Source organism: Bacteroides sp. L10-4, assembly GCF_013373675.1.
In the GTDB taxonomy this organism is placed as follows: domain Bacteria; phylum Bacteroidota; class Bacteroidia; order Bacteroidales; family Bacteroidaceae; genus Bacteroides; species Bacteroides muris.
On the sequence record NZ_JABXJH010000028.1, the window covers coordinates 1 to 57,211 of the forward strand.

At 47.8% G+C, this 57,211-nt stretch carries 48 protein-coding genes, 1 tRNA gene and 5 pseudogenes; 16 read left to right on the forward strand and 38 right to left on the reverse strand.

Annotated features, from left to right (window positions below; genetic code table 11):
• From HU824_RS19745 to HU824_RS10470, 6 genes and pseudogenes are all read right to left on the reverse strand, one after another.
• Nucleotides 1–109 (reverse strand): annotated as a pseudogene (locus tag HU824_RS19745) (IS982 family transposase); the annotation flags it as partial.
• A gap of 671 nt (nt 110–780) precedes the next feature.
• Nucleotides 781–1,722, reverse strand: coding sequence for a DMT family transporter (locus tag HU824_RS10450; protein ID WP_136009531.1), 942 nt, complete (start codon nt 1,720–1,722; stop codon nt 781–783).
• Nucleotides 1,723–1,810: 88 nt separating this feature from the next.
• Nucleotides 1,811–4,333 carry a heavy metal translocating P-type ATPase gene (locus HU824_RS10455; protein WP_176468777.1) on the reverse strand — a complete coding sequence of 841 codons (2,523 nt, stop codon included), beginning with the start codon at nt 4,331–4,333 and terminating at the stop codon, nt 1,811–1,813.
• Between the two features lie 132 nt (nt 4,334–4,465).
• The gene (locus HU824_RS10460) at nt 4,466–5,059 is read right to left on the reverse strand and encodes an AraC family transcriptional regulator (protein ID WP_246866893.1); all 594 of its coding nucleotides are present in this window, start codon (nt 5,057–5,059) and stop codon (nt 4,466–4,468) included.
• A gap of 247 nt (nt 5,060–5,306) precedes the next feature.
• The gene (locus tag HU824_RS10465) at nt 5,307–6,197 is read right to left on the reverse strand and encodes a leucine-rich repeat domain-containing protein (protein ID WP_176468778.1); all 891 of its coding nucleotides are present in this window, start codon (nt 6,195–6,197) and stop codon (nt 5,307–5,309) included.
• Between the two features lie 343 nt (nt 6,198–6,540).
• Nucleotides 6,541–7,884: an MATE family efflux transporter gene (locus HU824_RS10470; RefSeq protein WP_136009533.1), complete on the reverse strand. Its 1,344-nt coding sequence runs from the start codon at nt 7,882–7,884 to the stop codon at nt 6,541–6,543.
• Between the two features lie 215 nt (nt 7,885–8,099).
• Here HU824_RS10470 and HU824_RS10475 point away from each other — a divergent pair, with 215 nt between their 5' ends.
• On the forward strand, nt 8,100–8,780 hold the full coding sequence (locus tag HU824_RS10475) for a lipopolysaccharide assembly protein LapB (protein ID WP_136009534.1): 681 nt from the start codon (nt 8,100–8,102) through the stop codon (nt 8,778–8,780).
• A 40-nt stretch (nt 8,781–8,820) separates the two neighbouring features.
• Here HU824_RS10475 and HU824_RS10480 read toward each other — a convergent pair.
• A pseudogene (locus HU824_RS10480) lies at nt 8,821–9,126 on the reverse strand (helix-turn-helix domain-containing protein); the annotation flags it as partial.
• A 1-nt stretch (nt 9,127) separates the two neighbouring features.
• Between HU824_RS10480 and HU824_RS10485 the strand changes: the two are divergent.
• The 3 pseudogenes from HU824_RS10485 to HU824_RS10495 all read left to right on the forward strand — a co-directional run.
• A pseudogene (locus HU824_RS10485) lies at nt 9,128–9,526 on the forward strand (RagB/SusD family nutrient uptake outer membrane protein); the annotation flags it as partial.
• A 119-nt stretch (nt 9,527–9,645) separates the two neighbouring features.
• Nucleotides 9,646–10,473, forward strand: a pseudogene (locus HU824_RS10490) (glycoside hydrolase); the annotation flags it as partial.
• Between the two features lie 88 nt (nt 10,474–10,561).
• A pseudogene (locus HU824_RS10495) lies at nt 10,562–11,134 on the forward strand (DUF4982 domain-containing protein); the annotation flags it as partial.
• Between the two features lie 272 nt (nt 11,135–11,406).
• On the opposite strand, the gene HU824_RS10500 reads toward HU824_RS10495, so the two are convergent.
• The 11 genes from HU824_RS10500 to HU824_RS10550 form a co-directional block, all read right to left on the reverse strand.
• Entirely contained in the window at nt 11,407–11,880 is a 474-nt protein-coding gene (locus tag HU824_RS10500) for an HlyD family efflux transporter periplasmic adaptor subunit (RefSeq protein WP_136009535.1), read from the reverse strand.
• A 35-nt stretch (nt 11,881–11,915) separates the two neighbouring features.
• Complete coding sequence (locus tag HU824_RS10505; RefSeq protein ID WP_176468779.1) at nt 11,916–14,081, reverse strand: peptidase domain-containing ABC transporter; 2,166 nt, start codon at nt 14,079–14,081, stop codon at nt 11,916–11,918.
• A gap of 32 nt (nt 14,082–14,113) precedes the next feature.
• On the reverse strand, nt 14,114–16,408 hold the full coding sequence (locus HU824_RS10510) for a TonB-dependent receptor (protein WP_176468780.1): 2,295 nt from the start codon (nt 16,406–16,408) through the stop codon (nt 14,114–14,116).
• Nucleotides 16,409–16,420: 12 nt separating this feature from the next.
• Complete coding sequence (locus HU824_RS10515; protein ID WP_176468781.1) at nt 16,421–17,740, reverse strand: radical SAM protein; 1,320 nt, start codon at nt 17,738–17,740, stop codon at nt 16,421–16,423.
• A 102-nt stretch (nt 17,741–17,842) separates the two neighbouring features.
• Nucleotides 17,843–18,019, reverse strand: a complete 177-nt coding sequence (locus tag HU824_RS10520) for a hypothetical protein (RefSeq protein WP_168354284.1) — start codon at nt 18,017–18,019, stop codon at nt 17,843–17,845.
• Between the two features lie 46 nt (nt 18,020–18,065).
• Nucleotides 18,066–18,434 (reverse strand): DUF3244 domain-containing protein, encoded by a 369-nt coding sequence (locus HU824_RS10525; RefSeq protein WP_176468782.1) that lies wholly within the window; start codon nt 18,432–18,434, stop codon nt 18,066–18,068.
• Nucleotides 18,435–18,622: 188 nt separating this feature from the next.
• Nucleotides 18,623–20,377, reverse strand: a complete 1,755-nt coding sequence (locus tag HU824_RS10530; RefSeq protein WP_176468783.1) for a tetratricopeptide repeat protein — start codon at nt 20,375–20,377, stop codon at nt 18,623–18,625.
• 444 nt (nt 20,378–20,821) lie between these two features.
• Nucleotides 20,822–21,595, reverse strand: coding sequence for a biotin--[acetyl-CoA-carboxylase] ligase (locus HU824_RS10535; protein ID WP_136009541.1), 774 nt, complete (start codon nt 21,593–21,595; stop codon nt 20,822–20,824).
• Complete coding sequence (locus tag HU824_RS10540) at nt 21,579–21,935, reverse strand: MmcQ/YjbR family DNA-binding protein (RefSeq protein ID WP_176468784.1); 357 nt, start codon at nt 21,933–21,935, stop codon at nt 21,579–21,581. The genes HU824_RS10535 and HU824_RS10540 overlap by 17 nt, the downstream gene beginning before the upstream one ends.
• Nucleotides 21,936–21,996: 61 nt before the next feature.
• The gene (locus HU824_RS10545) at nt 21,997–22,362 is read right to left on the reverse strand and encodes a YraN family protein (RefSeq protein ID WP_136009543.1); all 366 of its coding nucleotides are present in this window, start codon (nt 22,360–22,362) and stop codon (nt 21,997–21,999) included.
• Complete coding sequence (locus tag HU824_RS10550) at nt 22,362–24,185, reverse strand: S41 family peptidase (RefSeq protein WP_136009544.1); 1,824 nt, start codon at nt 24,183–24,185, stop codon at nt 22,362–22,364. The genes HU824_RS10545 and HU824_RS10550 overlap by 1 nt, the downstream gene beginning before the upstream one ends.
• A gap of 297 nt (nt 24,186–24,482) precedes the next feature.
• Here HU824_RS10550 and HU824_RS10555 point away from each other — a divergent pair, with 297 nt between their 5' ends.
• The gene (locus HU824_RS10555) at nt 24,483–24,716 is read left to right on the forward strand and encodes a hypothetical protein (protein WP_136009545.1); all 234 of its coding nucleotides are present in this window, start codon (nt 24,483–24,485) and stop codon (nt 24,714–24,716) included.
• A gap of 33 nt (nt 24,717–24,749) precedes the next feature.
• A complete protein-coding gene (locus HU824_RS10560) occupies nt 24,750–25,184 on the forward strand; it encodes a nucleoside deaminase (RefSeq protein WP_176468810.1) in 435 nt (144 codons plus the stop codon).
• 17 nt (nt 25,185–25,201) lie between these two features.
• Here the strand turns inward: HU824_RS10560 and HU824_RS10565 are convergent, their stop codons facing one another.
• From HU824_RS10565 to HU824_RS10575, 3 genes are all read right to left on the reverse strand, one after another.
• Nucleotides 25,202–25,501 carry a DUF4834 family protein gene (locus HU824_RS10565; RefSeq protein WP_136009546.1) on the reverse strand — a complete coding sequence of 100 codons (300 nt, stop codon included), beginning with the start codon at nt 25,499–25,501 and terminating at the stop codon, nt 25,202–25,204.
• 67 nt (nt 25,502–25,568) lie between these two features.
• Nucleotides 25,569–26,276 (reverse strand): CDP-diacylglycerol--serine O-phosphatidyltransferase, encoded by a 708-nt coding sequence (pssA, locus tag HU824_RS10570; RefSeq protein ID WP_176468785.1) that lies wholly within the window; start codon nt 26,274–26,276, stop codon nt 25,569–25,571.
• Nucleotides 26,277–26,289: 13 nt separating this feature from the next.
• On the reverse strand, nt 26,290–26,976 hold the full coding sequence (locus HU824_RS10575; RefSeq protein WP_136009548.1) for a phosphatidylserine decarboxylase family protein: 687 nt from the start codon (nt 26,974–26,976) through the stop codon (nt 26,290–26,292).
• Nucleotides 26,977–27,147: 171 nt separating this feature from the next.
• On the opposite strand from HU824_RS10575, the gene dnaE reads away from it, so the two are divergent.
• The 3 genes from dnaE to HU824_RS10590 all read left to right on the forward strand — a co-directional run bounded on the left by dnaE (nt 27,148) and on the right by HU824_RS10590 (nt 31,870).
• The gene (dnaE, locus tag HU824_RS10580) at nt 27,148–30,945 is read left to right on the forward strand and encodes a DNA polymerase III subunit alpha (RefSeq protein ID WP_176468786.1); all 3,798 of its coding nucleotides are present in this window, start codon (nt 27,148–27,150) and stop codon (nt 30,943–30,945) included.
• A 166-nt stretch (nt 30,946–31,111) separates the two neighbouring features.
• Entirely contained in the window at nt 31,112–31,426 is a 315-nt protein-coding gene (trxA, locus tag HU824_RS10585; RefSeq protein ID WP_136009550.1) for a thioredoxin, read from the forward strand.
• Between the two features lie 111 nt (nt 31,427–31,537).
• Nucleotides 31,538–31,870 carry a hypothetical protein gene (locus tag HU824_RS10590; RefSeq protein ID WP_136009551.1) on the forward strand — a complete coding sequence of 111 codons (333 nt, stop codon included), beginning with the start codon at nt 31,538–31,540 and terminating at the stop codon, nt 31,868–31,870.
• Between the two features lie 60 nt (nt 31,871–31,930).
• On the opposite strand, the gene HU824_RS10595 is transcribed toward HU824_RS10590, so the two are convergent.
• From HU824_RS10595 to HU824_RS10650, 12 genes are all read right to left on the reverse strand, one after another.
• A complete protein-coding gene (locus tag HU824_RS10595; protein ID WP_136009552.1) occupies nt 31,931–32,149 on the reverse strand; it encodes an immunity 17 family protein in 219 nt (72 codons plus the stop codon).
• 35 nt (nt 32,150–32,184) lie between these two features.
• On the reverse strand, nt 32,185–32,610 hold the full coding sequence (gene tsaE / locus HU824_RS10600) for a tRNA (adenosine(37)-N6)-threonylcarbamoyltransferase complex ATPase subunit type 1 TsaE (RefSeq protein ID WP_136009553.1): 426 nt from the start codon (nt 32,608–32,610) through the stop codon (nt 32,185–32,187).
• A 17-nt stretch (nt 32,611–32,627) separates the two neighbouring features.
• Entirely contained in the window at nt 32,628–33,440 is an 813-nt protein-coding gene (locus HU824_RS10605; protein ID WP_136009554.1) for a metal ABC transporter permease, read from the reverse strand.
• A gap of 36 nt (nt 33,441–33,476) precedes the next feature.
• Nucleotides 33,477–33,905 (reverse strand): phospholipase, encoded by a 429-nt coding sequence (locus HU824_RS10610; RefSeq protein WP_136009555.1) that lies wholly within the window; start codon nt 33,903–33,905, stop codon nt 33,477–33,479.
• Nucleotides 33,906–34,029: 124 nt separating this feature from the next.
• Complete coding sequence (locus HU824_RS10615) at nt 34,030–35,334, reverse strand: 3-phosphoshikimate 1-carboxyvinyltransferase (RefSeq protein WP_176468787.1); 1,305 nt, start codon at nt 35,332–35,334, stop codon at nt 34,030–34,032.
• Between the two features lie 419 nt (nt 35,335–35,753).
• Nucleotides 35,754–36,347, reverse strand: a complete 594-nt coding sequence (locus HU824_RS10620; protein WP_176468788.1) for an aminotransferase class IV family protein — start codon at nt 36,345–36,347, stop codon at nt 35,754–35,756.
• Nucleotides 36,331–37,338, reverse strand: coding sequence for an aminodeoxychorismate synthase component I (locus tag HU824_RS10625; protein ID WP_176468789.1), 1,008 nt, complete (start codon nt 37,336–37,338; stop codon nt 36,331–36,333). Before HU824_RS10625 ends, HU824_RS10620 begins: the two co-directional genes overlap by 17 nt.
• A gap of 3 nt (nt 37,339–37,341) precedes the next feature.
• Nucleotides 37,342–38,940: an aspartate:alanine exchanger family transporter gene (locus HU824_RS10630; RefSeq protein ID WP_136009559.1), complete on the reverse strand. Its 1,599-nt coding sequence runs from the start codon at nt 38,938–38,940 to the stop codon at nt 37,342–37,344.
• A 170-nt stretch (nt 38,941–39,110) separates the two neighbouring features.
• Nucleotides 39,111–42,383 carry a S41 family peptidase gene (locus HU824_RS10635; RefSeq protein WP_176468790.1) on the reverse strand — a complete coding sequence of 1,091 codons (3,273 nt, stop codon included), beginning with the start codon at nt 42,381–42,383 and terminating at the stop codon, nt 39,111–39,113.
• 76 nt (nt 42,384–42,459) lie between these two features.
• Entirely contained in the window at nt 42,460–43,239 is a 780-nt protein-coding gene (locus HU824_RS10640) for a DnaJ domain-containing protein (RefSeq protein WP_176468791.1), read from the reverse strand.
• A gap of 138 nt (nt 43,240–43,377) precedes the next feature.
• Nucleotides 43,378–43,451, reverse strand: a tRNA-Pro gene (locus tag HU824_RS10645).
• A 183-nt stretch (nt 43,452–43,634) separates the two neighbouring features.
• Nucleotides 43,635–44,384 (reverse strand): NigD-like protein, encoded by a 750-nt coding sequence (locus tag HU824_RS10650; RefSeq protein ID WP_176468792.1) that lies wholly within the window; start codon nt 44,382–44,384, stop codon nt 43,635–43,637.
• A gap of 410 nt (nt 44,385–44,794) precedes the next feature.
• Here HU824_RS10650 and HU824_RS10655 point away from each other — a divergent pair, with 410 nt between their 5' ends.
• Both HU824_RS10655 and HU824_RS10660 read left to right on the forward strand, forming a co-directional pair.
• The gene (locus HU824_RS10655) at nt 44,795–45,325 is read left to right on the forward strand and encodes an HU family DNA-binding protein (protein WP_176468794.1); all 531 of its coding nucleotides are present in this window, start codon (nt 44,795–44,797) and stop codon (nt 45,323–45,325) included.
• Nucleotides 45,326–45,328: 3 nt separating this feature from the next.
• Nucleotides 45,329–45,712 (forward strand): MmcQ/YjbR family DNA-binding protein, encoded by a 384-nt coding sequence (locus HU824_RS10660; protein WP_176468796.1) that lies wholly within the window; start codon nt 45,329–45,331, stop codon nt 45,710–45,712.
• Here HU824_RS10660 and aroB read toward each other — a convergent pair.
• Nucleotides 45,688–46,749 carry a 3-dehydroquinate synthase gene (gene aroB, locus HU824_RS10665; protein ID WP_176468798.1) on the reverse strand — a complete coding sequence of 354 codons (1,062 nt, stop codon included), beginning with the start codon at nt 46,747–46,749 and terminating at the stop codon, nt 45,688–45,690. The two genes, HU824_RS10660 and aroB, sit on opposite strands and share 25 nt — an antisense overlap.
• A 199-nt stretch (nt 46,750–46,948) precedes the next feature.
• Here aroB and HU824_RS10670 point away from each other — a divergent pair, with 199 nt between their 5' ends.
• A complete protein-coding gene (locus HU824_RS10670) occupies nt 46,949–47,362 on the forward strand; it encodes a hypothetical protein (RefSeq protein WP_136009571.1) in 414 nt (137 codons plus the stop codon).
• Nucleotides 47,363–47,471: 109 nt separating this feature from the next.
• Nucleotides 47,472–50,396 carry a TonB-dependent receptor gene (locus HU824_RS10675; RefSeq protein WP_176468800.1) on the forward strand — a complete coding sequence of 975 codons (2,925 nt, stop codon included), beginning with the start codon at nt 47,472–47,474 and terminating at the stop codon, nt 50,394–50,396.
• Nucleotides 50,397–50,724: 328 nt separating this feature from the next.
• On the opposite strand, the gene HU824_RS10680 is transcribed toward HU824_RS10675, so the two are convergent.
• On the reverse strand, nt 50,725–51,045 hold the full coding sequence (locus HU824_RS10680) for a hypothetical protein (RefSeq protein WP_176468801.1): 321 nt from the start codon (nt 51,043–51,045) through the stop codon (nt 50,725–50,727).
• Between the two features lie 61 nt (nt 51,046–51,106).
• On the opposite strand from HU824_RS10680, the gene cls reads away from it, so the two are divergent.
• Nucleotides 51,107–52,546, forward strand: a complete 1,440-nt coding sequence (cls, locus tag HU824_RS10685; protein ID WP_176468802.1) for a cardiolipin synthase — start codon at nt 51,107–51,109, stop codon at nt 52,544–52,546.
• Between the two features lie 63 nt (nt 52,547–52,609).
• On the opposite strand, the gene rsmD is transcribed toward cls, so the two are convergent.
• Genes rsmD through HU824_RS10700 form a run of 3 tightly spaced genes read right to left on the reverse strand, consistent with a single transcriptional unit; the run spans nt 52,610 to nt 54,618 of the window.
• Nucleotides 52,610–53,143 (reverse strand): 16S rRNA (guanine(966)-N(2))-methyltransferase RsmD, encoded by a 534-nt coding sequence (rsmD, locus tag HU824_RS10690; RefSeq protein ID WP_176468804.1) that lies wholly within the window; start codon nt 53,141–53,143, stop codon nt 52,610–52,612.
• Complete coding sequence (locus HU824_RS10695; RefSeq protein ID WP_136009575.1) at nt 53,134–53,913, reverse strand: DUF3822 family protein; 780 nt, start codon at nt 53,911–53,913, stop codon at nt 53,134–53,136. The genes rsmD and HU824_RS10695 overlap by 10 nt, the downstream gene beginning before the upstream one ends.
• An 18-nt stretch (nt 53,914–53,931) precedes the next feature.
• Nucleotides 53,932–54,618 (reverse strand): hypothetical protein, encoded by a 687-nt coding sequence (locus HU824_RS10700; RefSeq protein WP_176468805.1) that lies wholly within the window; start codon nt 54,616–54,618, stop codon nt 53,932–53,934.
• Between the two features lie 95 nt (nt 54,619–54,713).
• Here HU824_RS10700 and HU824_RS10705 point away from each other — a divergent pair, with 95 nt between their 5' ends.
• Nucleotides 54,714–56,132 carry an ATP-dependent RecD-like DNA helicase gene (locus tag HU824_RS10705; protein ID WP_176468807.1) on the forward strand — a complete coding sequence of 473 codons (1,419 nt, stop codon included), beginning with the start codon at nt 54,714–54,716 and terminating at the stop codon, nt 56,130–56,132.
• Nucleotides 56,133–56,212: 80 nt separating this feature from the next.
• Nucleotides 56,213–57,022: a hypothetical protein gene (locus HU824_RS10710; protein ID WP_176468808.1), complete on the forward strand. Its 810-nt coding sequence runs from the start codon at nt 56,213–56,215 to the stop codon at nt 57,020–57,022.
• The last annotated feature ends 189 nt before the right edge of the window (nt 57,023–57,211 follow it).

Genomic DNA, 57,211 nt, shown 5'->3' on the forward strand with positions numbered 1-57,211 from the left:
TGGGAACAACACCGCACCTGGGTACGTTTCCATGTTCATTAACTCGATTTCCGGCAAAATCCTTGCAGATTCCGAGGATTCTGACGAAATTTGCTATGAAGTTGCGCATAAGCAGTGCAATAGTAGTTAACGGTGTGGTTACCACTAATTTAATAATAATCCGCAAATTGTGCAACTTTTTCATTTGTAAATATTTAGAATTTTAATTCAACCAACGGGTAGGTTTTGTTATACTTTGTTTGTACGCAAAGATAATGTAAACATTTAAAGAGTGGAGGAAAAATCGGGTAAAATCTTCTATGCTCATGGCTTTTTCATTTACAGGAGTTATCACTTTGCACCGTTCCGTGAGGAGTTAAAGAAATTAGAGCCGATACTATCGCGTATGTAGTCATAAAAGTATTGTTTTTTAACTCCTGTAAATGAAAAAAGCGTACTATACATACCGAATCCGGAAGCAATTGTACACGCTCTGTCACTCGGAAGCCGGACGGACAACCTCTACTTGGAGCGTGTAAACCTCTACTTGGGCATCCTGAAGTTGACAACTGAATACAGCAGGTTGACAGACTCTTGTGTCTAATTTGACAGACACTTGTGTTCAGCCCGACAGACACCGGAGTCTGTCAGACATGCCGGAGAGGGCTTTCACCGCCAGTCTCCGAAGGGAAGAGAAGTTTCACCGGAAATGCCGATGGATAGGGCGTTTCAGAAAAGGGTGAAAGATGTGGAAGCGCAATAATGCAAGTAAAATGGGCCGGTTTCAGCTACTGATTCGCATTAGTTGCTTTTCTTGCTTCTTATCATCGGGAGTCTTGGAAACAGTTTCCTGAAACGGACCAGATGACTTGTGATGTTTCCCCCTGCGATGACGAGTGTTACGGCTACGATAATCATCACCAGTCCGACGCTTTCTCTGACAGTCAAGCCTTCTCCAAAGACGGTGATTCCGAAGAAGATGGCCGTCACGGGTTCCAATGCGCCGAGAATGGCGGTCGGGGTGGAACCGATATATTGGATGGCACCGGTGGTGCAGAGGAAGGAGATGGCGGTGGGAAAGACAGCCAATGCAAGCAGATTACCCCACAGATACCACTGGTCCGGTGTGTTCAGTACTCCGGAATAGAGCAGGCGTGCCACAAAAAGCGACAGGCCGAAAAGAAGAACATAGAAGGTGACTTTAAGCGTAGCCACATTCTTCAACGATGTCTGGTTGATGCCCACGATGTATATGGCATAGGAAAGGGAAGAAGCGAAAACCAGCAGTGTACCTATCAGGCTCAGCGTGCTGCCATCCTCACTTTCATAGAGCAGTCCGATTCCTCCCAGTGCAAGCAGCATGCAGACGATAGTTTGCAGTGTCAGCTTCTCTTTGAAAACCATAGCCATAATAAGAGCTACCATGATGGGATAGACGAACAACAGGGTAGACGCTATGCCGGCTGCCATGTAGTTATAGCTCAGAAAAAGCGTCAGTGAGGAGAGGGCTACGAGCAATCCCATGATGATAAGCGGAAATGTTTCTTTCCGCTGTATCTTGAATGTTCGCCCTCTCGCTTTTATCATGATGCCCAGCAATGGGATGGCAAAAAGGTATCTGAAAAAGAGTACCGAGTCCGGATTCATGCCGGCTTTGTACAACGGGAGGGCAAACAATGGATTCATACCGTAGGAAGCTGCGGCGATGGAACCCAAAATATATCCTTTGGCTTTTGCGTTCATATCTTTATCTGTAAATTAGCGCGCAAAGGTAGATATTTACTTTGGTTTCCTTTCTCTTTTCTGTATGAAAACCGTATGAATTCTATCCTTATGCCTTCAGTGTATAGTCACCGGCTTCTTCCGTCACCGTCTTTTGCAATTCTTCGAGAGTCTTTTCTCCGTCTGAAAACTCTATGGTGGCTACCGGAGGGTCCAGGGTTACGGTGGCGTGTACGCCCTCCATACTGTTTAATGCTTTCTCTACATGCATGCGGCAATGGTTGCACATCATGCCTTCTACCTTGAATTCTTTTTTCATGATTGTTTCTGTTGGTGGTTCAACTTTTTTGTTTTCTTCTCCTTTATGTATCTTTTTCCGTTTTAGCAGCAGGCTGTTACTTACTACGCTGACACTGCTGAATGCCATAGCTGCGCCGGCTATCATCGGGTTCAGCAGAAAGCCGTTGACGGGATAGAGTATTCCGGCTGCAATGGGTACACCTATTATATTATATATAAATGCCCAGAAGAGATTCTGCCGGATGGTCCGGACTGTCAGACGGGACAGCCGGAGGGCTTCCGGTATTTTTGTCAGATCGGAGGAGATGATAGTCATTTTGGCTACGTCCATGGCGATGTCGCTGCCTCCACCCATGGCGATGCTTAAGTCGGCTTGGGCAAGGGCGGCGCTGTCGTTGATGCCGTCGCCCGCCATCGCCACTTTCCGGCCTTCTGCTTGTAACCGGCTGATAAAGGCTGCCTTGTCCTGCGGCAGTACACTCGCTTGATAATGCGCGATGCCTGCTTTGCGGGCAATTTCGCGGGCGGTGGCTTCATTGTCTCCGGTCAGCATGTGGACTTCGATGCCGGCGGCGCGCAGCTCGCTGACGGCACGGATGGAAGTTTCCTTTATCCGGTCTGTGATTCCGGCTATTGCCAGTGCGTTTTCTCCGTCGGCAAACCAGATGACGGTCTGTGCTTTCACTGTCAGCCGGGCGGCCTCTTCCTGAAGGGACTGACTGACGGCAATCCGGTTCTCTTCCAGCAGTTTCCGGTTTCCGGCGAGGTAGGTCCGGCCTTGTGCCTGTCCTTTCACGCCTTTTCCGGTGATGCTTTCAAAGTCTTGAATGTCTATGGAGGCGGACTCCTTGAGGTGGTTCACCACGGCATCTGCCAACGGATGTTCCGAGAGCTTTTCCAGACTATAGAAAATATCCGGCAGCGCATTGCCCGCAGTGGCGTCAGTATCGGGCGTCATTGCCTGCGTGTTCCATATCAGCTTGCTGACTACCGGTTTCCCTTCGGTCACTGTTCCGGTCTTGTCGAGCACCACGGTGTCTATCTTTTTGGCAATCTCCAGGCTTTCGGCATCTTTTATCAGAATGCCCCTTTCGGCTCCCTTGCCGATGCCTACCATGATGGCGGTAGGAGTAGCCAGTCCCAGTGCACACGGGCAGGCGATGATGACCACCGTGACAAATGCCAGCAATCCGTGGGTGAATCCGCCGGTTTCGTCCAGCAGCATCCATGCGATGAAGGCAAGCACTGCGATGCCTATAATGGTAGGCACGAATATCCCGGCTATCTTGTCCACCAGCTGCTGCACCGGTGCCTTGCTTCCTTGCGCGTCCTGCACCATGTGTATAATCTTTGCCAGCAATGTATCCGTGCCGATCTTCTCTGCCCGGAAGCGGAAACTACCCTTCTGGTTGATGGTCCCTGCAAAGACCTTGGCGTCTTTATGCTTGGGCACTGCTACCGGTTCACCGCTCAGCATGCTTTCGTCCACGTAGGAGGTACCTTCCGTCACGATGCCGTCCACGGCAATCCGTTCTCCGGGTTTCACCAATACGATGTCGCCGGGGCGAATCTGCTCAATAGGGATAACGCGCTCAAAGGAAGAGTGAGGGACAGCGTGTCCTTCATCTACGATGATGGTCGCAGTCTTGGATTGGAGCCCCATCAGTTTCTTGATGGCGGTTGAGGTGTTTCCTTTCGCTTTTTCTTCCAGCAGGCGGCCCAGCAGTATAAAGGCTATGATGACACTTGCCGCCTCAAAATATACATGCGGATGGATGCCTCTGGACAGCCAGAAGTTAGGGAAGAGCATGTTGAACAGACTGAACAGATAGGCAGTCCCCGTACTGATGGCTACCAGTGTGTCCATATTGGCGCTGCCATGCTGCAACTGTTTCCAGGCGCTGCTGAAGAATCCCCGTCCCAGCCAGAAGACAACGGGAGTGGACAATGCCCACATGATGGGATTGGCATAGGACATATCCATAAAGAACATACCTATGATGACAACGGGCACGGACAGGATGACGGCCCAGGCCGTACGGAATTTCAATGCATTGAATTTCTTGTTGTGGGCTTCTTCTGCCTCTTCGAGCGTGTTGGTGTCCTGGTTTATCAACAAGTCATATCCGGCGGCTTGCACGGCTTGCTGCAATACTTCGGAAGAGCAATTCCGGGGGATGTATTCTACGGTAACTGTTGCCGAAGCGTAGTTTACGGTTGCTTTTTTGACACCGGATTGCCGATTCAGTGTCTTTTCTACCCGTACTGCGCACGATGCACAACTCATTCCCAATACGGGAAATGTCTCTTGAACGATATTCTTGTCTGTCATGACAATTATGTTGTTTTGAAGTTTCGTCAATAAATTGAAGAACAAAGATACGCCAAAGAAGTTGGCGAAAGATTATGGTATTCCGGATTTAATTTATAGAATTTTGGTAGGGAACTTTATGCTGTGGGTGCTTTATACCTCGTCAAGTGACTTTCTTTTGTTTTCTTTCATCTTCTTGAAGTGGCTGGGAGTTAGCCCCGTTACATTTTTGAACTGTGAACTGAGGTAGGCGGTACTGGAGTAATTCAGTTTATCGGCAATCTCGTTCAGCGACAGTTCACCGTACACCAATAGTTCTTTGACACGCTCTATCTTTTGGGCTATGAGATACTTCTCGATGGTAGTGTTGGTTGCTTCAGAAAAAAACTTGCTCAACGTACTGTAATCCCGGTGGAATCTGGAAGCCAGATAATCGGATAGATTAACCTTCAGCTTATTGTCATGATAGTGTACCAGTTCGATAATGGCATTCTTTATCAATTCTGTCATTTGCGACTTTTTGTCGTCAATCAGTTCGAAACCGAGAGGTTCGAGCGCATCCTTTACCGTTTGGTAGACCTTGTCTGTTACTTTCTCAGGCAGTATGGCAATGCCCAGTTCTACTGATTCGGGTTGCAGACCTAAACTTTCGAGCTGGCTTTTCACTGCCATGATGCAGCGGTTGCACACCATGTTCTTGATGTGCAGCGCGTTTTCCTGATGTATGGTCATATCTATATCGGTCATAGCGCTGCAAAGATAGCGCAAACCATACTAAAATCAAAACCACTCTCTACGAAATAGGCACCCTCATTATTTCCGACACCGGCATTTGGCCATAAGTTACGGAAACTTCCAACAAACATTCCGTTCGTGCTTCCATTCTTGTATCAGCAGAATACTTACTTTGTTCTGCCATTTCCAGGTTATCCATAGATTTCTCACAACTAAGTAATGAGAAACAAGCAATTAATAGAATTAAGTTTTTCATGAGTTAGTCCTCCTTATAATTAGTGTAACCATAACCTTCTTGTTGCTTGCTTACGTGAAATTTAAGTGAGTGCCAGTTCTTCGTGTTAAAGACCCATTCCGGAAGTTCGCCGGACAGACGATTTCCCTGCAAATCGGGAGGACTGATTCTCGGTTCATCTTTCCATGCATCAAAAGACAGCTTAGTTATATTATTGTTCCAGCAACCTATATAAACTCCATATTTTAATATTTCTATCGGAAATTCTCCCGATAATTGGTTATTGTGAAAAACTATATTCTTTATTTTATCCAATTTACCTAGCGATTTGGGAATAGAACCGCTAACTTTTGTGTCGCAGATAACGAGTTTCTGCAAGTTTGCAAGATTCCCCAGTTCTTCGGGTAACGGACCATTCACGAAGTTATTTCCGATAGTAAGTTGCTCTAAATTAGTTAATTTTCCTATTTCGGGTGGAATAGGTCCACTTATCTGGTTAAATCCTATGTAAAGATAAATTAAATTCGTCAATTCACCTATCCAAGAGGGTATTTGTCCTGACAAAGTTCCACCGCCAAGTCCAAGGACTCGTAATTCTGTCAACTTTCTGAAATCATCGGGAAATTCCCCGCTAAAACTTCCATAATAGTTAAATCCAACAATACGGTATTGGTTGGTTGAAGTTTCCAAAGCTATGTCCACTCCACCCCATGTTTGAATATCTTTCAAATCCCAATCATAGCCCCAAGGTCCAATCTTTTTGTATATATTGACCATGGCCAAACTGTCAGACTCATTTAGATGAGGAGCTGTATCTTTAGGCTCTTCTAACGATGGAACATTAGAGTTGCAACTAATAGTACATGCAGCTAACATGTAGATAATGAAGAGGCGAATAACAGAGATTGTTTTCATAATATTTACTATTAAATTAACTGATTTTCAAATATACAATTTATTTTCTGAAAATGAGTATAATCTCACCACTATTTTAATGGAATTTCAAGAAAATGCGGCACAGATTGAATGTTCTCGGTATTTTCTCTTCAATAAGCTTATTACCAATGCTTTTGCTCCTAACTATGAAATGCTGTTTTTATCAGAAGAACTCTGCCATTGACCTGCGATTTGTCAATGACGGACAGTAAAAATTGTTTTAAATTATATTGAGTTTACGTTACATTAAGCCAAAACAGCCTTGTCGTTTGCTTTGATGCATGGTAATCGGTAATTTTGTGTTCAAAAAAAGATAGTGATTCTACCGAAACGCTTTCCTTATCATCCCCCGGCTCAATCCTGTCTGCACCGCTCCCCGCATCAGGAGGTAGGCGAGGAAAGCAAGCCACAGCGCATGGTTCGCCAGGACGGGACGTAGTCCATAATACAAGACGAAGAAGCTGACGGCTGCTGCGGCCATGGACAATAGCATTCCGCGCGTAGCGGTGGCGCCGATGAAGATGCCGTCCCAGATGAAAGCGGCTATACCGACGGCAGGAACGGCAAGCGCCCAGTAGAAATAGGTGTCGGCAACCGCTATCACTTCTTTGTCATCTGTCAATAGCCCGAGGAAAGCATTACCTCCCAGCGCATAGACCAGTGTAAAGAGAACTGCCATTGCCACTCCCCATCCAAAGAGATGCCGGACGGTGTCTGTAAGGGCTTCCCGGTTGCGTGCGCCTATGTATCTGCCGCTCAGGGCCTCGCCTGCGTAGGCAAAACCATCCATTACATACGAGAACAAAGTGAAGAGCTGCATCAGCAGCGTGTTGACGGCCAGAATGATTTCGCCCTGCGAAGCTCCCGCCGAAGTAAAGAACAGGGTGACGGTCACCAGGCAAAGGGTACGCAGAAAAATATCCCTGTTCACTTGGAAGAACCGGAGCATCGCCCCTTTCTCCCAGATACCTGTCCCTTCTTTCCCTTTAATTCTTAATTTATAATTCTTAATTTCCCAGTATCTCTGCAACTTTCCATAATTGCGTACCCAGAGTGCCAGCCCCATCAGGAAACCGGCATACTGGGCAATCAATGTCCCCAGGGCTACCCCTTCTACTTTCATTCCGCATAGATAGACTAGGCTGAGACTGGCAATGATATTGGCCATGTTCTGTGTGATGGCTATATACATGGGAATACGTGAATTCTGCATACCGATGAACCATCCCGTGAGTCCGTATAGTCCCAGCATGGCAGGTGCCCCCCAGATGCAGATGTGGAAATAGCGCGTTGCCATCTCCCTGACTTCGTTTGTGGGATGGATGAGAAAGAAAGCGCCTTGTCTGATAGGCGTTTGCAGCAGGATGAGGCAGAACGCCACCGCCAATCCTATGCCTACAGAACGTATCAGCAGACGTACAACTTCCGGCAAATCCCGTTTGCCGAATGCTTGCGAGGTCATTCCACTGGTACCCATGCGCAGGAAACCGAAAATCCAGTAGATGATGTTGAACAGCATTCCGCCTACGGCAATGGCGCCGATATAGGCCGGTGAGCCTAAGTGTCCGACAATGGCTACGTCAATCAGTCCAAGCAAAGGAACGGTGATGTTTGATACGATGGAAGGCAAGGCTATTTGCAGGATTTGTCTGTCTCTGGGTTTCATTGGTAACGCTTGTTTCATAAGACTGGCAAAGTTACGTAGAAAAAGAGATAAAAAGACCGAAAACAAGCCCGGAAGATGCTGAGGAAACCTAAAAAAAAGAAAATCAAAACAGTTTCTAACTATATTTTGTTGATGTTTGCAGTGAAAGTGCGTAAATTTGTAGGTGCATTTCCATGGAGATGATTCAGACTGTTAAACTATTATATACTTTAAGAATGAAATCCTTAACTTTACTTTTCTCTTTGTTTCTGATGTTGCCGTTGCCGGTTTCCGCGCAGTCGGCGGGTGAACTGTTGCAGAAGGTTTCCGAGGCGTTGTCCGGAGGCAAGGATGATTATGCCGTAAGCTTGTTCCGTCAGTCGGCAGATGCCGGTGTGGACCGTACGGAAATGTTCTATTGGACCAATGTGGACAAGAATAGTGAGGTGGCTCCCCGCTTTGCAGATGTGCTGGCTGCGCATTACAAGGAAATGCGAAATTACGATAAAGCCTATCTCTTCTATAAGGAGTTCTTGCAGCGTCATCCTAAAGATGTGCCTGCACTTGTTTCTTGTGCCGAGATGGAAATGATGCGGGGACAGGAGAAAGATGCCTTGAAAACCTATGAAAAGGTATTGATGCTGGATGCCGACAATCTCCAGGCCAATATCTTCTTGGGGAATTATTATTATCTCCAGGCCGAGAAGGACAAGAAGAAGCTTGAAGAAGACTATAAAAAGATAACTTCCCCCACAAGGATGCAGTATGCATGCTATCGCAACGGACTGTTCGACGTGTTCACCAATAGCTACGGCAAAGCTAAGGCATACCTGCAACGCGTGCTTCAAGTATTCCCCTCCATGGAAGCAGGCAATACGCTGGAAAAGATAAAGAAGATGGAGCTGGAGCTGAAATAGCTGTCCGCATCCCGACTAATAGGAAGGGGCTGTTTGTCTCTTATTTCTCTCCGGTCTCTTTTAATCTCTTCAGATATTCCGAAGGTATGCAGCCGAATTCTTCCTTGAAGCATTGCCGGAAGTAGAACGGATTGTTTATACCTACCTTGAATGCTATTTCCGAAATGTTGTATTTGCCTTCCAGCAGGTATTGCTCGGTGTGTTTCATCCTTATCTTGCGGACGTATTCGTTGGTGGAAAGTCCGGTAAGTGCTTTCATCTTGCGGTAGAGTGTGGAATTGCTCATGCACATTTTGTCCGAAAGATAGCTGATGTCTATTTTGTCTGAAGATAGCCGTTCCTCTATCGAACTGGGTGATGACGCTTCTGCCCGCGATGCTCTCAATCAGGTGCGCAGACGTGCCAAGTTGGATGACGTTACGGCAAGTGGAAAGGCATTGCAAAGTGCCATTCGCCAGGAACGCCGTTTGGAATTGGCTTTCGAGCAGAACAGGCTGTATGATATTCGTCGCTGGACTGATACAAATGGTAAAAAGATGATTAGCAATATTCTGGGACCGAACGGCTCCTTTGTAAAGTGGAACACTGAAGAGGCTACCCGTGATGCTCTTGAGTGGGAGAATCAAGGTGAAGCAAGTGACAAAGGCATCACTTTCAACGAGAACCGCGACATGGTGTTCCCCATTCCTTTGTACGAAATCACAATGTCCAACGGTTCCATTACCCAGAATCCGGGCTGGAATTAAACACATTCTGATGAAAACAGATTGTTGTAGGAACTGATTATTCAATAGGTCTTTATATTCTGTCGCGGATAGTTTGCAATGGATTATCCGCGGCAGTTTTTTTAATCCGAAACAATGTTATGAATTTGAGATGTATTTTTATTCTTCCGGCACTGCTTGCCGCAATGGCTTGCAGCGACGATTCTCCCGTTACACCGGATACTCCAGACACTTCTGATAGTCCGGACATTACGAACAGCGTAGAGAAACTGGTGAGCATCGATGCCGGACAGACTTTCCAGACAATAGCCGGCTTCGGTGCCTCGGACTGTTGGGCGCCTGCCTTTGTGGGCAAGTCATGGACTTCACACCGTGCGGGGATTACGGAACTGCTTTTTTCCTCAGAGATTGTGGGTGGCAAACCGAAAGGAATCGGCCTTTCCCAATGGCGGGTGAATCTTGGTGGCGGCAGTGCCGCGCAAGGTGAAGCCAGCGGCATCGAGGACAAAACCCGTTGTGCGGAATCCTATCTTACCGATGACTTGACGTACGACTGGACCCGTTGCGAGGGACAACGTTACTTCATGGACCGTGCCAAGGAGTTGGGATGTAACAGTTTCATTCTTTTCAGCAATACCCCTCCCGTGCAGTACACTTATAATGGAAAAGGATTTTCGGCCAGAGGGGGACTTTCCAATCTGAAACCGGAACATTATGGTGACTTTGCAGGATATATGGCCGATGTAGCGGCCCGTTATACCGCTGAAGGCTATCACATAAGCCATATTTCGCCCGTCAACGAGCCGCAGTACAACTGGGACAGCGGCCAGTAGGGCAGTGGCTGGACCAATGACGAAGTAGCTGCACTGGCACGCGGGCTGGATAGCTCGTTGGATGCCCGGAGGCTTTCCACAGACATTCTCTTGGGTGAATCCGGTGACTGGGAGTATCTTTATAAAGTGAAAGGTGGGACTGCGTACGCTGGAATTTGATGCCGACAAAGGTTTTGCCCTCAACGGCAACTGGATGAAGGTAAAAGGCGTATGCCTGCATCATGATGCATGGGACATCTGGAACTATGACGAGGGACAGAACATACGCGTGGTGTGCTATACCAATGCTCCGCAGGCGCGCTTGCTGCTCAACGGCAAGGTGGTAGGCGGGATGAAACCCTATGATGAAAAGACCGGTATTATCTATTGGGATATTCTTTTCCAGGCAGGTGAGCTTCGTGCTGAGGGCTGCGATGAGGAAGGAAATGCCTTGTCAGGCTATTCCATCCGGACATCCGGACGTCCTTATGCCATTCGTGCCACTGCAGACCGCACGATTTTATCTGGCGACCGTGCCACTGCGCATATCACCGTAGAGGTGGTTGACGAAGAAGGTACTGTTGTGAAACTTGGCGACAATGAAATTACGTGTGCAGTTGAAGGACCTGCGCGTCTGCTTGGGCTCGAAGGCTCTGACAACAGTGACATGAGTGACTATACCGATAACCGTCACCGTGTATACCACGGGCGTTTGCTGGCCTATATACAGACTACCGGAGGGGAGGGAACGGTTAAAGTAAGGTTTACTTCCCCCCTTCTGAAAGGAACCGAAGTGAAGTTTGAAGTAGGGCAGTAGTGAATAGGCTGTCGGGATATTCTTCTTTAGTTAACAGTAGCTTAATCTCCCTCTTGAAGTATGGATTGCGCAAGTAATAAAAAGGGGAACATGAAAACAGAGATTGTAGGGCGCATTAGGGAACAAAAAGCCTTGATGGAATATATGGATTCCAAGGAGTCTGAATTTATAGCTATTTATGGATGTCGTCGAGTAGGGAAAACTTTTGAGTTTGATAACCTCTACCGTGCCCTTTTTAAATATTCCGAGAAATATTGTGGAGGCGTAGCGGTCTATTCCCATATCCTTTTGAGCAGAGTCTTTTCAGACAAGATGACGGAAACTTTCCCTTTCATGCCTTGCTGCATAAAAGGAGCTTCTTGCAATGACAATGTAAAACAGAAATAGTTGTTCCCCCCGTCGCGGCTGATTATCCGGGGAGAGACGTTGGTGACGGTTCCTTGCAGGTAGCCGTATTCCTTGCTTGTATATCCTTCCAGTTCTATTTCGGCTTTCATGCCCGGATTGATTTGCGTGATGCAGGCATATGGCAGTTCTGCGGTGGCGATGGCCTGCCCATTCCGGATGCCTGTCAGTGTGATGTCCGTATCTGCCGTTTCGGGGTAGGGCACGAATGCCGCTACGGCCAGCAGCAGTGCCACGATGAGGCCGATAATGCCGATTCCGCTGCGCACTAGCATCGGGGGGACCTGCCCGATGATTCTCCGTACCTGCTCGCTTCTGAGCTCTATGTCTTTGTTCTCCATACTGTTATTCTGTAATTCATGCTGTCTCCCATGCGCTAACTGCCCAATTCCAATTGGTTTTTTACGAGGTTATAATAAGCTCCCCGGTTGGCTATCAGTTCCTGGTGCTTTCCGGTTTCTATGATTTTTCCTTGGTCTATCACCACTATCCGGTCTGCATTTTTGACGGTACTCAGGCGGTGCGCCACTACGACTACCGTTTTCCCTTTGTAGAATTCCATCAGGTTTTCTACAATCGCCCGTTCATTGTTGGCATCCAGTGCATTGGTGGCTTCGTCCAGAAAGATGTACTGCGGATTCTTGTAGACGGCGCGGGCTATCAGTATCCGTTGCTTCTGCCCTTGGCTCAGTCCTACGCCGTCCTGCCCTATCAAGGTGTTGTATTTCAGGGGGAGGCGCATGATGTAGTCGTCTATATTGGCAATCCGGGCAGCCTCTGCCAGCCGTTCCTTGTCTATATCCCCATCGTCCACCGCAATGTTGCGGGCTATGGATTCGGAGAAGATTACCCCGTCCTGCATCACTACGCCGCATTGCCTGCGCCACCACTTCAGGTTGAAGCGGTTGATGTCTGTGCCGCCGATAGAGATTTCTCCGCCCAATGCCTTGTAGTAGCCCAGCAGCAACTTGATGATTGTCGTCTTTCCGCTTCCGCTGGTGCCCACGATGGCAGTCACTTTCCCTTCGGGAATCTCAAAATCCACACTGTCCAGAGTCTTGTTCAAGGCGTGCGGGTCGTACTTGAAGTCCACCATTTTCAGCCGTAGGCTTTTGTCTTGGCTTTGAAATGCAGCAATCGCCTCCGGATTACTTTCCTCGTTTTCCATCTCGTGTATTTCGTTGATACGTTCCAAGCTTATCTTCACGTTCTGCAGGGAGTAGATGAAATTCATCAGCTGCTCGATGGGCGAGCTTAGTTGTCCGATGATGTACTGCACCGCCAGCATCATACCCAGAGTCATCTGCCCGTTTATCACGGCGGTTGCCGCCACTACGGTAATCACGATATTCTTTATCTCGTTGATGAAGATGCTTCCTGCTTCTTGTGTCTGTTGCAGTCTTAGGCTCTTCATATTTGCATCGAACAGTTCGGCCTGCACGTCTTCCCATTCCCAGCGCCGGCGCTGTTCGCAGTCCTGCAGCTTTATCTCTTGCATGGCGGTGATGAACTGGTAAGTCTTGTTGTTGTTCTTCGCCTGCTTCTCAAAGTAGAGGTAGTCTATCTGCTTCCGCCGTTTCAGGAAGAGGGCTATCCAGACGGAGTAGGCGATGCTGCCTGCCAGAAAAATACAGAATATCGGCAGGTTGTAGCATAACAGCACGGCTCCGAACACGATGAAGCTGAACAGCGAGAACATCACGCTGAGTGTCTGCGTGGTAAGGAACTTTTCCACCCGGTTGTGGTCGTTCATCCGTTGCAGCAGGTCGCCCATCAGCTTGGTGTCGAAGAAAGACATGGGCAGTTTCAGCAGTTTGATGAAGAAGTTCGACACCAGCGAGATATTTATCCGCATACTGATGTGCAGCAATATCCACCGACGTATGAAGTCCACGCTTGTCCGACTGACGGTCAGCATCAACTGTCCGATAAGTATCAGATAGATGAAATTCAGGTTCCGGTGCTTGATTCCTACGTCCACAATGGCTTGCGTCAGGAAGGGGAAGATGAGTTGCAGGACACTGCCAATCAGTAGCCCCAAGATGATTTGCCCGAAGTAACGGCGGTACTGGCGGAAATAGCCGAAGAGGAAGGAGAAGGAGCGCTTTTCCGATTTGTGCTCCTCCTGCTTCTCGTAGAAGGCTGGGGTGGGTTGGAGGAAGAGGGCGATGCCAGCTTCTTCGTTCTTAACAAATGTATTAAACCAATTTTCTTTAAATTCTTCTTCCGTGTATTTTAGCAATCCTTTTGCCGGGTCGGCTATATAGTAAATATTCTTCTTCTTTCGTTTTTTTATATCATATAATATGATAAAATGTTTCTGATTCCAATATAGGATACAAGGCAATGAAGCTTCTTTTAATTGGGGAATTGTTACCTTTCCCACTATTGTATGAAATCCCAATTTTAAAGCGGCTTCATTGATGCTGCGTAATGATGTTCCTTCCGTAGTTGCAAAACAGTATCGGGATATTGTTTCCAATGAATAGTTTGTTCCAAAGAAATCGCATATCATTTGTAAGCAGGCTAAACCGCACTGCATAGAGTCGTACTATTTATGGAGTGGGAATCTCATCATTCTTTCAATAACTGTATGTTCGGTTTTTCTTGTTGCAGATATTGGCTTTTTCTTTTGGGGGCTTTATATTTCCATACATATTGAACGGTGAAGTAAAGCATTTTGTCCCGTTTGGGGTAATCGTAGTTTATGTAACTGTGATAATCCAACCGGGTATCGTCAATAGAGTAGGCATATTCATAAGGTTCTATCATGTAGCGCATGCCGATTCCTACGTTCCAATTGGTATTTATATTCCAGTTAAGTGCCATTCTGCAATCGGTAGAATTCTTCCTTTTGGAATATTCCTCATGAGAATAGGGCTGGAAGCTGATGGAACCGTTCAGCGAGATATTTTTATAATAGAAACGCCAATTGGGATAAATGCTTATCCAGCTTTTCGTGGTATTCTCAAAAAAGCATCTACGGTATCTTCCCATCAATCCGATATGCCCTACATTCTTTATGTTGTATCTGGCACTGAGCGTGGCAATAAGCTGGGACTCCCTTTTCTTGTTTTCGTAAGTGTAGGCATAAACCTCTCCTTCCTTCCGGCCTATGCTTTCGTATATATCCATATATCGGGCATAGCAGATGTCGGGTTCTATATACCAGGCTCCTAGGGTGAACCGGTAGGCTGCTCCGCTCTCGATGGTATAACTTGGCTCAAGGTAGGGGTTTCCTTTGATGACTTGAAGGCTGTCTGTGGAGGTGTTGTACGGGTTCAGCAGGGAAATGGAAGGATTGGATGTATATCCCCGGACGTAGCCTTTAAGCAGATGATGCTTCCGGAATGAGTAGCTTGCATTTCCCGAAACTCTTATCTTGTAGTATTGATTCTTGATGTCTTCTATTTTATTGTAATGACAATCCAGTCCCAACGATAGCATATACGAAAAAGGTGTTTTTGCACTACTGTATGTGGCATACAAGTATTCGTTCCAGCTTCGGTAGTCGAAAGTATTGCTGCCTGCGGTCGAAGTGTTGTCCAATTTCCCGTTTATATAGTAAGTGTCACTTCCTATTGTCAGTTCGTTTTTGTTGTCCCATTTCTTTTGGTATTCGGCTATGTAACTGCCGGTCTGATAAACCATTTTATAGCGGTTCTCATTGGAATAGTTGTAATTGTCGGAAAATTCATGGTTACAGTTGCTGTCTTTATTGAGGCTGTAACTGTAACTGAGGGTACTTTCAAGCAGGCTTTTCTCGCTCAGCCGATATTGGTGCAATACTTTCCCGGCATAGGTAATGGGACGGTTGTGGGTTAATCTCCGGGCATCATATTCATAGGAAGTCTCTTTTTGTGAGATACTCCCTTCTCCCCACTTTCTTGTTTTTGTGTTGTTATAATCGGCATATAAACTGTAAGAGAGGTAGTTGTTAAGGTTGGGTACAAAGTCTCCCCCTATGTAAAAGGCGGCATTGTGCGAATTGTGCCGGGTATTTAAGCTGTAGTCTTTGTCTGTTCCGGAGTAATGCTGTTCTCCGTATTCATTCCCTTTTTCACGGTTGGCTCCCGACCAAAACAAGATGGTATAGAAAGAGAATTTGTCGTTTCCGGTTTCAAAACTTCCACTGTGAGAGTTTGTCACCATTCCCGGATGGACGTCATTGTACAGATTCAGTAACCGGTAAGTCTGGCTTCTTTTTTTGAGCTTGATATTGAGCACCGTTGCATACCCGTCTTTTAGGTATTTGACCGGTGGATTTTCCATTATTTCTATGCTTTCCACTTCTGCCGGGTCGATGGATTCTATGGAAGTGTCTCGTTGCATATTATTGACCAATATGACTACGTTCTGTTCATCGGCCGTCTTTATTTTCCGCATGGACAAATCCACCTTTAAATTGGGTATTTCTTGCAAGGCTTCGTAAATGCTTTTCTCTTTCCTGGCATTTCCAGACAGATGAAAAAGAGTGCTTTGGGCATTGGACTTTATGACGTTGCTACGGTCTGCGGTTATTACGACGTTATCCAAATTCACATTCTTCACCGGGTAGAGTGTATGTCCTAATTCCTTGTTGCCATTCAAGTAGATGGTGCCGTTCACGCTTTGATAGTTGTCGTGGTAGATGTGATACGTGTACTCTTTTTCCGGTAGCTTTCCGAATATGTATTGCCCGTTCTTGTTTGTGAATGTCTTATGAGAAGAGGAGTCGGACATCGCTTGAATCCATACGGTTGCGTGTTCAACTCCTTTTCCAAGGGTATCTGTTACGATGCCTGAAAGTTGCCGGAGGTTTTGCCCCTTGGCTGCGTGAGACCCCAGATATGATATAGCGAGGATAATCAAGAGTATTTTATAGTTCATGATTTGCAAACGTTAAGTAAAAAAGACAGGTTGCTTATTGCCGAATATCTTACGGGATATATATTCATTGTTGAAACGGTACGTAATGTAATCATCCATGGTAATTTCCATTGTTTTTAGCGGACACATCTGTTCTGCCTTATTGGGGTGTTCCAATATCTTTTGTTTGCAGAGTCCCCAGCATTGCGGTAACAATTTGCATCGGATACATGCTGAATCATTGTATGTTTTGATGGCGGTTCTTTTCTCCAGTTTGTTTTGTTCCCACTCAATGCTTCCGTCTGAAGTAAGTTGGCCTTCTTGGTGAGTGCTTGTGAAATCTCTTCCAGTACAATTATAGACATCACCATTATAAGATATAACCACATTGTTTTTTAAGTCCATGAGGCACGAGTAATTCCGTCTACCGAAATTGAGGTATAACAAACGGAAATTCAACCGTAACATTTCATTAATGAATTCTTTGAGATCGGTTCCCGTACTGGAATCATCTGACGCAGTGGTTTGCCATACACGCTCCAAATGAATCCTTATCTTCTTTCTGTCTATGTCTTGTATGTCATTGACAACGGAGTGCAGGTGTTTGAAGGTCTGATTGTCGAAATTTATTCTTAAATTGATGCGCGAATCATAAGCATTAGTTAGGTCATGGATGGCTTTCATCACGACATCATAAGTACCTTCTTTAAATTCCGGTGATTTTTTGATGGAATTGTGCTTTTCTCTGTACCCGTCAATGGTTATCTGGAAAGTGGCGTCAAGTTCTGCTAACATAGGAATAATATCTTCTGTTATACGGGTCGCATTTGTAACGATGGAAACTCTAATGTCCTTGTTTATCGTCTTTGCATAATCTTTTACTTTAAACAGCAAAGGTGCAACTTCTTCTTTAAAATACAACATGGGTTCACCACCAAACAGAGAAAAATGTATGATGGATATGTCTTCTCTGTTTAGTATGTTTTGTGCATATCTGAACACTTTATTCTGTTGCTGACAAGATAAGTGGCTGCCTACAATATGCTTTTCAAAGCAATACCAGCATCTGACATTACAATCTAATGAAGGAAGTAAAGTTAGATTGAAGGTTCCGGAAGTATCGCTCTTGTGGTATTCTTGTATAAGGTTACTGTATTCGTCTACATTGTTTTCCACTATAAAGCCGTTTTCTTGTAAAACCTTCAAAGTGGTTTCGTTAACTTTATCATAGTCGTTGTTTTGTATGAGGTCATAGGTACAGCGGTTTATTACGATGTAATTGTCATGGTATGTGTTGAAGCATAGCATACCTGCATTGCATGACGTATACAAATTATAATAGCTGCTTTTCATGGTTATATGGCAAATTTAAAGTTCGTTGGTAAAAGACAGAATATAGATATTAGTTCGCACCATTTTTACTATATTCTGTCGTTCTAAGAGGCTTAAGAACATTTAGTGTTCTCCTTTATTCGGTCTTATTGGGGTAGTTGCACTACAACAATCGCCACAATTGCAATCGCAACCATTGTTCATGTAAACATCCTCATTGGCTCCTCCTTTCAGTAGAGCCATTTCTTCCTCTTTGAGTTGTATCATTTCAAGAGGTAAAGTTGATTTTAATTCATTCATAATCGTTACATTTTGAATTGATAATTATTGGGATAGCTATCTTTTTTTAGTCAAAAATGAAATTTCCGTAAAAAGAATCTTCTCCTATTTTCAATTCAAGGGTATATTCTCCTTCGTACAAACTATATACTTCGAACGTATGGCATCGTGAAGATGTCATGTCATTGTAGGAATAAACAATATTACCCATGCTATCTTTTATAGACGTTTGAAGTCCTGATATTGTTACATCCGAATAGATACGGATTGTATTTCCGTCAATAGTAGCGGTAGGTATTAAAGTAATGGAGCGTTTGTCTTTATCCCAATTTCCTTTGGAGTCGGAAGTTCTATATAATGGGATATCCTCTTCTATAGCCTTAATACTCATACAGCAGAATATGCCTAAAACCAACAGTAGATACTTTGCTTTCATTTGATTTTGTTTTTGTTTCGTTGTCGCAAAGTTGAAAATAAAAATGATTTTATTAAGACTTCTTGCTGCTTTATGTATGTGCATGGTTGTGTGCACATCGCTTCTTTGTGTGCAAAAGTATGTGTAGGGCTATGTGCAAAAATATGTGCATGAATGGATGAAAGGTGTTCATCCTTTGGATAAGATGCTTATAATGAGTCTATAATCTTGTCCCACATTTCCGGGCTTCCTTTACTTCCGGTTACTTTCTGGTAAAGCCTCCTCCGGATGGAAGAAATGCTTTCCGGCTTGAGTTGCAGTAGGCGTGCGATGTCCGCTTGGCGGAATTGGAGTTTGAGAAGTATGCAGACGTGCAATTCGTTTTCGTTGGGAGTGTGCAGCGAATACAGCCTTTCGAAGAAGGTAGGGTAGGCGGGGGGTATGAGTTCTTTTAGTGAATCCCATTCTTCCTGAATGATATAAGCTTCACCACGTGCAGAGTTTGCACGTCCTTGGAGTTTCTTGTATATCTCGGAACAGAACAAGTAGTCTTGGGCTTCTTTTTCTTGTTCTTTTTCGATTGCTTGCTGCTGCAGGATGTGATTGAGTAATTCTATTTTCTGTCCTAATTGTTTCTTCAGTATGCTATTATCGGGAATATTGATATTTACCAGATTCTTTTCCAACTCTTCCTTCTGCGCTTTGTGTCTTTCGAGGAAATCAATTTTTTCTCTGTTTTCTTTTTCTATTGTACGAAGCTTGTCCAGTTGTTGCTCCAATTCCAGACGTTTCCGCTTGCTGCATTGACGGTAAGCGATAAATGAGAGTATGGCAATGACAAATCCTCCGCTGATAATACAAATCCAGGATGTTTGGCGGTTGTTCTCTGCTTTCAGTCTGTTGTTCTCTTTCTCACGCAGTTGGTAGTTGTAAAGGGAATGCATCCGATGGATGGTTTCCGTTTGCGTGAGTTTCTGTATGGAGTCGGTATACAAAAGGTAACCATTGAGGTAACTGGATGCTTGCTGCGCGCCATTCTGTTTGAGGGTGAGTTCCAATAATCTGCGGCAGGCTGTTTGCTTGGCATAGACAGAACCGAAGCCCAACAGCTCTTTGTAATACCATGTGGCGGAATCCATCTGAAAGGTTATATCATATAGACGGGCGGCAATGCTGTAAATGGCACTCCTACTGGGACGCTCAATATCCCTTAGGGCATTCTGCAATACTGCATGGGCAGAATCGTATTCCTGCAAATCTGTGTAAATTGCGACAAGTTGCCCTTGCATCATATTAAATAAATCTGCGCGTTGTAATTGTTGGCTCAATCGGTTTGCTTCTTTGAAGTAGGCTAATGTGCTGTCTCGTTTGCCCAATTCTCTGTACATATTGCCTATGTCCCTCAATGTGAAAACCATGCCGACACTGTCTTTCAGTATATTGTCGTATTCTCCCCCTTTCTTATACATCTCCAAAGCTTCGGTATACATGCTTTGATAAGCAAACAGCGTCCCCATCTGGCTGTAAATCTTGCTTTTCAGTTTGTATCCTCCGTCTTCGGGCAATGCTTCCGCAGCTTTTTCGAAGTACCCCAACGCCTGCGGTGCGTCTCCCAAGTCGCGATACACCCTTCCGGCATAGTAGTAAGCTTCCGGCAGATGCCGTTCATCGTCTTTCTTTATATAATAATGTAACACGGGCAGTATCAGGCTGTCCGATGTATGCTGTATATATGCCTTGTCGTTCGCTTTGATGCAGAGTAGCCGATGATACATCTGCACGGCTTCCGGTTCGGCCTGCATGCTGCTGTCGATGCTTTTCAGCAAAGTGATGGCACTGTCCGGGTTGGCACTTGCCAGGCTGTCCGCAAGAATCAATGATTGTGGATGGGACTTGCGTCCGCAGGCGTAGAAGAGGCTCGGCAGGACAAGAAGAAGCAATAATGTCCGTATTATTATTTTCATATCGGCAAATATAGCGTTTTATTTTATAAGTCTTGGAATTCACGTTGGCTTAATACTCTTTTTGAAACATAGATTGCGCAGGTAAGATACTTCAACGCACTAAAGCGTTAAACTACACACAAAACAGTTTATTTCGACACATAGGACAGCTTGTTTCAACGTGTGAAACAAACTGTTCCATTAGGGAGAACACTTTGTTTCATGCCATATAAACAAAGTGTTCACCATTGTGAACTAATATGTTATCTGTATTTTGAACATGAAGACGATAGGTGTCTTTATACCCAATTCCGAGGCTTGCAGATACTTTATCTGCAAGGGGTATCTGCAAGCCTGCAACTAATTGTCTTGCAGTGAAGTAAGTGCCGAAACCTTGCAGATGGCAGATAAAATGAGAAAAAAACTCTATGTAGCGGTGCGGCTGAGCCGGGACAGCCTATGGCTTTACAATATGTATTGTACTTCCTTGAAGAGATATTCCCGTTCTTTGCCGTTTTCGTCTTCCAGTATAAAACGTCCGTCTTGCTCTACACGCAGCAACCGGGCAAGGAACTTGCCGTCGGCGTCTTCATAAGGATGCAATCCCCGGCGACGGAAAAGGGAGCGGGCATACCGTGTGGATATCTCGTCGGAGTAGGCAGCGAAGTCCTCCATTTGGAGGCTGTTGTAGTAGATTTGTATACGTCTCAGGATATGGGCAAGGATTTCATAACGGTCGTGCTCCTTTCCGGTGATTTGTTTCAGTGAGACGGGGTTGGGAGCATCACTGTTGAAGACTTCCTGATTGATGTTGATGCCGATTCCGGCAATGCTACGCTTGATATGGTGTCCGGAAAGGTCGTTCTCTATCAGTATGCCGCAGATTTTCCGGTCTTTCCAATAGATGTCGTTCGGCCATTTGATGGTGATTTCATCAGACCATCTGCTCAGTTCTTCCTTAATAGTGAGGGAGACGATTTGTGAAAGGATGAACTGCCGGCGGGCTTCCAGAAAAGAAGGGTAGAGTACAACGCTGAAAAGCAGGTTCTTGCCTTCTTCGGCTTCCCAGGTGTTGCCGCGCTGGCCTTTACCGGCGGTTTGGAACTCGGCAGTCACGGTCGTCAGTTCGGCAACGGATTCTTGCAACCGGTTGCAAAGCTGGCTGAGGTATTGATTGGTCGATGCCGTTTCGTCCAATGCCACCAGCGGGAACGGGAATGTGTCAGGGCAGGGCTTCATATTCGGTACGCATTTTTTTTGTGAATTTCTTTAATACTTCTTCAAGAGAGTGGTCTATCAGTTGTTTCAACAATTTGTCGTCGACGTCACCGTCCAGAAGCACTTGGTTCCAGTATTTTTTGTTGAAGTGATAGGCACCTTCGATGGCTGCATAGTGCTCTCGCAGTTCGAGTGCATACTCTGGATCGCATTTCAGACAAATCTTATTGGCACTTTCCAGGTCGATGAGTGCAAACATTTTACCCATGACCTTCATTACGAGCGAGTATTCGTCGAACGGAAGGCATTCTATGACGGCCTTTTTGCTGAGGCAATATTCGCGGGCGGTTTCTATGTCCATGATGGTATTTACGGTTTACAATTTATGATTTACGATTACAATAACTCTCATTTGTCAGTTATCAAAACATGGGCGGATAGAAGGCATCCTTCATGTGCTCTATCCTGAATGCTCCCGGTTCGCCTACGGCTGTTATGATGTCGAAGCGAACGGGTACATCCAGGCAGAAGAGCTTGACATAGGCATCGGCCGCTACGACAATACGGCGTATTTTCTGCCAGTTCACGGCATCCTGCGGCTCGATGTAGTCCGTATTGCTACGGGTTTTTACTTCCACTATTATCAGTTCTTCGTCTTTGGCAGCCACTATATCTAGCTCCAGGTGATTCTTTCGCCAATTACGGTCGCGTATGGTGTAACCGTTCTGTTCCAGATATTTGGCAGCGGCGTCTTCACCGGCTTTTCCGAGGACATTGTGGTTGGCCATTACTGTATTGCAATACCGGTTAGTGCGTTCTCGGCAGGCAATTCGCTTGTTTTTATCATGCCGTAGTGTCCTGGGCGTTGAACAGTGGGCAGGGCGAATGCTTTGCCGTTGGCGGGTGCCCGCATCAGGCTGCGTGTGCCAATCGGCTGTTCGCCGGTGATTTCACGGATGGCGCGTGCCAGTAGTGGTTCATCCGGATGCCCGAAGTGAAAGTAGGTGTTAAAGTAACCGTCGCCGTCGGCATCTGTCTCATCTAACTCAATGTCAGGCAGGAATCCGTTCTCGTACTCTCCGAATCCCTTGGCATTGTAGGTTTGGAAAGTGATTGGAACCACTTCGTAAGTATCTTTTTCCACGGTGATTTCTTTGGGTTCCATGCCCACGTTCTTTCCAGTGGTCCGTTTTCCGATGAGCACCACATCAATGCCAATACCCCTCAGTGCATTGATTACCAGTTCGCTGGCTGAAGCTGTGCCGCTACCCACCAGACAGTAGAGGCGGTTTAGGCCGAGGGCGGCTGCGGTGAGCGATGTTTTCAGGTTGGCATACCAGCCATAGGAAAAATTCTCTTCCAAGCGGGAATTGGAGTATTTTTTCATTCGCTCTTCATTGTATCTGTATTTGGCAAACACTTTGTCCCGGCAGTTGCTTCCGGCCAGACACGAAGCTATCAGGTTGGCCGTTGTAACATGTCCGCCGCCGTTGTAGCGTAGGTCGAGCACTAGGTCTTGTATGCCTTCGCGCTTGAATTCCTTAAATACGTCAAACAGTACATCGTCAAATCCGGCATCGAAGTTCTCATATACCAAGTAGCCTGTCTTATGTCCGTTGTTGCTCGTTATCACTTCGTGGTGCAGTATAGGATTCTTGTACATGGCACGAGCAGAAAGTGCGCTCTCGCGGGTACACAGATTGCCGCTTTCATCGTATTTGAAGTTTCCGTTTTCGTCAGTTTCTATTTCGGTCAGAGTGGCAGCGACGGAAGACTCCGGATACATCAGTTGCATGAACACCTGATTCATATTGCTTTTAGTTATATCTTTTCCATTCATCTTATAAAGGAAAGCACCACGATTTATTCCGTTCTCGGAAGCTGGTGAATCCGGATAGATTCCTTGCGGGCAGAGGACTATTTGTGTATTACTTATTTCTACGGCTATCATTCCGGTGAATCCGAAACTGTATTCCAGCTCTCTTTCTATTTGGGTTGCGGCGCGTGTGGTGCCGATTGTCTTTTTCTTTACAATATACGAGAAGAGGTGGTAGTTGCCATTTCCGTCAGCTTTCTTGTCCAAGGTGTTGGTGGTCATACCATATAGGTTATTATAGAAAAAGTCTTCATATCCCTGACTGAAATTTTTCTTCAAGCTCTTGTATTCCTCGTTCCACAAGTACATTTCATCTAGGTATTTGTTCACTTCTCGGTTCACTATCGCATCTCCGGTATCTTCGGGAAGGCTACCGGCCTTTTGTGTCACTTTGAAACTGCTTGGTCGGCTTCCTTCCGCATTGACAGTAATGGTAGCTGTTCGGTCCTTGGTTGTTGCTCCGTTTGCCGATACCATGAAACTGTGGGAACCTTTGTTGCCCGATGTTTGGGACAATTTGCACCAATCCGCACCGCCTGCTACAGTGGCCACCCACTTGCCGTATGTGGTAAAGCGTATGGTTAAATCCTTTTCTGTACTGATTGTTAACACTTCTCCTTCTTTCCAACTTTGGTTGGCAATGCCGGATGGTCGGTCTTCCTTGTCATCGTTGCATGATGTTGTTATCATGACTATTGCCAGAAGGAAGAAAGCAAGATAATTGATTCGGTTCATATTGATGCATTTTTTAAACGTCTCAAAAGTACTTTTTTAATTGATTCGGCAGAAGAGTTTTGGGGATATTCTTTTCATCTGGTCTTCAAAAACTCCTTTTTTGTCGTCTTGCAGTTTCCTTTTCCTTTCAACCTCTTTCATAGACTTTCTTTTTTATGGATTCGATGCCTCTTCGTTTTAGGTTTGATGTCTGTTTGACAAATGTCGCTATTGCCGGGCAGATGTCCTCTGCTTTGGAAAGAAAAATACATTGATTCGTTTTGTTTTTACAGAAGTAAAAGTAATTTTGCAGGAAATATGAGAAAGAGAGATAAAACGTGTGCGAAAGCAACGCCCGAAGAACCAAGACGCGAGCAGCGCATGGTATGCCTGATGAGCGAGGAAGAACTGCGGATTGTAGACCGTTATCTGGATAAATACAAGATAACGAACAAGTCGCGCTGGCTGCGGGAGACTATTCTCATGTTTATCCATAAGAATATGGAAGAAGATTATCCTACTTTGTTCGGTGAGCACGATATGAGGAGGTGAAAATTAAGAATTAAAAATTGAAACGGAGTGGCGTTGGACGATAGCTATTATATGAAACAGGCGCTTTTGGAGGCGCATAAGGCAGGTGAACGGGGAGAAGTTCCCGTAGGTGCGGTTGTGGTTTGTAAGGACCGTATCATAGCCCGTGCCCATAATCTGACAGAGACCTTGACAGATGTCACCGCCCATGCCGAGATGCAGGCCATTACCGCTGCCGCCGCAACCCTTGGTGGCAAATATCTGAATGAATGTACTCTCTATGTCACAGTGGAACCTTGCGTGATGTGTGCCGGTGCCATTGCTTGGGCACAGATGGGGCGCCTGGTGTTTGGCGCCGAAGATGAGAAAAGAGGGTATCAGCGCTATGCCTCGCAGGCATTGCATCCCAAAACAGAAGTAGTAAAAGGAATCCTGGCAGATGAATGTGCCGTCCTAATGAAGGAGTTCTTTGCCGCCAGGCGCAAATAATCCTTTATCCTTAATTCCTACTCTTTAATTTCTTCAAAATCCACATATTCTCCTTCGTCTTTGGAGAACAGTTTCTTGTGGCGGGGACGTATTTCACCCTCTTCGGCTTGTGCCTCCTCAGGCGATTGTTTATTATCATTGTAGGAATACCCTCCCGGCTGGTAATTACCATTTCCTTTTTGGTAGGGACCGGAGTTGGAGGAAGTACGGCGTCCACCCAATCCGAATATGGTTCGGATGACACTACCGATAATGCTAAGACCAATGAGCAGAATGGCAATTATGATGATAAATAAAAATCCTAAAATATGAAACATGGGCTAATGTCTTTTTATGTGTTCGTTTTCTGCGAACTTCAATACAACAATTGTGCCGGAAAAATGTTTATTTACTTTTCCTTGTAATAAGCGAAAGTAGTATATACCACACGATAATTGCAGCAAAGCTGCAGATTCCCAAGAGGATAAGGAGTGGAATGCAGACAAGTAGGAAAATGAAGCTTGTTTTATTGTCCTTCCATGACAGATTCTTGAATTTGAGTGAGAACATTGGAATCTCCGATACAAGCAACCATGAGAAAAGGCAGACCAGCAGCAATAGATAAACCGGATGGAAGCTGTTGCTCACCAAACAGTCGTGAGCGCCCGTCACCAATGAAGCCCAGAACAAGGCATTTGCCGGGACGGGAAGTCCTACGAAAGAGCTTGTCTGGCGGGTATCATTGTTGAATTTGGCAAGCCGTAGTGCAGAGAACACGGACAAAAGAAATGCGAGATAGGGGAAAACGTCGGCCATGCTTTCCATTGTGCTTGGATAGTTCATTTCCTTGAACAAGGAAAATACAATCAGGGAAGGGGCCACTCCGAAACTGACATCATCTGCCAGAGAATCCAAATCCTTGCCGATAATGGAATGTGCGTCCAGTGCACGTGCCATCATGCCGTCGAAGAAATCGAATACGGCACTGAAGATAATGAAAGCGAGTGCCCATTCATATTTGGCTTCGGATGCCATGACACAGGCAATGCACCCGGAGAATAGGTTCAGGCAGGTCAGAATATTTGGAATATGGCGGGTAATGCAGTTTGCCATTGTTGTTCTTTTATTATTTAAGTTTGGCTATCACAGTCTGATTACCGGTAGTCTGTTGTCCTAGTTTAACGAATACTTCGGTGCCCAACGGCAGAAAGACGTCCACGCGGGAGCCGAATTTGATGAAACCCATATGCTCGTCGATATAGCATTCCTCGCCCGGTTCGGCATAGGTTACGATACGGCGCGCCATGGCTCCGGCTATCTGTCGTGCCATAATTTCCACGCCTTCCGGAGTTTCTATTACTACAGTGGAACACTCGTTGTCGGTGCTGGCTTTGGGCAGCCAGGCTTTCATGAACTTTCCGTTTTTGTGCCACACTTTCTTTACCGTACCGTCTACCGGATACCAGTTGGCGTGTACATTGACCAGGCTCATGAATATAGATACCATGATACGGCGGTCGTGGAAGTATTCGTTTTCTTCTACTTCTTCCACCACTACGATTTTACCGTCGGCAGGAGCTATCACGACTTTCTCTGTTTCCTGTCCGAACAAACGGATGGGACAGCGGAAGAAGTTCACTAGTATGCCATATACAATGAGGCTAATGACCGCTACTACGTAAAAAGGAACTTTGCATTCCAATCCGAAGTAAAGGGCAGTGTTGACAGTCAGAATCAGAGCCAAGCTGCCTGCTAATGTATGTGTTCCTTCACGGTGTATACGTATCTTTTTTAATCTTTTTAATCGACTCATGTATATAGTATTTGCTATTTTAGATAGAAATTATTTGCAAAAATAGGCTTATTTTGAAAATCTAACAAGGATTTGGAGAGAGAAATGTGCGTGTTGATAACTTTTTGGGAAATATTTTTGTTAGCTGTGATAGAGGTTGTAATTTTAGGCTCTCAATAGATAAGGATATATATGCAAGATTTTGTTCATTTACATGTCCATACCCAATACTCTCTTCTGGATGGTCAGGCAAGTGTCAGCAGGCTGGTTGACAAGGCTATGAGGGATGGTATGAAAGGCATTGCCGTGACCGACCATGGAAATATGTTCGGTATCAAGGAGTTCACCAACTATGTCAACAAGAAGAACAGCGGGCCGAAGGGGGAGATAAAGGACTTCAAGAAAAGGATTGCCGGTATTGAAAGTGGTGAGATAGAGTGTGAAGACAAGGAAGCGGAGATTGCCGATTGCCGTACCAAGATGGCAGAAGCGGAAAGCAAGTTGTTCAAGCCGATTGTAGGCTGTGAAATGTATGTGGCCCGCCGAACCATGGATAAGAAGGAGGGGAAGCCGGACCAGAGTGGTTATCACCTGATTGTGCTGGCAAAGAATGAGAAGGGGTATCACAATCTGATAAAACTTGTATCGCATGCTTGGACAAGGGGATACTATATGCGTCCGCGTACAGATCGCAGTGAACTGGAAAAGTATCATGAAGGGCTGATTGTCTGCTCGGCTTGTATCGGTGGCGAGGTTCCTAAGAAGATTATCAATGACCAGCTGGAAGAGGCGGAAGAAGCTGTACGCTGGTATAAGAATCTGTTTGGCGATGATTATTATCTGGAACTTCAGCGCCATAAAGCCACTGTTTCCCGTGCCAATCACGAAGCTTATCCGCTTCAGCAGAAGGCGAATGCCAAGTTGTTGGAGTTTGCCCGGAAATATGACATTAAGGTTATCTGTTCCAATGACGTCCACTTTGTGGATGAAGAGAATGCGGAAGCGCACGATCGCCTGATTTGTCTGAGTACGGGTAAGGATCTGGATGACCCTACCCGAATGCTCTATACTAAGCAGGAATGGATGAAGACAAAGGCTGAAATGAACGCCTTGTTTGAAGATGTGCCCGAAGCCTTGTCCAATACCTTGGAGATTTTGGACAAGGTGGAGTATTATTCTATCGACCATGCTCCTATTATGCCTACGTTTGCTATTCCTGAAGATTTCGGGACGGAAGAAGGCTATCGTCAGAAGTATACCGAAAAGGACTTGTTTGATGAGTTCACTCAGGATGAGAACGGCAAGGTGGTGCTGGATGAGGATGCTGCCAATGCCAAGATAAAGCGTCTGGGGGGGTACGACAAACTGTACCGTATCAAGCTGGAAGCCGACTATCTGGCAAAGTTGGCATTCGACGGTGCCAAGAAGTTGTACGGTGACCCCTTGTCCGACGAGGTGAAGGAACGTCTGGTCTTTGAGCTGTACATCATGAAGACGATGGGTTTCCCGGGATACTTCTTGATTGTGCAGGACTTTATCAATGCCGCCCGCACACAGCTGGGAGTTTCGGTAGGACCGGGACGTGGTTCGGCTGCCGGTTCGGCGGTGGCCTATTGCTTGGGCATCACGAAAATAGACCCGATTCAATACGACCTTCTGTTCGAGCGTTTCTTGAATCCCGACCGTATCTCTTTGCCTGATATCGATGTGGACTTCGATGATGACGGGCGTGGAGAAGTGCTCCGCTGGGTGACGGATAAGTACGGGCAAGAGAAGGTGGCGCACATCATTACATACGGCACGATGGCGACCAAGATGGCCATCAAGGATGTGGCACGCGTACAGAAACTGCCTTTGAGCGAATCAGACCGTCTGTGCAAGCTTGTGCCGGATAAGATTCCCGACAAGAAACTCAATCTGCCCAATGCCATTGCCTACGTGCCCGAATTGCAGGCTGCGGAGGCTTCGCCCGATCCACTGGTGCGCGATACGATGAAATATGCCAAGATGCTGGAAGGTAATGTACGCGGTACGGGTGTGCATGCCTGCGGTACTATTATTTGCCGTGACGACATCACGGATTGGGTACCTGTCAGCACGGCGGATGATAAGGAGACGGGCGAGAAGATGCTCGTAACCCAATACGAAGGTTCCGTCATCGAAGATACGGGACTTATCAAGATGGACTTCCTCGGACTGAAAACCTTGTCCATCATTAAGGAAGCCGTTGCCAATGTACGTCTGCACCGCGGCTTGGAACTCGACATCGACAAGATATCCATTTCCGACCCTGCTACCTATAAACTCTATTGCGACGGCCGTACCATCGGTACGTTTCAGTTTGAATCGGCTGGCATGCAGAAGTATCTGCGCGAGTTGCAACCGAGCACTTTCGAGGATTTGATTGCCATGAACGCCCTCTACCGTCCGGGGCCTATGGATTATATCCCCGACTTCATCGACCGTAAGTGGGGACGTAAGCCCATCGAGTATGATATCCCCATCATGGAGAAGTATCTGAAGGATACTTACGGCATTACGGTCTATCAGGAGCAGGTCATGCTTTTGTCGCGTTTGCTGGCAGACTTTACCCGTGGTGAGTCTGATGCCTTGCGTAAGGCAATGGGTAAGAAGCTGCGTGACAAGCTGGACCACATGAAGCCGAAATTCATTTCAGGTGGACAAAAGAACGGTCACAATCCGAAAGTGCTCGAGAAAATCTGGGCCGACTGGGAAAAGTTTGCATCCTATGCTTTCAACAAGTCACATGCCACTTGCTATTCGTGGGTGGCCTATCAGACAGCTTTTCTCAAGGCCAATTATCCGGCTGAATACATGGCAGCGGTCATGAGTCGAAGTTTGGCGAATATTACCGATATAACCAAGCTGATGGACGAATGCAAGGCAATGGGCATCAATACATTGGGACCGGATGTGAATGAAAGTAACCTGAAGTTCACCGTGAACAAGGAAGGCAATATCCGTTTTGGCCTTGGTGCGGTGAAAGGGGTAGGCGAGGGTGCTGTGCAGAGCATTATGGAGGAACGCGAAAAGAATGGTCCTTTCAAAGGGATATTTGATTTTGTGCAGCGTGTCAATCTGACAGCCTGCAACAAGAAGAATCTGGAATGCCTTGCCTTGGCGGGCGGGTTCGACGGCTTCCCTGAGTTGAAGCGAGAGCAGTTTTTTGCCGTAAACTCCAAGAACGAGGTCTTCCTCGAAACCTTGGTGCGTTATGGTAACCGTTACCAAGCTGACAAGGCAGCGGCTGTAAATTCCCTATTCGGTGGTGAGAATGTGGTGGATATCGCCACTCCGGAGATACCGGTAGCGGAACGTTGGAGTGACCTCGACCGTTTGAATCGGGAGCGTGATTTGGTAGGTATCTATCTATCCGCACATCCGTTGGATGAATATTCTGTGGTTCTGGAGCATGTTTGCAACACTCACATGGCAGAGCTGGAAGATAAGACGGTGCTTGTGGGACGCGAAATAACAATGGGTGGCATCGTGACTGCCGTGCGTCGCGGTATCAGCAAGAACGGCAATCCTTACGGCATAGCCAAGATTGAAGACTATTCCGGTTCGGCAGAACTTCCTTTCTTCGGAAATGATTGGGTGACTTATCAGGGGTATCTGGGCGAGCGTACCTTCTTATTCATCAAAGCCCGTTGCCAGCCTAAGCAATGGCGGCAGGATGAACTGGAACTGAAGATAACCTCCATGGAATTGTTGCCTGACGTCAAGGAAAAACTGATCGAGAAGATAACTATTCTCATTCCGTTGAGTGTACTGAATAAGGCTTTGATAACTGAACTGGCAGAACTGACCAAGGAACGTCCGGGTAGCACGGAGCTTTATTTCAAAGTCAGAGATGAGGATAGTAAGATGACGGTCGATTTGATTTCCCGTCCCGTGAAGCTTTCCGTGGGGCGTGAACTAATTACTTATTTAAAAGAACGTCCGGACCTTGAGTTCAGGATTAATTAGTTTTCTTGGTTAGAAAACGAAGATAGGCTGCACCTCAGCATAAAAAATGAACAAGTTCATTTTGTTTTGCATTCAGTTTGCACTATCTTTGTTTCGGAAGCGAAGACTGATAAAATGCAATTGACAGAAAATTAATAATTATAGTTGACATTTAATATTAAAAGAAATGGCTTTAGAAATTACAGACAACAATTTTCAAGAAATCTTGGCAGAGGGAAAACCAGTAGTTATGGATTTCTGGGCGCCTTGGTGCGGCCCTTGTAAGATGGTGGGACCAATCATCGATGAATTGGCTACTGAATATGAAGGAAAAGTGATTATTGGCAAATGCGACGTGGATGAGAACGGTGACGTAGCTGCCGAATATGGTATACGCAACATCCCTACAGTCTTGTTCTTCAAGAATGGAGAACTGGTGGATAAGCAGGTAGGTTCGGCTCCGAAATCTGCTTACGTGGCCAAGATAGAAGCGATATTATAAGGTACTATTTGACGATTTGCTATTTACGATTTACCCTTTCGGCATCATGGCACAGCCAAATAGTAAATTGTCAAATAGTCAATAACATTAACCCTTTAAGCAATAGTAAGTATGGGAATGGAAGACGATTTTTTGCAGAATGATGTCGATGATGAAAAGACTATCGAGTACATCAAGAATTATTTGCCGCAGGAGTTGAAAGAGAAGTTCTCTGACGACGAGTTCTATTATTTTCTCGATTTGATTGACGAGTATTATTCCGAGAGCGGCATCCTTGATGCGCATCCGGATACAGATGGGTACATCGAGATTGATTTGGAGAAAATCGTGGACTATATTGTCAAGGAAGCCCATAAAGATGGGATGGGTGACTATGATTCGGAAGAAATCCTTTTCATCGTGCAAGGTGAAATGGAGTATGCGGAATCTTTGGACGAAGAATAGTCTGTATCAAAAGTATAGGAAAATCGCGGATAAGCGTGGCTTTATCCGCGATTTTTGTTTTTATGTAGCCGATGGCGTATTCAGAAAAAAGAAGATGGACGTTCCGATGAGGATGACACCCAATACACCGTAGAACCAACGGGCTTGCCGCCGCCCTACATTTTGCACGATAAATTGGGTGTTTCGGGCAGTAAAGAACCAGTTCCAGTTCAATATGGCTGCCAGCAAGGCGATGATGCCCGCGACGGCAAAAATTCCTTGAACGATGTATTGGCTCATGGGAATTGACAATTAAAAATTAAAGGGGGGAAGGGTTATTCAAAGTTTTCCAAGGTGACTTTCCGCTCTCCGTTTTCTATTTCCTCTATGGTCACTTTGATAGTCTTGCCCGGCAGAAGTTCCTCTACCAGTTCCGGCCATTCTATGAAGCAGAGGGCACCGCTGTAGAAGTAATCTTCATACCCCATGTCATACACTTCTTCCAGCTTCTTGATGCGGTAGAAGTCAAAATGGTAAATCAGTTCACCGGCAGTGTCGGAACGGTATTCGTTGACAATGGCGAAGGTGGGGGAGGTTATGACGTCGGAAACGCCTAACTCCTCGCAAACGGCTTTGATGAAAGTCGTCTTGCCCGCCCCCATTTTTCCATAGAGGGCGAAGACTGTATTGTCACCCATTTCAGCGATGAACTGGCGGGCGGCTTCGTGAATCTGGTCTAATGACTGAATTTTGATTTCCATTGTGTTTATAGATTTCTTTAGCGTTGCAAATATAGCCAAAAACTTTTTCCTGTCTTGCAAATGGCATAGATAATGATGGAAAAGAATATGATGGATGCACCCGAGGGGACATTCAAGTAGAAAGAAATCATCAGCCCGCCCAGGCAACTGAGATAACCGATGCCGATGGAAAGCCAGATGATGCGGTGGAACCGGTGCGAGAACAAGTTGGCGGTCATCTGGGGAACAGTGAGTAGGGAGATGACCAGTACGATGCCCACCATGCGCAGGCATGCCACGATGGTAAGCGCAATGAACATCATCAGTACATATTCGAATACCTGCACCGGAATACCTTGCGAGCGGGCAAACTCCCGGTCGAAAGCTACGTAGATGATAGGATGGAGATATAGTGCGAAGAACAGTGCCAGCAGGGCGGCAAGCCCTCCCAATAGAGCAATGTCGCTCCAGGTAATCGTGAGAATGTTGCCGAAGAGATAGGCAGACAAGTCGGGGGCGAATCCCGGTGAAAGGAAAGTGAACATGATGCCCAGTGCCATACCCAATGTCCAGAATACGGCAATGGCAGAGTCTTCCCGCATGTCCTTCCGTTTGCTGAGCCACTCTACACCGAAAGCGGACAAGACTGCAAACAAGGCTGCCGACAGAATGGGGGAAATGCCGGTATACAGCCCTATGCCTATCCCGCCGAAGGAGGCATGCGTCAATCCACCGCTGATGAACACCAGTCTCCGGGTGACGATGTACGTGCCTATGAGCCCGCAAGCGATACTTGCCAGCAGACTGCCGATGAGTGCATGTTGGAAAAAGGTGTATTGCAGTAGCTCCATTTATTCAATTAAAAATTAAAGGTTAGATGTGGAGTGTTAGGAATGGGGAGTGAGACGGCGTTCGCCGATAATGAGGAACACTTCATCTTTAATGTTGTTCGGCAGGGCTATGCCGCGCAGTTGCAGGCTGCGCACCCATCCGGCTACGTCCGTGTCTTGCATCGTATAGAACACGTCGCGGAACTCGTCTTCCTGCTCGGGAGTATAGACATCGGGAGCGGTGCCGATGTATTTGTCCAGTTCTTCATCATCGTAATATTCTATTTGTTTGCTGACGGCTGCCAGTAGGCTGTCACGTTCGCAGGTTTCATGCTGTCCGCAGCATTCGGCATTTACTTCTTGCACTTCGGGCATGGCGTCCAGTTCGCCGCGGTCTATCTTCTTCTGTAGTTTCCGGTTGCGTATAATTCCGGCCGTGGCTGCCACGAGGGCAAGTACAATCAGGCTAATAATCAATATCCACATGGGCTTCCTTTTCTTGAAAAACATGTTCTGTTAATAGAACGGACAAAGATACATATTGTTTTGCACACGGCAAAATTATGCTTCGGATTGAATAGATAGAGTGCAAGGCATGTCGTCTGGCTGTTTATTCCACTTTGAATCCTGCTTTTTGCAAATCATTCCAGTAGGCTGGATAGGATTTGGAGACTACTTGCGGCTCGTCTATCCGGATGTGTGGCAGGGCGAGGCTGGTTGGGGCAAATGCCATGGCCATGCGGTGGTCTTCGTAGGTGGCAATAACGGGGGCGGCGTCTTCCGGGCAACGTTCGCCGTCCCACAACAAGATGCTGTCTTGCTCGGAGCGTATAACGTAACCCAGTTTGCGCAGTTCCGTAATGAGGGCGGTGATACGGTCAGTCTCCTTTATTTTGAGGCTTTGCAGGCCGGTGAAGCGGAAAGGAATGTTCATCAGGCAGCAGGTGACGACAAAGGTCTGTGCCAGATCGGGGATGTCCACCATGTCTTCGTCGAGACGGGCGGCGGGAATGCCCTTCCGGGTCAGTTTTACTCCCCGGTTTGTATATTCGGTATGGACACCAAGGCGGGCAAAGACTTCTGCACCGCGGCTGTCGCCTTGATAGCTGTGGGCGAAGAGTCCGAGCAGTTCGATTTCTGCAAGGTGTGTTTTTTCCTTTGCACTGTTTTCACTTTCTTTCGCGCTACTTCCGTCTTCCCCTTTCATTTCTAATATTTCATTTTTGATTCCTTCTATTGCCATCATCTGATACCAGTAAGATGCGGCGCTCCAATCGCTTTCCACAGTAAAAGGGGTATCCGTGTATCCGCCGGGGCTGACGGTGATGCAATCTTTGGAGGTCCAGTCGGCCTGGGCGCCGAAGTCGCGCATCAGTTGCAGGGTCAGGTTGATGTAGGGGCGGGAGATGATGTCACCCGTCAAGTGCAGGCGCAAGCCTTTGGGGAGGACGGCACCAATCATCAGCAGGGCAGATATGTATTGTGAGCTGACGTTACCGGCGAGGGATATTTCTTCGCCCTTCAGTTCAGTTCCGGTGATGTGCAAGGGGGGAAAACCCTCGTTCCTGACGTATTCGATCCGGGCGCCGAGCTCTCGTAGGGCGTCTACCAGTATGCGGATGGGGCGTTGCTGCATGCGTTGCGTACCGGTGATGATGCGGGTGCCCGGAGTTACGCTGAGGTAGGCGGTGAGGAAACGCATGGCGGTACCGGCGGCAAGAATATCTATATGTCCGGGATTTCCGTCGAGGGCGCGGGTCATCACCATGGTGTCGTCACAATCGCTCAGATTGCAGGGAAGGATGTTGCCATGGGCTAAGGAGTGGAGGATGAGTACCCGGTTACTGATGCTTTTGGACGCCGGTAGCTGTATGGTTGCGTGCAGCGAGGCAGGAGCGGAAACGGTATATTGCATGGTCGTATTTGTTAAGTTACGGTGGTAAGTTTTTTTATTGTCACTGCAAAAGTAGGATAAATCTTTAAGAAATGGAAAAAAGGTAACTTGTTTCTGTGGTTTCAGTCTTTCGCTTGCCTTTGTGGGGGTAAGTCCCGATGTTGGGACAGACAGATATAATAAATATTATTCTTATGGAAATAGATTTGCTCCCCTCTCGCTTTGTTGTTTTCGGCCATATCTCTTTATGCTGGCCTATACCAACCGTTCCTTGTCCTATGCCCAACTCTAGTGTGCATTTTGAAGGAACAGTACATGAAGAACCCATCTTCGGCTTGGAGCTGATATTGCTGATTATTTCGCTGACTATATCGGGGTGCGAAATATATATCGGTGAGCTTCTTGGAGATACATCCCGACGATATGCACGAGTAGAGGCTCTATGGGATAATGTTCCGTACGGGGAGTTCCAGTTCTCCCCAATCAATCATAGCATTGAACAGTCTGACCGTGGAGAATGAGGATAAGTTTTCCGGTCTGATGTCTTTTTCCTGCAAGATTCCTTCTTCCAGTAAGGCTGCCCGTTTGGTCCCTTTCAGCAGGGGGCGTGCCGGTGTGTACCAGTGGGTGCCGTTGTAAAAGGCGATGTTGGCAATGGAGGTATCTGTCAGTAGCCCTTGTTTTACAATCAGAATGTCGTCGCACACTCCGCGAAGTGCGAAAAGGCGGTTCAGAGGTTCGCGTCCGGTGCTTTTGTAGGTGTAGTCAATGTCATCTGCCTGTATCAGTGCCAGCGAATGCACGTGCCGCATGACGTAGGAGGAATAGCTGGCGTCTTCAATACCTTTCTCACCATACACTACGCGTGCCTTGACGATGCCTGCCTTGCAGCCGGGAAAGAGATGGTCGGACAGTTGTAGAGGTGTGCTTTCCGGCCAGAAGTGGGCACGGGTGTCGTTCAGCCTCCGGTTGTGATAAGGCAGGTTGCAGACCCTTCCGTTGTCAATGCGTATGGTCTCAATAAATCGGCACATATATTTTCTGTATTACTTCCTTGTATTCGTTTTCCCACCGGCTTTTGGCGGTGATGCCACCTCCTGCCTTGAAGTAGAGACGGTCGTTTTCTTGCTCGATGAAGCGTATCATGACGGCGCTGTCCAGTTGCCCGTCTGCATAATGCCCCATAATGCCGGTATAGAATCCCCGTTCGTAGTCTTCTGCCTCTGCAATGATTTCCATGGTTTTGGGCTTGGGTGCACCGGTGATGGAACCGGCTGGAAGCAGGCTGAAGAGGATGTCACCGATATGTGCGGTATAATCTTCGGGGAGAGTCCCGCATATCTCGGAGCTGGTCTGGAGAATGGGGCCCTTATTGGTTTGCAGGTGCTCGACATATCGGTAGGAGGTCACTTCGACGTGCTCCGAAACCATGCTGAGGTCGTTGCGTATCAAATCTACGATGGTGGCATGTTCGGCTGCCTCTTTGGCATCCTGCATCAAAAGCTGTTCCGCATCAGGCAGGGTAGCGTCGATAGTGCCTTTCATGGGGAAGGACTTTATCTTGCCTTCCTCTATGCGGACAAATATTTCGGGGGAGAAGCAGGCGAATTTGTCCTTCAGCCATAGTTTGTACAAGGCTTCCGAATGCAGGAATATTTCTTTCAGAGTCAGGTTGGTGGTGACGGGTACTTTGCAGGTGAGGTTTGTCAGGTAGCTGTTGCCTGCCAGCAGGTTTTGTTTCACGAGGTCGAACGATTGCTGGTATGCGGCAGGGGCGGGTGGAGTGACTTGCCACTCTATCGGGCAGGTATATCGGCATGAGCCGCTTCCGGAATTGGCCGTGGCAGATGCCGCCACGTTGCCTGCCTTCCGAAACCGGAAAAGGCAGGTGGAGGCGTCTATCTTGTCGAGGGGCTCGATGTGTGACACTTCTTGTGCATAGTCTATGATGAAGAGGAAGGGCACATTGGCTTCTGCCAGGCCGTTCATTCTGGCGATGGCTTCTTTCCTGCGGTACTTTTCCATTTCTCAATAGACCGCGGAGGCGATAATCTGGATAAACAGAATGAGGAACACCATGGCAATGGGATATACCGTGGCGTATGCCACACTTGGAATGTTGCTGTCCGTCATGGAGTCGGCGGCGGCAAGTCCCGGTGTGCTGGTCATGCCACCGGTGATGGTACCCAGCAAGTCGAGTATGTTTATCTTGAACACAAACAAGCCTACGCATACTGCTACCAACATGGGCACCAGCGTGATGGTGGCACCTACGCCGAACAAGAGCCAGCCGCTTTCCTGGAATGTGGCTACCAGATTCCGTCCTGCCGAGGTTCCCACTTCGGCCAGGAAGAGCAGCAGTCCCAATTGGCGCAGCAATTGGTTGGCAGGGCCGGACATAGACCATAGAATCGGTCCCGTCTTTCCGATGGCGCTCAGGAACAAGGCGACCATCAGAATGCCTCCCGTCAGTCCCGGAGAGAATGACAGGCTGTCCGAGAAGGAAACGTTGAGCTTGCCGAACAGTACCCCCAGTACAATACCTAATGCGATGGGGAAGAAGTCCGTATCAGACAACTGCTTGGTGTCATTGCCCAGCAGGCGTGCCACTCCCTTGATGCCGTCCTTTTCTCCCACTACCATCAGCTTGTCGCCGAATTTCAGGGCGAGGTCGGGCGAAGGCGACAAATCAATACCGCTTCGGCGGATGCGGGTGACGGTGCAGCCGAAGTTCTTCATCAGGTTGAGGTCTCCCAACTGTTTGTTTATCATATCCTTTTTGGTGAGCAACAGAGATTCAATCTCTTGCATGTCAACAAGTGGCAGTTCGCCTTCTTCGCGTTTGCCTACGAGGACGGCAAGCTGGTTCAAGGCATCTTCGCTGCCCACGGCTTGTATGTAGTCGCCTTCGTGAAGTATGGTCTGGGCGGTAGGTATGGCTATCTGCTCATTGTGCTTATGGCGTGAGATGACGGCTCCGGTCATGGCACGCGCATTGATTTGCATCAGGCTTCGCTCAAAGACGGCAGGGTTGGTTACACGGAACAGGCAGGTCGTCAGTTCCGGGAACTGGCTGCGGCGTTCCTTCTCCAGTCGGCGCGCCTCCTTGTCGAGGTCGATGCGCATGATACGGGGCAGCAGTTTTACAAAGAGAATCACACCGATAACGCCGAAAGGATAGGCAATACCGTAAGCGATGGATGCCAGTGGGGAATGAGTGCTGTCGATGGCTACGGCAAGTCCCGGCGTACTGGTCAGGGCACCGGCAATCAGTCCCACGACACTGGGAGTGTCTATGTCGAAGGCATATTTCAGTCCTACTGCCGTCAGGGCGGCAGAGCAGATAATCAGCATGGTGATGATGATGAGTGTCTTGCCTTTGCTTCGGAAGGAATCGAAAAATCCGGGTCCGGCCTGAATGCCGATGGTGAAGATGAACAGTACCAATCCGAAGTTTCCCAGCTCTTTGGGAATGATAACTCCGAAGTGTCCGAACAACAAGGCGATGAAAATAACGGCGGAAACGTCGAGCGAGAGTCCTTTGATTTTTATCCTTCCCAGCATGAAGCCTAAAGCCACAATGAGGAAGAGGGCGAAATAAGAGGAGTTTAACAAGTCAGTAAACATAATAGGCTAAAGAGTTAGGGGTTTGCGCCGCAAAGGTAGTGCAAAAAAGTGAGATATAAAAAAGCATTGTTTCCTTGTGGCATATAAAAAAGGAGCTAAACTGCGGTTTAACTCCTTTTTTATATATAGGGCCTGTATGGCTGGTATTCCTGCGTGGGGCAGGGCGGTACTTATTTTTTGAGTTCCTTCATCAGCTCCTCTACGGCGACTTTCAGCTGTGTGTCTTCTCCCTTCACGATGGTCTCGGGTGAATTGGCAACCTTGATGTCCGGTTTCAGCTGCGAGTTCTCCAGATAGCTGCCGTCCGGCAGGCGGTAGCCAATGACGGGGATACCGAATACGAGCGACGGGTCTTGCAGACGCTCCCAAGAAACACTAGTCATGGTTCCCGGCACAGGCATGCCTACCAGCTTGCCGATACCCCGATGGCTGTATACCCACGGCGTACCGTGCGCATTGGAGTAGTTGGCCTCGCACATCACCATAATGGACGGCTTGTTCCAGCGGCGGCTGGGCATGTCGCACGCCTCGCGGCCGCGCACCACCTGCGTGAAGTATTTCTGTCCGCTGAAAAGTATTTCTATATCCTCGTGCAGGCGTCCGCCGCCGTTGAAGCGGGTATCTATGACGATGCCTTCGCAGTGGTTGTATTTTCCCAGGATGTCCGAGTAGACGGAACGGAAACTGTCGTCTCCCATGGACTCGATGTGCACGTAGCCCAAGCGTCCGCCCGACCACCGGTCAACGTCTGCCGCACGCTGTTTCACCCAGCGGGCATAGAGTAAATTGCTGAATGCACCGTTTGTGATGGGGATAATGACTTCCTCCCAGCGTTCCTTGGTCTGCGGGTTAAAGAGAGAAACAAGTGTTTTTTTTCGTGCTTTGTTGTTGAGCAGCGTGTAATAGTCCGCATCGGGGGTGATTTCCACACCGTCTATCTTTTCGATGACCGTGCCGGCTTTTACCCGGGTATTGGCAGTGTCGAAAGGACCTTTCTCCACCACTTCGGCAATGAGCATGCCCTTGCCCGTGTAGTTCCAGTCGAAGAACAGTCCCAGGCTGGCAGTGGGCTCGGACTGCCCTTTGGGATAGAAACGGCCGCCGGTGTGAGATACGTTCAGCTCGCCCAGCCATTCGCTCAGCAGCTCTGCAAAGTCATAATTGTTGTCGATATGGGGCAGGAAGCGGCGATAGGCGGCGGTCATCTTGTCCCAGTCTACTCCGTGCATCGAGGTGTTGTAGAACCGCTTCTGCTGCTGGCGGTACACGTGGTCGAACATGTATTCGCGCTCCGCAGCCAGGTCCATCTTGGCATTTACCTGGAAGGCGATGGGAGTCAGCGCGTCGGATGAAGTGTCCATTTTCTGCATCTTGCGGCTGCCCAGCAGGAAGAGGTTTTTGCCGTTCTTGTCCAGCTGCATGTCCGCCCATCCGGCGTTCATCTTGTGCAGCAGGCGAGTCTCTTTCTTGCGCAGGTTCATCTTCCAGAGGTCGTATCCGCCTTCGAAGGCAGCCAGATAGTAGAGTGTTTCGCCATCCTTGGAGATGATGGTACTGCCCATGTCGGAAGAATTCGGGGTGAGGCGCACCACACGGTCTTCGATGCCTTTCAATTCTACGACGATGTCTTTCGGCTGGTCATCTTTTTCGTCAGTATTGCTGTCTTTCTTGTCGTCTTTCTTCTTTTTATCCTTGTTTTCGTCTTTGGGGGTATCTTTTCCGGCAGACTTCTTCTGCTCCTTCTCCAACTCCTTGCGCAGTTCGTAGTCTTCCTTGCTCAGGCAGTATTTGTCGTATGCATCTTGGTTGAGGAAGACGAGCATGGCGTCGTTTAGCGAACCCCATGAGGCGTGGGCACGCATGCCATAACGTTCGGTGGTGAAGAGGATGGCGTTGCCGTCCAGCGCGAAGCGGGGATAGCCGCTCATGTAGCCGCTGTTGGTGAGGTTCGTGATTTTTCCGCCTCCCTGCGCGCTGACCAGGCCGATGTCGGAGTAGGGGTCGTGCTTGTTGCCGGTGAATTCAAGTGTAAACCACTTGCCGTCCGGCGACCATGAATAGTCAAATCCTCCGCTGGTGCTGTACCAGGTGGAGCCGTCCGTAATCTGGCGCACCTTCTTCGTCTCCAGATTGAGCACCATCAACCGGATGCGGTCTTCGATGAAAGCGAGTTCTTTGCCGTCGGGTGAGAATTGCGGATAGGCACGTTCCACGGTGGTGGAGGGCAGCAGCACTTCTTCTTCAATCAGCGTGGCGTTCGGGAAGTTGGGATCTTCCTTGCGGGCTATCTTGGCAAGGTAGAGTTGCCAGTTGCCGCCTCGCTCGCTGGCGTAGGCCAGGGTGCGGTTGTCCGGCGCAAAGGAGAGGCCTGCTTCGCGTGCCGGTGTGTGTGTAATCTGCTTGGTGGTGGCATAGTCTGCCGAAGTGACGAAGACTTCACCGCGCAGTGTGAAGGCAATCTGCTTTCCGTCCGGGGATACGGTGGCAGAGGTGGCTCCGTCGGAAGGCTGCAGGTTGGCGAATTGCGGTTGGTCATCGCGTACAATCTCTACGGCAACTTTCTTCGGGGTGGCGTCCGGCTGCTGGGTATAGATTTCGCCGTCGTAACCATAGCACAACGTCCCGCCGTCACTCATGGAGAGGAAGCGCACGGGATGTGTCTTGAAGCTGGTGATGGGCTTCACCTCTCGGGGCTGTGCCAGCGGGAAGGCATACACGTTGAATGAGCCGCCGTTTCTCTCACTCAGAAAGTAAACCGTTCTTCCATCGGGTGACAACACCGGGTTGCGGTCTTCGCCCGCGTGGTCGGTGAGGTTGGTATGGATACCCGTCTTTGCATCATACAGCCAGATGTCGCGGGTAATGGAGGAGGTGTGGTGCTTTCTCCATTCATCTTCAAATCCCTTGCGGTCTTGGTAGAGGAACTGCTGGCCCGCCTTGTCGAAGCAGACCGCTTCGGCAGGTGTACCCAGCACTTGCTCCGTACGCCCTCCCGTTGCAGGTACTTTGTAAAGCTCGGTCATGGCCGAAGTGGGGAAAAGAGTGCTGCTTGCCGGGTCCTGGATGGATGCGGAAAACAAGATATACTTTCCATCCGGAGTGAATGCAGAAGGAAGTTCACCGGTGGAGTGGGTAGTGAGCCGCCGGGCGGTTCCGCCGTCTGCCGGCATCACGAATACGTCGAAGTTGCCGTATCTGTCGCTGGCAAAGGCAATCTGTTTACCGTCCGGCGACCATATGGGGATACATTCGTAGCTTTCTTGGGTAGTAAGCTGTGTGGCGGTTCCACCCTTGGCGGGCACCTTGTAGATGTCTCCTTTGTAACAGAATGCGATTTCCGTACCGTCGGGAGAAATTTGTACATCACGCATCCAGAGCGGCGTGGCGGCATGTCCGGCAATTGCAGTAAGGCCTAGTGCGAGGATTGCAAAGGTTTTCTTCATAAGTGTGTGGGTTGATGTTAATATAGAATGTTTATAAACGTAGTGATTCTGTCCGCAATGCAAGGAGCGAGGTACGTCATTTCATATCTCGTGCCTTGTATATCTGTTCCTTGGCATTGTTGATACTTTGGAACTTCTCTTCTGCGGCTTTCTTGATGTCTTCGCCCAGCGTTGCCACCCGGTCGGGATGGTGTTTCAGGGCCAGGCTGCGGTAAGCGGCACGCACTTCGTCATTGGTGGCGGTGGGCTCAATTTCAAGCACTTTGTAGGCCTCGCTCAGTGAGTTACTGCCTAGGTTGAGCATGGATTCCACTTCCTTGACGGATAGTCCCATGTATATGGCCACTTCTTTCAGGGCTTCTATCTCCTCGTTGCAGACGTGTCCGTCGCTTTTGGCAATTTCTACCAAGAATACCAGCAGTTGCAGGCGTTCCTCGTATGTCAGGTTGGCGGCAATCTGCGTTCCGCAGTCACGGATGGTATTTCTAAATGCCAGTGGGTTTTGTCTGTCCATCTGCTTGCGCTGCTCGAAGAGGTTGAGCAATATTCGTTCTCCCTCGCCCACGGCAGCCTCGCCGAACGTGCTTCTCAGAAAGCGGCGGACGAATTCCATTTCACTATGCATGATGCGCCCGTCTGCACGGATTATGTACGAAGCCATTACGAGCATGGAGAAGAGAAAACTGTTCCGTTGCCCGGCATAGGTAGTACCATGCGTTGGTTCTTCTCTATAATAACCGCCTGCATCATTTGAATCGGTGTCGAATAATGAACCGAATACAAAACCTGCCAAGGCTCCCAGCGGTCCTCCGGCCATGAAACCGATGATGCCGCCTATCCATTTAGCTGCTCCCATAATTTTTCTTGTTTAAAATGCAAAAATAGAGATTTCTTACGAGAATTCCAGTAATTCATGGCAGCAAGTTCTATCATTAAGAAATGCTATAAAAAATAAGGAGCTAAGTTTATCACTTAACTCCTTAATGCTCACCAGTCGGGATGACAAGATTCGAACTTGCGACCACACGCCCCCCAGACGCGTACTCTACCGGGCTGAGCTACATCCCGAATTGCGGGTGCAAATGTACGGCTTTATTTTAAAACAGCAAATATTTATAGTGCTTTTTTTATTGAATGAACCTATATTTTGCAGTTTCAAGGCTTTCGGCCAACGTGTCCTGCTCTTTTTTTACTCGTATGCCTGCCTTGCCAGGCAATGGCCTTGAGCGGGCAGGCATACTTTGAATGAAGTTATTGCAAGTTTAGGCTATTTCTTACGGAAGTGACAGCCGGACTCTCGGGCGTTACGGATTTCCGGGTACAATAGTCGAATTCCACAGACTTTTCGCCGCTGTATGATTTCCACTTCAGTTTCAATTTGACGGTCTTGCCTTCTGTATCGGGCAGTGCATCCAGCTTGAAAGCAACCAATCCGTCCGCATACTTGCCGTAAATATCACCCTTGGCATTGTGGCGGAACTCTGCTTCATACGGGTTTTCCGGATTCTGGCTCAGCAGCAGATTGACAAAGTGCTTGGTGTGATAGTCTCCTCGTCGGGTTCTGAAGCGGAGGGTCAGATAACCGTCTTCTGCAATGGTCACCCAATCGTTTACTATTTCCACCGGATCGGTACCGTATACGGCATCGTTCTCTTCGCCCAAATCCGGGGCGACGGGCTTGGTAAGGATACTGTCTATCCAGTTTATATATACAGCTTGGGTGTAGATATCGCCGGGCTCGTCCACTTCCTTGTAGTTTATCAGGGCGCGGACTTCCTTCTCGCCATAGGGAGATTTCGGCATGTTGGTGGGCAGCAGAGTGGTCTTGTCATCCAGTTGCAGAAAGACTGTCTGGTCTGCATCGGTCTTTACCGTTACCAGGGCATTGGGGAATCTCATGGCATAATTATCATCATCGTCCAGGCACGATTGGAAGCTTAAGGAACTGATGGCTGCGATGGCGATTAAAATTTTCTTGTTAAAGACTGATTTCATTTTCATAGGGTGCTCTTTAAAATTAAACATTCGGAATAGGTCTTACTCTTGTAAGAATAGCATATTTGCGAAAACCCTGCATGCAGCATTGTTAATTAATGATAAAAGCAGTGGAGGTCCGTTGTCGGGTATTCTCTTTTTGAGTGTCTCTGCAGGCTGTGCAGAACATTATTCCCCGATACATGAAAGATATTTGTATATCAGCTGGAATATGACTACCTTTGCTGTATGAGATGCACATCTCGTGTGCATTGTGATGTGCATCTCGAACAGCATGAGATGTACATCTCGTGCATCTTGGGGAATAGTCTTCCTGCCGTGCGGAAGCTGTCTTTCTGTTGAGAGGAAGTAACCTTCGGGCGGATTGCTTACAGCCTGGTTGCAGTAAGAAACATTATGTTTATTGTGAAAAGAGTATGAGTATAGTCTATTTGGTTCGAAAGAAGGTTTTCCGCACGGCGGAAGGGGTGAAGCAACTTTATTATGCAGTGCAGCGTGTGCTGCAACAGCGTGGAGGTGTGACGGCGGAGTTGCTGGCGCAGCGTATGGCATCCAGAAAGGGCATGAGCCCGGGAGATGTGCAGAGTGTGTTGATAGATTTGCCGAAATTTGTAGAGGAAGCGCTGATGGAGGGAGAGTCGGTGACCATTAAGGGGCTGGGTTCCTTCCATGTGGCGGTGACGAGTGACGGGTTTGAGCATCCCGACGATGTGATGCCGGGCAAGGTACGCTTATCCCGCGTCTATTTTCGTCCGGACAGGTCGCTGGTGGCGAGGCTGAACAGCGGGATGGATTTCTACCGTTATCCGCTTAGCCGATATTTCCCTCACGATATGTTGCGGCCGGAAACACTGAGAAAGGAGCGGGCCGAGGGAAAGACGGGAATTCCGGATGAGGGTTCGGTTGGGATGGAAAATGATGCGGCGGACTTTTCGGGGGAGGAGTGAGCGATGAATGTGGAAGAATTCAGAGAATACTGTCTCTCCTTGCCGGGAGTGAGCGAGAAGATGCCTTTCCTTAATGTGGCCGACAGATACAGTCGTGATGTGCTTTGCTTTTATGTGGGCGACAAGTGGTTTTGCTTTGTCAATATCGAAGTGTTCGATTTTTGCTGCCTCAAGTGCCGTCCGGAGGAATCGGCGGAACTGCGGGCGAGGTACGAGGGAGTGAAGCCGGGGTGGCACATGAACAAGAAGTATTGGAACAGTGTGTATTTCAACTACGATGTACCGGACGGCATTATCCGGGAACTGGTGGAACGCTCCTATCGGCTGGTTGTGGAGAGCCTGCCGAAGAGAGACAGGGAGCGCTATACTCCCATACACTCTCTATAAAAGTCGAACATCTCGAAGATTGTCTCCTTGTCTGCCGTCTGGTTGAGGCAGATGTCGCCCACTTCTTTCAATAAGGTGAAGTTGATGACTCCGGCGGTATTCTTCTTGTCATGCTTCATCAGTTCGTAGAGCTGGTCATACTGTTTGCAGTTGAAGGCGAAGCTGCCATAATTCTCTTTGACGAACTGGATGGTCTGGCGCATCTTGTCCTTCGGGAATCCGGTCTTTATATAAGAAAGGTATAGTTCGCAGACCAGCCCCCATGCCACTGCATAACCGTGCAGCACCGGACGGCTTTCGGCAAGGGCAAGGCTTTCGAAGGCGTGTCCCACGGTGTGCCCCAGGTTCAAGGCTTTGCGGATGCCGTGTTCCAGCGGGTCTTCTTCTACGATGTGTTCCTTTACCTGCACGGAACGTCCTACCATGGATTTCAGCAGGGCGTAGTCTGTCTTCTCCGTATCAAAGGCCAGCAGTTCCGCCAGATGTTTCGGAGTACTGATGAGGCCGTGCTTCAGCATCTCGGCATAGCCGGAGAAGAAGTTATGGGCATCGAGGCTGCGCAGGAATTCGGTTTCCAGCAGAACGCAGGCGGCGGGAGCAAAGACGCCGATTTCATTCTTCAGACCGTTGAAGTTGATGCCCGTCTTGCCTCCCACGGAAGCGTCGACCATGGCGAGCAGCGTAGTGGGAACGTTGATGTAGGCGATTCCCCGCTTGAAGGTGGAAGCGGCAAAACCGCCGAGGTCGGTCACCATGCCCCCGCCCAGGTTGATGAGCAGGGAGTGGCGGCTGGCCTCTTTCTCACTCAAGGCTTGCCATACGGCAGCCAGAGTTTCCAGATTCTTGTGCACGTCTTCCGCCCCGATAACAATCTCTTCCGCTCCTTCCAGCGCGGGGATGCCGTCCAGATGCGGGCGGCAGAGGCGGTGGGTATGCTCGTCGGTAAGGATGAAAAGCTTGTCGTGGGGGCACTTCTCTATGGCATGCGTCAGGCTGTTCGCCAGTCCTTCGCAAAGGATTACTTCTTGTTTACTCATCTTGTTAATTACAAATTACCAATTACTGATGTTACGGATTATGAAGGAAAGGGGGCCTTCTTCATTATATTATGGTGCAAAGATAGCTCTTTTGGCAATAAAACGTTATCTTTGTCCCGTGAAATTCTATGGGAGCAAGGCGTTTCCGCCATCTGCCTCCTGCTGTTTGTAATTAGTAATTTGTAATTGATTGATAGAAATGAGAGCATTACTTCCCGTTTATTGCCGTCCGCTGGGCTATTTCATCATAGCTCTGGCGTTGTTCCTTCCTTTCATATTCCTATTGTGGGGAAAAGTGACAGATGCCAACTTGTTGTTTTACAAGGAATGCTCCAAACTCCTGATGATGATGGGAGCGTTGATGATAATCTTTGCCTTGTCGAAGAACGAGAATAAGGAGATAGAGCAGGTGCGTAACAAGGCCACGCGCAATGCCATCTTTCTGACCGTTCTTTTTATCTTCGGCGGTATGCTCTACCGGGTGGCGCAGGGTGACCTCCTTTCGGTCGATTCTTCTTCTTTTCTCATATTTCTCATATTGGACGTACTTTGCCTGGAATTTGGTATAAAGAAAGCGACGGTTGATAGATTATTTAAGCGGAATGGTCGATAAATGAAGCAAATCGTCATGTGGGGCATTAAACCTTTTGCCCGGAAGTCTGTCAAATGGAACAGTGAATAAAAGGCATTGTTCATTTAAAGAATAGACAAAGAATAGACACATGAAGAAAATTATCACGGGGATGGCGTTGCTGTTGGTAACAACGCTGTCTGCATTCTCACAGACCAAAAACATTACGGTATCGGGCCGTGTCGTGGAGGACACCAAGGAGCCTGCGATACAAGCTACCGTGCAGTTGCTTTCATTGCCGGACAGTGTCCAGGCATCGGGTACGGCCACTACGTCACAAGGTTATTTCACTCTTCCCAAAGTCAGTGCGGGCAAATACGTGCTGAAGGTTTCCTACATCGGATTCAAGAGCCAGTACCTGCCCATGCATCTCTATGCCACGACGACAGCCAAGAACGTGGGTACCCTGACGCTGGAGACGGACGCCGTGATGCTGGCCGAGGCTGTGGTCACGGCCGAAGCGCCGCAAGTGCAGGTGGTGGAAGACACGCTGGTCTACAACTCATCCGCCTATCGTACCCCCGAGGGAGCCATGCTCGAGGAGTTGGTGAAGAAGCTGCCCGGTGCGGAGATTGACGACGAGGGTAATGTGAAAATCAACGGTAAGGACTTGTCGAAGATTATGGTCGACGGAAAGGAGTTCTTCGGTGGAGACGTAAAGACCGGTCTGAAGAACCTGCCGGTAGATATGATAGAGAAGCTGAAAACCTACGACAAGAAGTCCGATTTGGCACGTATCACCGGTATTGACGACGGTGAGGAGGAGACGGTGCTCGACCTGACCGTAAAGAAAGGCATGAACCAGGGGTGGTTCGGCAATGCCGACGTGGCCGGAGGTACGGAAGACCGCTATATGGGCCGCTTCATGCTGAACCGCTTCGTGGACAAAACCCAGGTGTCGATAGTGGGCTCTGCCAATAACGTGAACGACCAAGGCTTTTCGGGCGGTGGCGGCAGTCCGCGCTGGCGCAGGAACAACGGACTTACGGCAACGAAAATGCTGGGTGTGAACTTCGCTACCCAGACCGACAAGCTGGAATTGGGCGGTAGTGCACGCTACAACTATCAGGATGGGGATATTGCAAGTATAGGTTCTACCGAGGACTTTCTGCCGGACGGCAATTCTTACTCCAACTCGAACAGCAGACAACGCAACAAAAACAAGAATTTCAATGCCGATTTCCGTCTGGAGTGGAAGCCGGACTCAATGACGAACATCATCTTCCGTCCCAACTTCTCGTATGGCAAGACGGACAATCTTTCCGGTTCGGAGAGCGGCACGTTCAATGCCGACCCTTACAGTCTGGTGACCGACCCCAATAACTGGCTGAATCTGGAGAAGATTCTCAATCCGGACGATGACCTGTTGAGGAGTGTCCGTATAAATGCCACCAACAGCGGTTCGCTGAGCGACAACAAGAGTGTGTCTACAGATGCAACCTTGCAGTTGAACAGAAAGCTGAATGACAAAGGACGTAATGTCACGTTCCGTGGAAGGTTCGGTTATACCAATAATGACAACAACCAGTATACGGAGTCGGAAACGCATTACTTCAAATTGATGAACTACTTGCAGACGGGAGACTCCGTACTGATTCGTAACCAATATATCGCCACTCCGACCAAGAACTACAATTACAGTGCGCAGCTGACTTACAGCGAACCGATAGCCCGTGCCACTTTCCTGCAATTCAGTTATCAGTTCCAGTACAAGTATAGCGAGAGCGACAAGACGACGTACGATTTGCAAGGCTTTCCGGATTGGGGATTGTCAACCCTGCTTCCCACGGGATATGAAGAGCATGTGGTGGACAGTCTGGGCAAGTATGCAGAATACCGCTACTACAACCACGATGCATCCGTGTCCTTGCGCTTCATCCGCGAGAAGTATCAGCTGAGCGCAGGCATGTCGTTCCAGCCGCAGCATTCCGTGTTGTCCTATAAGCGCGGCGACTATATGATTGATACCACCCGCAATGTGTTCAACTTCGCTCCGAATCTGGACTTGCGCATCCGTTTCTCCAAGGTGAGCCAGCTGCGTATGACATACCGCGGCCGCAGCAGTCAGCCCAGCATGGAGAATCTGTTGCCGATTGTGGATAACTCCAATCCGCAGAATGTACGTATCGGTAATCCGGGCTTGAAGCCTTCCTTCACGCACAACATGCGATTCTTCTATAATACGTATAATGCCGAAAAGCAGCGCGGCATTATGTCGCACGTCAATTTCTCGGCAACGCAGAATAGCATCAGCAACAGCCGTGTGTACAATTCGGAGACCGGCGGATGGACCACGACCCCAAAGAATATCAACGGTAATTGGAATGCGTTCGGCATGTTCGGTTTCAATACGGCACTATCCAATAAGAAGTACACCATCAATTCCTTCTCCAATGCCAACTATCAGAACAATGTGGCTTACCTGACGTCCGGTAAGGGAGCAGATGCCGTGGAACGGAAGAATACGACCACCAACCTGACACTGGGCGAACGTCTGAATGCCGCCTATCGTAACGACTGGTTTGAATTCGGCTTGAACGGAAGCATCTCCTATTCAATAGAAAAAGATAAACTGACGCCTGACAATAACCAGGAGCCTTATACCTTCTCCTACGGTGCCAACACGCAGATTTCCATGCCATGGAACATGACGCTCTCTACCAACATAGCCAACCAGAGCCGCCGCGGATATACGGACAGCAGCATGAACCGTAACGAGCTTATCTGGAATGCACAGTTGTCGCAGACTTTTTTGAAAGGGAATGCTACTGTCAGCTTCGAGATGTACGACATTTTGAAGAAGCAGAGTAACATCAGCCGTTCGCTGACTGCAAGCGGTCGTTCGGTGTACGAATATAATGGCGTGAACAGCTACTGCATGCTTCACTTCATCTATCGTCTGAATATTTTCGGCAGCAAGGCTGCCCGCGAGAGAATGCAGGGCAGACGCGGCTTCGGCAGTCCGGGATTTGGTCCGGGTGGTCCTGGCGGTTTCGGAGGACGCAGGCCGTTCTAAAATACCTCTCTGCCACGGCTCTCTCATTGGAGGGAGTCAGAGGGGGAGAAGGGAGTTATCGCCCTTCGGGCTTAGGAGTTAAAGCCGATAGCCCTGTGGATGCAGAGCGATACTGTCGGCTTTAGCTTCCTTTACCCCTCCTCTGGCTTTTTTGCTCTCTTTGGCTTCCTTTCAGCCCTCTTTGGCTTCTTTTTGGCCCTCTCTTTGGGCTTCCTTTTAGTCCTCTCTTTGGGCTTCCTTTTAGTCTTCTTTGGGCTTCCTTTTACTCTTCTTTGGCTTCCTTTTAGTCCTCTCTTTGGGCTTCCTTTCAGCCCTCTTTGGCTTCCTTTTAGTCTTCTTTGGGCTTCCTTTTAGTCTTCTTTGGCTTCCTTTTGGCCCTCTTTGGCTTCCTTTTAGTCCTCTCTTTGGGCTTCCTTTTAGTCTTCTTTGGCTTCCTTTCAGCCCTCTTTGGCTTCCTTTTAGTCCTCTCTTTGGGCTTCCTTTTAGTCTTCTTTGGCTTCCTTTTGGCCCCTCTTTGGCTTCCTTTTGCTCTCTCTGGCTTCCTTTTAGCCCTCTCTACCCCTTCCCTTAACCTCCTCCGACTCCCTCTGGCTGCTTTAAATGAAAGAGTTGTGTCCTCTGTGTCTCTGTGTTTTTCTTTTTCTTTCATTTCATTTTTCGTACTTCATTTCTTTTTCCTACATTTGTTTCGCACTTAATCGTCTGTGAACATGCTTGATTGGAACTTCATAGCCAGCCAGATTGCTGCGATTGCCTTCGACGTTGTTTATTTCGGGGCCATCATCGGAACGATTGTCGTTATTATCCTCGACAACCGCAATCCGGTGAAAACCATGGCATGGATACTGATATTGATGTTTCTTCCCATCGTGGGACTGGTGTTTTACTTCTTCTTCGGGCGTAGTCAGCGCCGCGTGCGTATGATAGGGAAGAAGAGTTACAGCCGCTTGTTGAAGAAACCTATGGCGGAATATCTGGCCCAGAATTCATGTGTACTTCCCATCAATTACAGCCGTCTCATATCCTTGTTCCGCAATATCAACCAGGCTTTTCCCTTCGATGGAAACCGGGTGGAAGCTTATACCCTGGGGCTTTTCATGCTGCAATCCCTGCTACGCGAACTGGGGAAAGCAACGAAGCATATCCACATGGAATTCTATATCTTCGAGGATGATGCCATCGGACGCTTGGTGCGCGATGTCTTGATGGAAAAGGCGCGTGCCGGGGTAGAGGTACGTGTGATTTATGATGATGTGGGTTGCTGGCACGTTCCCAATAGTTTTTTTGAAGAGATGCGTGAGGCCGGTATTGAGGTACGCAGTTTCCTGAAGGTACGTTTTCCGCTTTTCACCAGTAAGGTGAACTATCGTAATCATCGGAAAATAGTTGTCATTGACGGACGTGTCGGCTTTGTGGGGGGCATGAATCTTGCCGAACGCTATATGCGCGGATTCTCATGGGGCATCTGGCGAGACACACATCTGCTGCTGGAGGGCAAGGCTGTTCACGGACTGCAGACCGCCTTCCTGCTCGATTGGTACTTTGTGGACCGCACTCTGATTACTTCTACCCGCTATTTCCCAAGAATAGAAAATTGCGGCACTTCCTTGGCGCAGATTGTAACGAGTGAGCCTGTAGGCCCGTGGAAAGACATTATGCAGGGTCTCGTCATGTCCATTTCCAGCGCAAAGAAATACTTCTATATCCAGACTCCCTACTTCCTGCCCACGGAAGCCGTACTTGTTGCCATGCAGACCGCTGCCTTGTCAGGTGTCGATGTGCGTCTGATGCTGCCTATGCGTGCTGATAACCGCTTGACGCATCTGGGTTCCTGCTCTTATCTGGCAGATGTGCTCTATTCGGGAGTCAAGGTCTATTTCTATAAGAAAGGATTCTTGCACTCTAAACTGATGGTTTCGGATGATGAACTGTCTACGGTAGGCTCCACGAATGTGGATTTCCGTAGTTTTGAACATAACTTTGAGGTGAATGCCTTTATCTATGACACGGAAACAGCGCTTCAGATGCGCGAAATCTTCCTTCAAGACCAGCGTGACTGCGTACAGGTATTTCTGAAAAACTGGGTGAAGCGCCCTTGGTATTGTAAGGCGGCAGAGAGCGTGGTGAGGCTGATGGCACCGCTTTTGTAATTGATGATTGATAATGGATAATTGACCGTGTTTGTTATGCAGTCAATTATCTATTATCTATTCTCAATTAAAGAACGTGAAGTTCACGCTACCGTACACCCTTCTCTCCACAAAGTGCGGATGTCCCTCGAAACTGTTTTTCTTTCCGTGTTCCAGAACAAAGAGGCCGTCTTTTTTCAGCAGATTGTTTTCGAAGATGAGGTCGGGCAAGGTTTCCAGCCCGGCAAGCTCGTAGGGAGGATCGGCAAAGATAAAGTCGAACTGCTCGCGTCCGCTCTTGATGTATTTGAATACGTCACCCCGTATGGGCAGACACTTGTCTGTCTTTAGTTCTTGCAGAATTTTGCAGATGAAGGCGTAGTGGTCACGGTCTTTTTCCACGCTGATTACTTGGTTGCAGCCTCTGGATACCAGCTCGATGCTGATGCTGCCCGTACCGGCAAAAAGGTCGAGGGCACGTACACCGTCCTCAAAGTCCATGTAGTTGGAAAGCACATTGAACAGATTCTCTTTGGCAAAGTCGGTAGTAGGGCGTGCCTTGAATGAGTGGGGGACGTCGAAACGTCTTCTTTTGTATATTCCGCTGATTATTCGCATAGGGTTATGGCTTGCAGGTCAAGATTAGTGGCGGGATTCATGATGAACACCTGCCGGATGAATTTTCGCAGTTCGGACAACAATAGCTCTTTGTCGTTCAGGTCACCGGTGAGGTGTAACTCATCGCGCTCCTGCTCGAAGCCAAGTTGTTTCCATATATATAATAGGTAATAGACGCAGTCGGATGTACTTTTGCATTTAAAGGAATTGGCAAGAAGCAGGTGCCCGCGTTCGTAGCTGTATACGTCTACGGCATCTTTTTGCAAGTATACATACATTTTCCGATTGTTGCCCAGGCGGCTCTTCGAGGAGAAGAACTCGATGAAAGGGCTGGCTTGGGAATAGAATTTTATATCGGGATGCCGTTCGCGGAGAAAGGAGTAGGCGCTTTTGTCCATGCCAAACAGTACGACAGTGTTGTTTTTATGCAGTATGTTGTATAGTACGGTTTCGTTTTCCCGTTTAGGGTGGTTGTGATAGAAGATAATTTCCGTTTGTTCGTCCTCGAAGAACTCCAGGGGAATGAACGTGAAGCGCTTGTCTGCCATGAGTACATTGACACGGTGGAAGGGGAGCTCCAGCCATTCCAGTTCGCGGAAGGTCTGTTTCAGATTGGCAGTGAGGGAGAGGGACTCGTCCACTTTCCTATTGTAGTAAGAAAATTCATCGTTCGCCAGAGGGTTGAACACAGAAAAAGAAAATCCATCCGTACTGAGACGGATGGATAATGTATATTGTTCCGATTTATTAAAATCAGTCGTTTCTATCATACGTTTATCGGGATGAGATTATTCCCAGTTACCGGCATTGTTGTTGGCTGTTTCCAGACTACCAATCATCAGACCGCAGTACTTGCCAAGTTTGGTTTGTACGTCCTTGATGTTGGCAATTTCCTGCTGATCCAGACCATTCAAATAAACCTCGTACGGAGTCTTCACTTCGAGCAGACAGAAAGGAGCACCGGATTTAGCTGTGTCATTCTTGATAGCCATTTCGAACTGTGCGCCGTTTCCGAAGGGAACATATCTCATGGAGTCAGCATTAAAACCTTTCGGGAAGATAGTGTCCAATACGGCTACCCACAGAGTATCACGCTTGAAGTTTTCCAATCCCCATTTCTTGACATCGGCATAGTTGCCTGTCTTCTTGGCTTTATTGATAATGTTGATGGCTTTCTTTTCAGTCAGACCGTCTTCCAACTGTTTGTCATCCAATTCACCTTGCTTGAAGATGAACGGAAGTTTCTGATGCTTGACAAAGTCAATCAGAGAGTCGAAGCTTGCAGTATATTGCTGGTTGTGTAAAGTACGATATTCCAATTGTGCTTTACGGATGTCAATCAGACGTGCGATGACAGCTGCGTCTCTGTGCTTCTTTGCTTTTTCAAAGTTGATAGGACCCATAATGCTGGCGTAACAAATATAAATTAGCACCAAAGCACATAAGCCTAAAATGACATTAAATACTGTTTTCATGATAAATATGTTTTTTAGTTGTTATATTCGCACCGCAAAAATAAAAGAAATTAATTTAAAAACGATAGTTCCCCTTACTTTTTTCTGTTACAAAAATGATAAATAACTATTTAGAAAGGCAAATTAAGGAAAATTTTCCTTATCAACCAACTCCAGAGCAAGAAATTGCTGTGAAATATTTATCGGAGTTCCTTCTCTCATCCCGTAACAAGGTGGTTTTTATGCTTCGTGGTTATGCTGGAACGGGCAAAACTTCGCTGGTCGGTGCCCTGGTGAGGACGTTGGATAAGCTGAAACAGAAGTCGGTATTGCTGGCACCGACCGGGCGGGCAGCAAAGGTTTTTTCGGCCTATGCGGGACATTCGGCATTTACAATTCATAAAAAAATCTATAGACAGCAATCTTTCTCTAATGAGTTGAGTAATTTCTCTGTGAACGATAATTTGACAACTCACACTCTCTATATAGTGGATGAGGCTTCGATGATTTCCAATGAGGGACTGTCCGGTTCCATGTTTGGTACGGGCAGGCTGCTGGATGACTTGGTGCAGTTTGTCTATTCCGGTCAGGGGTGCCGTTTGTTGCTGATGGGCGATACGGCGCAGCTTCCGCCGGTGGGAGAGGAACAGAGTCCCGCCCTCTTTGCCGATGCTTTGAAAGGCTATGGTCTGGAGGTGTTGGGAGTGGATTTGACGCAGGTAGTACGTCAGGAACAACAGTCGGGTATTTTGTGGAATGCTACCCTCCTGCGGCGGTTGATAGCGGAAGATGATTGCTATAGTCTGCCCAAGATAAAAGTCTCGGGATTTGCCGACATCAAGGTGCTGCCCGGCAATGAGCTGATAGAGACGTTGAGCTCTTGCTACGACCATGACGGGCTGGATGAAACCATCGTGGTGTGCCGTTCCAACAAGCGGGCGAACATCTACAACAAGGGCATCCGTGCACAGATTCTCTGGCGTGAGGATGAGCTGAACACCGGTGATTTGTTGATGGTGGCGAAAAATAACTACTTTTGGACGGAAAAAGAGAAGGGGATGGACTTCATTGCCAACGGTGAGATTGCCGTGGTGCGTCGCGTGCGCCATGCGCGTGAACTGTATGGCTTCCGTTTTGCGGACGTGACGCTGTCTTTTCCCGATTACGACGACTTCGAATTGGAGGTGAACATGCTGCTCGATACCTTGCATACCGACTCTCCCGCACTGCCAAAGGCGGAGCATGACCGGCTTTTCTATTCCGTCCTTGAGGACTATGCCGACATTACCGTGAAGCGCGAGCGGATGAAGAAGATGAAAGCAGACCCGTACTATAACGCTCTGCAGGTGAAGTATGCCTACGCCGTGACTTGCCACAAGGCGCAGGGAGGGCAGTGGAAGAATGTATTCCTTGACCAGGGCTATATGACGGACGAGTATCTGACACCCGATTATTTCCGTTGGCTCTATACGGCCTTTACCCGTGCTACAGGAACGCTTTATTTAGTGAACTATCCGATAGAACAAATTGTTTGAAAAATAGAGAGGGGTACTGACGCAGTATTCCGGTATTTTTTTTATTTTTGTAGATAGAACAACTATAACTGAATAATATTATGAAGAAGTTATACTCTTTCTTTGCTTTCATGGTGGTGCTGTTTATCGTTTCCGGTTGCCAGGACGATTATCGGAGCATGGTGCTTTTCGAAGGTGTGGAGCCTATTTATCAGATTGGGACATGTAATAATCTGGTGTCTAACCTTTCTTATTATCTTTCTGAAACAAATGAAGATACAGTGCTGGGCATTGACGGCGGCGACGGTTCCTATAATGTGATTAACGAGCATGAATCAGTGGCTTCCGTGACTTTTACCGATGATGTCAACGGGTATCAGCGTATCAAGATTCATCCGTTGGCAGAGGGGGAGACGATTGTGAAGGTGATGGATGGTTCCGGTGAGGAAACACAACTGCGCATCACGGTGAAAGGTCGTAGGCAATATACGTTGACGAAGATGGGCTTCGAGTATGGTATCAGTAGTGGTGCACCGACGGAACTGCTGGGGGATGTTTCTAAGGAACTTGCCGAGCGTCCTTGGGTGAAGGATGGTGGGTATTATGTGCTGGTGCCCGAAGATTTCTCCAATAGTATGTGGAAAGGTATATTGGAAATCTATCCGACGGGGAAAGAGGAGGAACCGCTAATGGGAATATACGAGACAGTTCCAGTGGAAGATGAGAGCGGGGATACATATGCACTGTGGCAGTTTACTTATAATGGAGAGAAGAGGCTCTTTACGCGGACGGTTTCGGGAAATGGTAAATGTGTTCTTGCGGAAAATGTAACTCCTTTCTGTCCTTTCGGTTTGTTGCCCGAAGGTGCACTGGTGGTTTATCGCGAAATATTTCTACTTCGGATGGAATGAGGTTTTAGTGGAAATCTTGTCAAGAGCAGATTTACGAAAGATTAACAGACGGGAGGCTTGGGGTAACTATTCAGCGAATCGAATACAATCAGGTTGGTCAGCAACAATTTTAGAATAATCCTCTGATTATCATCAAAATAACAGTGATTCTATTTGTGAATGTCAGATAAAATCGCTATCTTTGTATCT

Coding starts and splice junctions, on each gene's coding strand:
- trxA (WP_136009550.1), top strand. CDS start 31,112: ATGGCTTTAGAAATTACAGACAACAATTTTCAAGAAATCTTGGCAGAG.
- HU824_RS10705 (WP_176468807.1), top strand. CDS start 54,714: ATGATAAATAACTATTTAGAAAGGCAAATTAAGGAAAATTTTCCTTAT.
- HU824_RS10670 (WP_136009571.1), top strand. CDS start 46,949: ATGAGAGCATTACTTCCCGTTTATTGCCGTCCGCTGGGCTATTTCATC.
- rsmD (WP_176468804.1), bottom strand. CDS start 53,143: ATGCGAATAATCAGCGGAATATACAAAAGAAGACGTTTCGACGTCCCC.
- HU824_RS10545 (WP_136009543.1), bottom strand. CDS start 22,362: ATGGCCAACCACAATGTCCTCGGAAAAGCCGGTGAAGACGCCGCTGCC.
- HU824_RS10505 (WP_176468779.1), bottom strand. CDS start 14,081: ATGCAGTGCGGTTTAGCCTGCTTACAAATGATATGCGATTTCTTTGGA.
- HU824_RS10555 (WP_136009545.1), top strand. CDS start 24,483: ATGAGAAAGAGAGATAAAACGTGTGCGAAAGCAACGCCCGAAGAACCA.
- HU824_RS10620 (WP_176468788.1), bottom strand. CDS start 36,347: ATGTGCCGATTTATTGAGACCATACGCATTGACAACGGAAGGGTCTGC.
- HU824_RS10575 (WP_136009548.1), bottom strand. CDS start 26,976: ATGAGTCGATTAAAAAGATTAAAAAAGATACGTATACACCGTGAAGGA.
- HU824_RS10460 (WP_246866893.1), bottom strand. CDS start 5,059: ATGACCGATATAGATATGACCATACATCAGGAAAACGCGCTGCACATC.
- HU824_RS10630 (WP_136009559.1), bottom strand. CDS start 38,940: ATGTTTACTGACTTGTTAAACTCCTCTTATTTCGCCCTCTTCCTCATT.
- HU824_RS10500 (WP_136009535.1), bottom strand. CDS start 11,880: ATGGAGAACAAAGACATAGAGCTCAGAAGCGAGCAGGTACGGAGAATC.
- HU824_RS10520 (WP_168354284.1), bottom strand. CDS start 18,019: ATGAATGAATTAAAATCAACTTTACCTCTTGAAATGATACAACTCAAA.
- HU824_RS10615 (WP_176468787.1), bottom strand. CDS start 35,334: ATGCAATATACCGTTTCCGCTCCTGCCTCGCTGCACGCAACCATACAG.
- HU824_RS10660 (WP_176468796.1), top strand. CDS start 45,329: ATGAATGTGGAAGAATTCAGAGAATACTGTCTCTCCTTGCCGGGAGTG.
- HU824_RS10635 (WP_176468790.1), bottom strand. CDS start 42,383: ATGAAGAAAACCTTTGCAATCCTCGCACTAGGCCTTACTGCAATTGCC.
- HU824_RS10535 (WP_136009541.1), bottom strand. CDS start 21,595: ATGAAGCCCTGCCCTGACACATTCCCGTTCCCGCTGGTGGCATTGGAC.
- HU824_RS10470 (WP_136009533.1), bottom strand. CDS start 7,884: ATGAAACCCAGAGACAGACAAATCCTGCAAATAGCCTTGCCTTCCATC.
- HU824_RS10595 (WP_136009552.1), bottom strand. CDS start 32,149: ATGAGCCAATACATCGTTCAAGGAATTTTTGCCGTCGCGGGCATCATC.
- HU824_RS10455 (WP_176468777.1), bottom strand. CDS start 4,333: ATGACAGACAAGAATATCGTTCAAGAGACATTTCCCGTATTGGGAATG.
- HU824_RS10605 (WP_136009554.1), bottom strand. CDS start 33,440: ATGGAGCTACTGCAATACACCTTTTTCCAACATGCACTCATCGGCAGT.
- HU824_RS10450 (WP_136009531.1), bottom strand. CDS start 1,722: ATGAACGCAAAAGCCAAAGGATATATTTTGGGTTCCATCGCCGCAGCT.
- HU824_RS10540 (WP_176468784.1), bottom strand. CDS start 21,935: ATGGACATAGAAACCGCCCGCGAATATTGCCTCAGCAAAAAGGCCGTC.
- HU824_RS10510 (WP_176468780.1), bottom strand. CDS start 16,408: ATGAACTATAAAATACTCTTGATTATCCTCGCTATATCATATCTGGGG.
- HU824_RS10625 (WP_176468789.1), bottom strand. CDS start 37,338: ATGGAAAAGTACCGCAGGAAAGAAGCCATCGCCAGAATGAACGGCCTG.
- pssA (WP_176468785.1), bottom strand. CDS start 26,276: ATGGCAAACTGCATTACCCGCCATATTCCAAATATTCTGACCTGCCTG.
- HU824_RS10610 (WP_136009555.1), bottom strand. CDS start 33,905: ATGTGGATATTGATTATTAGCCTGATTGTACTTGCCCTCGTGGCAGCC.
- HU824_RS10590 (WP_136009551.1), top strand. CDS start 31,538: ATGGGAATGGAAGACGATTTTTTGCAGAATGATGTCGATGATGAAAAG.
- HU824_RS10700 (WP_176468805.1), bottom strand. CDS start 54,618: ATGAAAACAGTATTTAATGTCATTTTAGGCTTATGTGCTTTGGTGCTA.
- cls (WP_176468802.1), top strand. CDS start 51,107: ATGCTTGATTGGAACTTCATAGCCAGCCAGATTGCTGCGATTGCCTTC.
- HU824_RS10675 (WP_176468800.1), top strand. CDS start 47,472: ATGAAGAAAATTATCACGGGGATGGCGTTGCTGTTGGTAACAACGCTG.
- HU824_RS10680 (WP_176468801.1), bottom strand. CDS start 51,045: ATGAAAGAAAAAGAAAAACACAGAGACACAGAGGACACAACTCTTTCA.
- HU824_RS10525 (WP_176468782.1), bottom strand. CDS start 18,434: ATGAAAGCAAAGTATCTACTGTTGGTTTTAGGCATATTCTGCTGTATG.
- HU824_RS10655 (WP_176468794.1), top strand. CDS start 44,795: ATGAGTATAGTCTATTTGGTTCGAAAGAAGGTTTTCCGCACGGCGGAA.
- HU824_RS10650 (WP_176468792.1), bottom strand. CDS start 44,384: ATGAAAATGAAATCAGTCTTTAACAAGAAAATTTTAATCGCCATCGCA.
- HU824_RS10695 (WP_136009575.1), bottom strand. CDS start 53,913: ATGATAGAAACGACTGATTTTAATAAATCGGAACAATATACATTATCC.
- dnaE (WP_176468786.1), top strand. CDS start 27,148: ATGCAAGATTTTGTTCATTTACATGTCCATACCCAATACTCTCTTCTG.
- HU824_RS10475 (WP_136009534.1), top strand. CDS start 8,100: ATGAAATCCTTAACTTTACTTTTCTCTTTGTTTCTGATGTTGCCGTTG.
- tsaE (WP_136009553.1), bottom strand. CDS start 32,610: ATGGAAATCAAAATTCAGTCATTAGACCAGATTCACGAAGCCGCCCGC.
- HU824_RS10565 (WP_136009546.1), bottom strand. CDS start 25,501: ATGTTTCATATTTTAGGATTTTTATTTATCATCATAATTGCCATTCTG.
- HU824_RS10530 (WP_176468783.1), bottom strand. CDS start 20,377: ATGAAAATAATAATACGGACATTATTGCTTCTTCTTGTCCTGCCGAGC.
- HU824_RS10710 (WP_176468808.1), top strand. CDS start 56,213: ATGAAGAAGTTATACTCTTTCTTTGCTTTCATGGTGGTGCTGTTTATC.
- HU824_RS10515 (WP_176468781.1), bottom strand. CDS start 17,740: ATGAAAAGCAGCTATTATAATTTGTATACGTCATGCAATGCAGGTATG.
- aroB (WP_176468798.1), bottom strand. CDS start 46,749: ATGAGTAAACAAGAAGTAATCCTTTGCGAAGGACTGGCGAACAGCCTG.
- HU824_RS10640 (WP_176468791.1), bottom strand. CDS start 43,239: ATGGGAGCAGCTAAATGGATAGGCGGCATCATCGGTTTCATGGCCGGA.
- HU824_RS10550 (WP_136009544.1), bottom strand. CDS start 24,185: ATGAACCGAATCAATTATCTTGCTTTCTTCCTTCTGGCAATAGTCATG.
- HU824_RS10465 (WP_176468778.1), bottom strand. CDS start 6,197: ATGAAAACAATCTCTGTTATTCGCCTCTTCATTATCTACATGTTAGCT.